This window comes from Acinetobacter sp. YT-02 (assembly GCF_002412355.1).
GTDB lineage: Bacteria > Pseudomonadota > Gammaproteobacteria > Pseudomonadales > Moraxellaceae > Acinetobacter > Acinetobacter towneri.
Genome location: NZ_NOZT01000005.1, coordinates 1 through 57,671, shown reverse-complemented (window position 1 = coordinate 57,671; position 57,671 = coordinate 1). Strand labels below are relative to the sequence as shown.

The window sequence follows — 57,671 nt, the reverse complement described above, 5'->3', positions numbered from 1 at the left end:
ATCTTAAACAAGACTGGGTAAAATGGCGAGTGATTTATCGAACGGCGAATGAAAATCGCAATCAAAAACAATTAGCTAGGCGGTGTGAAGAAATGTAAGCCAAGAAAAACCCGCTGTAGTCGAAAGCGGGAGAGGAAACACCGAGTAAAAATTATAATACTTAAATGTGGGAGATCAATAAAACGTCAGCTTTAGGCAGCAACGGCAAGACGAGACGCAATTTGTGCAATTTCATCGCTAATGATAGCGCGAGTTTCAGGTGCACAGCGACCACAACACGTGCCCAAGTCAAACATATCGCGTATTTCACGATAGCTGTCTGCACCATTGGCAACGGCTTCTTTAATGTCTTGATCTGTAATACCACGGCATAAGCAAACGTACATGAATGCAACCACAATAATTTAAATAAGATAAGAGTTATTATTGATAATTATTATCGTTTGTCAATAAAAATCATTTGAAAAGTCATTTATAGTAATTGGGTTTTTGAATAAAAAAACGCCACCTAATAGGTGGCATCGTTTAGTGGTTTTTAAGTGATTGAATCATAATAACTTATGAATTGATAATCACCACGCCATCCATTTCAACCAAAGCACCTTTAGGCAAGCTAGCCACACCTAAGGCTGCACGCGCAGGGTATGGTTGTGCAAAGTATTCGCCCATAATTTGATTGACCAATTGAAAGTGTGATAAATCCGTCAGGAAAATATTCAGCTTGGCAATATCGGCCAAAGAACCACCCGCAGCTTCACAAACGGCTTTTAAGTTATCAAACACGCGGCGAATTTGCGCTTCAATGCCTTCTACCAATTCCATGCTGTATGGGTCTAAACCAATTTGACCTGATAAATAAACAGTATTGCCCACTAAAATGGCTTGAGAGTAAGTACCAATTGCTGCAGGTGCATTTTCAGTATGGATGACTTGGCGAGACATTGATTTCTCCTAAAATAATGTACGGACATCATAGACCATCCGACTGCATTTCAGTAGCCTGTTGAGTCTATAATGCAAAATCGGTGAATGTGCGGCACAGTCAAACTATGCAGCCACATTAAATTAACAAGCTTTGGCTTCTTCTGCGATGCTGATAGGGCGCGCTAAACGGCTAATTCGTGGGAAACCGAAGTGCATACGCAAATCACGAATAATTTTGGCTATTTGCTTACGGTTATTCACCACAATATTCACATAGGTTTTGCCATCGTGGCTGCGTACCATTTCTACTCCGGTTTTGGCCTTACGACATTGATAGATCAAATCGGAGATTTGTTCGTCATTCATATCCATATCAATGCTGAGATAAGCCGTAAAACTCACGTCATCTACATCTTCTGAAGTCCATTGTAGCGGCATAATATTTTCAGGATGTTGATGTTGCTCATGCAGTAAGTTGTTGCAACGCGCACGATGCACAATCAAGCCACGGCGTGACAAGTTACCCTGAATTGGATCGCCCAGTACAGGGTTGCAACAGTGCGCATATTTCACGTCAATGCCTTCTGTGCCCTGAATCAGACGGTCAGAATGTTCGCTGCTGTCGTGATCGAGTGCGTAAATGTGATTTGCCACCAACTGTGGCAATAAATCACCGACTGCAATTTGCTCAAATAATCGGTCTTTGGAGTCGATATGACGCCATTGCAACACATTTAACCAATCTGCTTCGGTCAAGTCTTGAATCGAGTGATTAAATAATTTCAGCGCACGGTTAAGCGCTTGCTGACCCACCAAACGCTGTTCTTCAATATCCTGATCACGCAGAATATTTTGTAAGGCACGACGGGCTTTTTGGGTATTAATAAAACTCAGCCAGTCTGGGTTTGGTGTGGCTAAAACATCCGTAATGATTTCGACCACTTGCCCGCTGGTGAGTGGTGTGGAAAGTGGTTTGCTTTCACCATTAATTTTTGTACCGACGGCATGGTTACCTAAGAACAAACTGGCTGCATAGGCAAAATCAACTGCGGTGGCGCCTTGCGGCAATTCATGTAAATGTCCGTGCGGGGTATAAACATGAATTTTCTCTTGGTGTAGATAATCCAGTAAATCGCTAAATGTAGTTTTAGCGCATTCACCATCAATCAACACGTTCAAGCTTTGCATAGAGGCTTGAATGGCAGAACGGCAGGCTTGCGGTGCGTTTTCACCCAAGACCACACCAAAACGTGCGGCTTTACGCATCAATTCAGTTTGAATGGTAAGTGATAAGGTGGTTTGCTCGCCTTTTAGACGCATCATGAGTGACTGGTTACCACCTGGCAATGGACGACGGATATGGTCTTCATAATGCAAGACCTGAAAGCTGTCACGTAAAATATCGGCTAAACGATCACAGTCAGCAATACTTTGTAAAATAATTTCAAAGGCGTGGCTATGGGTCAGTTCTTGTAGATCAATATCGTTCTTTACAAAGTAGCGCAGTAATTCAATATTGTTATTTTTCTTTTTAATACGACCTGCAATTTGATTGTCTTGTAGCAGGTCGGCAAGGTTTTGTTCCCATTTAGATTGGTATTCGCAGCGTTTGGGCTTAGTGTGCAACAGGGCAGCTTGCACATCGTTATACATATCTAGGTCAAGGTTTTGATAACACAGATGTTCAAGGTTGTCGGCCATTTCATTCATGCCGACAATACGCGCCATCGGTACAAATACATCAAAGGTTTCTTGAGCAATACGAGCACGTTTATCTGGTCGCAAGGCATCCAATGTGGTCATGTTATGATAACGGTCTGCCAATTTCACAATAATGACACGTGGGTCCTGTAAGGTCGCTTGCAGAATTTTACGGAACGATGCGGCTTTGTTGTATTCCTTATCGCTAGAATGGCTAAGTTTGGTTACACCATCGACTAGTTCAGCAACCGTGCGCCCAAATTTCTCTGTGATGTCATCCTTGCTGAAGTCAGTATCTTCAATAACATCATGCAACAGGGCAGCAATCAGGGTGTCGGCATCCAAACGCATGTGCGCCAAGATACAACTCACCGCAATAGGGTGTAACACATAGGGTTCACCGCTTTTTCGGGTAACGCCATCATGCGCATGTTCGGCATAATCGCAAGCCGTAAGCACCTGTTCGACATCACTTACACTTAGGTAAGGTTCGATCATGGCTTGAAGCTGTTGTTTGGCTTGGCTGACCATCGTGCCTGGCATATAACACCCTTTAAAATACAAGTGATAACGAATATACAGTTAGACCTTATAATGAAAAGCATATTGCATGACTTGTCAAATTTTTTCATGCCAAAATATAGGGTCTTTAGACCATTTAAAATAAGATCTTAATCCTTATGTTATAACGGTTTTTAGCGCAAGATTAAAGTTCAGGCAACAAAAAAGCCTAGTAAAAAACTAGGCTTTTTCAGAAAGTTGTTCTTATTGGAAAGAAAAACCATCTAAATTCAAATTATTTGCAGAAAGTGCAAGGTCAAGACTCGAAGTTTGATAGTCTTGATCACGTTGTTTCAAAATGTCTTTAGAAACGTGACCTTCTGCAATTTCACGTAAAGCAACAACGGTAGGTTTGTCGTTGTCCCACTCAACGGTAGGTTCTATGCCTTGACGTGCCAATTGACGCGCGCGCTTGCTTGCCACTAGTACAAGCTCAAAGCGGTTGTCTACATGGTCTAAACAATCTTCAACGGTAACGCGTGCCATAAGAATTCTCGTTCGAATAATAAATTTAAACAGACTGTGCAGTATAAGGTGCTTTGTCAATAGACTCAAGTTTTAATCACGCGCTTGGCGGGCTAATTAATTTCTGAATCAACTCTTGATGACGGTTGGCCTGTTGTGCCAAAACCAATCGGTTGGCAATAATGACCGCTTCTAAATCATGCAGTGCCTTATTAAAGTCATCATTAATAATCACATAGTCAAAATTGACATATTGCTGCATATCTTCCACTGCACAGCCTAAACGATGCTCAATCACTTCAACAGCATCTGTGCCACGGTTAGACAAACGCTCGCGTAAATCAAACTGACTTGGTGGAAGAATAAAAATTTGCTTCGATTCAGGAAAAAGATTGCGTACTTGCTGAGCGCCTTGCCAGTCAATTTCAAGTAACACATCGTGACCTTTGGCTAACTGCTCTTTAACCGTCGCTTGCGCGGTGCCGTAATAATTGCCAAACACCTCTGCATACTCAATAAAACCGCCTTGTTCTACCAAGTCGATAAAATCTTGTTTTTGCGTGAAGTGATAATGCACACCATCGAGTTCGCCGGGACGCTGACCACGTGTTGTGTGAGAGACTGAAACGTGTAAATTATTCACACGCTCAAGTAGAGCTTTAACAAGGGATGTTTTGCCTGTTCCTGAAGCGGCAGAAACGACAAACAATAGACCCGACATGATATTTTTCCTGATATGATAAAATATCTTCTCTATTTTAGAGTAGACGCCCCTTAAACAAAATAGCCAAGATGGCTTTTGTTGGCATAATTTTTTAAACATCCTACCTATTTAACTTCAACATAGAGGGTTCTATGGAAATTGTATTGGCGAATCCACGTGGTTTTTGTGCAGGTGTAGACCGAGCAATTGCGATTGTAAATCGTGCCCTTGAGTGTTTTAACCCTCCTATATATGTACGTCACGAAGTGGTACACAATAAATTTGTGGTAGATGACTTACGCCAACGCGGTGCAATTTTTGTCGATGAGCTAGATGAAGTGCCCGATGACAATATCGTGATTTTTAGTGCACATGGCGTATCTAAAGCGGTGCAGCAAGAAGCGGAGCGTCGTGGCTTAAAAGTATTTGATGCGACTTGTCCGTTGGTCACCAAAGTACATATTGAAGTCACCAAATATGCGCGTGAAGGCACAGAGGCGATTTTGATTGGTCACGAAGGACACCCCGAAGTTGAAGGCACGATGGGTCAGTACGACAAGAAAAATGGCGGCGAAATTTATTTGGTGGAAGATGAAGATGATGTGGCTGCACTTGCGGTTCAGCATCCAGATAAAGTGGCTTTTGTGACGCAAACTACTTTGTCGATTGATGATACAGCCAAAGTGATTGATGCCTTGCGCCAAAAATATCCGAATATTCAAGGGCCACGTAAAGACGATATTTGTTATGCCACTCAAAACCGTCAGGATGCAGTGCGTGACTTGGCTAATCAGTGTGATGTGGTGTTGGTGGTTGGTTCGCCAAACTCATCTAACTCTAACCGTTTACGCGAACTTGCAGAGCGTATGGGGAAACAAGCCTACTTGGTGGATAATGCCGATGAATTAAACCAAGCATGGTTTAAAGCAAATACAAAAATTGGTGTAACTGCGGGCGCATCTGCACCAGAAATTTTAATTAAACAAGTGATTCAGCGTTTGCAAGACTGGGGTGCAAGCGCCCCTGAAGAGCTGGCAGGTCGTGAAGAAAACATTACCTTTAGTTTGCCCAAAGAGTTACGTATTCCTGTAACACAGGCTTAAACTGCGAAGCATATAACACTTTAAAAAAATGACTAAAAATAGGTAGATAACACTAGTATGACGGTTATCTGCTTTTTTATGCCTTTTATCCTGAAGTGTGAGGGTTTTGTAAAGTTGTTGGTTACTATTTTTAATAGGGCAAAGTCTGTGTCTTGGGGGGAGTATGCGAAAAAAAGAAAACGGGTTCACCTTAATTGAGTTGATGGTGACCATTGCGGTGTTGGCAATTATCGCGATGATGGCGGCGCCTTCTTTTACCCAAACAATTCGAAAAAACCAACTTATAAGTGATACGCGTGATTTTGTAGATTTATTGGCTGAAACAAGGTCGGAAGCGATTTTTAAACAAGGCGACCGAATTTTGGCACTGGACAGTAGCGTATCGACACCTTTTAAAACATGGACATCAACGCATGTCAGCAAACAAAGCGGTGATACCAGCGTTACCTTTAATCGCTTGGGACAAACCGCTGCATCGGGCAATGGGCAGTGTTTTGTGCTTGTACATAATGGCGATACAACCTTAAAGGCATATGTGTACGTACAGAAAGGTGGTACGGTGATTTATAACAAATCAGCCACAAGCTGTCCGACTTGAGCGCAAGGGATAAAGAACAATGATTAAAACTCAAAAAGGCGTTGGACTGGTAGAGGTGTTGGTGGCTCTAGTGCTGCTGAGTATTGCTGTACTCGGGTTTGTCGCCTTGCAAATCAGGGCAGTTGCTGCGACCAATGAAGCAACAATGAATGTACAGGCAACCAATATTGCTCGGGATCTGGCTGAACGTATGCGAATCAACCGCGCTGGATTAAGTGGTTACATCGACAACACGGATACAGATGATTGTGCAACAGGATTTTGTAGCTCTGAAAATATGGCAAAGTATGATTTTCGACAGGTAAAAACTCGTGCAAAGAATCTGGGCATGAGTGTTGATGTGCTGAATTGTCAGGGTTCTACGCTGGTTCGTAAATGTGTATATGTTTCATGGGAGGGTACTACACCGACTGATGGTACGGGCAGTCCACACTGTACCGATGGTACTGCTTATGTAGGAAACGCCAAATGTATCATCATGGAGGTGTATAACTATGGCACATAAACCTCAGCAGGATTTAAATCATCCCCCTTTCGGAACAGCGTTCCTCACCTTTTCCAAAGGAAGGAGTTCCTTCCTGCCCCAATCAGGCTTTACACTTCTTGAATTAATGACTGCACTGGCTTTGGGTCTGTTGATCGTTGCTGCAGGTTTGGCTGTGTTTTTAGGCAGTTCCCGTTCTTTAAACCTGCAATCAGGTCAGAGTGAGCTACAGCAAAATGCCAATTTTGGTCTGTCACTGGTCACGCATGACTTGAGGCATACCAATTTAAATACAGTGTCTTCACAACGAGTCAATAACTATACTCTGGGTTCAGGAATTATTTTTAAGAAAGAAAATTTGCCTGTCTCATTAGGTACAGTCACTGGTCTGGAAACAGAGCTGGTCAGTTTGCAGAGCAAGGATGCAGATAATACCTCAGGTACCAGTGATCGTCTTACTATTCAGTATGTGCCTGAAACCAGTGCTATTTTTAATTGTGAAGGGACTCAGGTAACCAGTGCTTCGTCGAAGGTGATTGTGCAGCGATATTATGTGGCAGAAAGTCCACAGCAGGTCACAGGTGAGCCAACATCGTACTCACTCTATTGTGATGCTGGAGAGTATTCGGGAAGTTCACCGACAGCTATTACAGGTTTGGGTGCTCATGGTTCTAACGGTGCCCAGCAAATCATGCAGCGTGTTGATGCCTTTAAAGTGCGTTTGGGGGTAAAAAACCCAGCAGGGCAATTGCGCTATATGACTATTAATCAATTTAATACAGCAATGAACACACTTCTTGCGGCAGCGGCATGTGCTACGCCTAGTGCGACAGCTTGTACGGATACCTTTCTTCAAGTGGCGTCCATCGAAGTGGGTATTCTGTCTCGCTCGACAGGGACAATTGGTGCCGATGCCAGTTTAAATACCCAGACGACTTTTGACGTTGCAGGTACTACAGTCACACTTGCGGGTGATGCGGCAGTCAACAAACGTTATTTGCGTCAGGCAGTGAATCAGGTGGTGGCGATCAGAAATACATTGGGAGCAGCATCATGAAACAACAACAGGGTGCAACGCTTATTACAGTTTTGATTATTTTGGTGCTTGTGACGGTACTGGGAACAATTGCTGTGAAAACTGGAATTTTAGGTTTGAAAATTGCGACAAATAGTCAGGTCAATGCTTTATTGCTTGAAAATTCTGATGCAGCTTTATTTAACGTGGAAAACCCAGATGATGTAGCACGTCAACTGGCACTGGATGGGATGTTTGCTTATTTCAACTCTGCGGCCAATGCGGACGACGAGCTGGTGTTTTGTTATCGTGCCTCTGAAAGTTCATTTTTTAGCTTAAATAAAGCCAGTGCCATTGCTGCAGATGGTACAACAACTAAAATTGGTGTAGATGGTTATTGTAAGGCCAACCAATTTGCAATGGGGCGATCTGCGGTTTTGTCACAAGTGTATTTAACCAAGAGTTCTACGGTTTCTGCCCCTTTTGGTTCAGTTCCCAAGGGGACCAGTATCGGGCAAAGTAATGTTCCTGCAACTAGCAACAATATTGGTGCGACTGTTATTTCGGTATTACCAAGTTTTGCAGGTGCTTCTTCTACAGAGATAGAAGCCTGTTTTAAGCAGCGGGCTTCGGCCGTGGGGGCGTGTTTTGATGGGTTAGGTATTCCCTATAACATGCAGCATTCGGACTATGTGGTTGGTGGTCAGCCGAAGTTGGTATCGTAAAGAAAGAGGGTTTAAAAATGAAAACATTAAATTCAAGAAATGTGCTTTCTACGGCGGTTTCGGCGCTGATGACGATGATGGTCTGTAGTAGCGTCTCTCAGGCGAGTGATATCGAGATCTATCAAAATGCCAAGCCAAGCACGATTACCCTGATGATGCTGATCGATATTTCAGGGAGTATGGACTATATGTCTTATGGTGGTGGCAATGCATGTGATGCACCGAACCAAAGTGTAAAAAAGTATGCGCTGCAAAAAATTAATCCGCATGCAGATGCTCCAACCTATAGAAGGCAGTGGTGCGAGGTGACCAGTGGAGGGGTAACTACCGAATATCCAGATCGTATTACCCGCGTTAAGGACGGTATGATTGATTTGTTATTTGGAAATACTAGTAAAGGCATAACCGCCTTACCTGATAATAATATCATTGGTTTATCAACGCTAGGCTGGGTTCGGAATCCGCTGTTAATCGATCCTACACAGTCCGATGGTCGGTTGCTTTGGGATGGAACACAGTCTAGCTCACCTATGAGAAATCAAACTAATATGAATAGTTTGGCTTATGGTAAAACGGGTACATATAAAAGTGAGCGTGGTGGTAGTGAGTCGGATTGGGATAATATTGGTAATATTGCAGTGCCTGCACGACGACTAGATGCAACGATTACGGTGGATGGTGTTTCGATCACTCAACGTAAATATTTAGCACAGAAAATTGCCAGTCTTGCAGCGGTGACGAATACGCCAACTGCACGTTCGTATGCTGAAACAATAGCTTATTTGCTGGGTGAGACAACTCAGGGGCGTGCTTCAAGCGGGTATAATTTTGCTAATCCAGATGCTTATGACACCACTCGAACAGGATATTATGCGGCACCATCGTCCATGACGCAGGCAGAAGCGGATAAACAGTGTAATGGACAAGGTGTGTATGTATTAACCGATGGTGATCCTTATCAAAATGTGAATGCGCAAGGGTTGATTCAAGGTGCCTTGGGAAGTACAGGAAGCTCATTTAGCTGTAGTACTAATGACAATGCTGCTGGAACATGGGATTGTGTTCGTAAACTTGCAAAAAATTATTTACTTAATGGGAACAATCCTAAAGGTGTGGCAATTAAAACAGCTGTTGTTGGTTTTGGTAAAAACTTTAACAGTGTGCCGTCATATGATAAGAACAAAAGTATTGCGGATAATGTGACATCGATTAATGCTTCCAGTGCGAGCAGTAATCAAAAGAATGCCGCACTGTGGGGGGTTGAAGGCGGTGGTGGGTGGTATTCTGGTAGTAGCTCAGAAGATGTGGTGAATAGTGTTAAAGGCTTTTTAAATGAAATCGAAGTTGAAATTCCTGCGGTAGCAACGGGTTCTCCAACCCTTCCACAAGATGCTTTAAATCCATTACGCATTCAGCCTTATGGTTATTACGCTTCATTTTTGCCGAAACCGCAGGAATCGACCCAGCTTTGGGTTGGGAATATGAATAAATATCATATTTTTAACGGCGAACTATATAATGCAAGCAAAACTATTCGCTTAATTAAGGCAGATGGTTCGCTTGACGCAGCCGCCAAAGGGCTTTGGACTGACGAGGGCATGAAAGGACAATTGCCCTTAGGCATAGGCACTAATGCTGCGAATGAGCAAGTTGCAAACCGTACTATTTATACCAATCGTGAAATTACAGGTACTGCGGCTCCGTATGCAGCAAGTGAAATCGGTTCACTGAAAAAAGTCAATGTGGCGACGCTATTTGGTACAGGTAGCACGGCATTGTTTGTGAACGACCCAGATAAAAATTATTGGTTGAACTTGCTTGGTTACAATGTTGCTGAAACAGGAACGGTGACTTTAGCCGATCTTATAACCAAACCTGAACTGCGTCAGGTCGGTTCGGTCATGCACTCCACTCCTATTTTGCTGACCCAGTCAGGTAAAATTTCATACACTTCTGGCACTATTGACACCACTGATCGTGATGATTACTTATTATTCGGTAGTACACAAGGATTATTGCATGTCGTACGGGCAGGCAAAAATGCAACTGATGCTGATCGTGGTAAGGAAGTATTTACTTTTGTACCTCACGAAATGATGAGAGACCAAAAGACTGCATTCCTGAAAGAAGATAGCACTACTGGTGGCTCGGCGAATCTGTTTTATGGTATTGATGCACCGTGGACGGCTTATACCCAGTATGTTGCAAAAGCAGATGGAACATTGACAGTAAAAGGTTCAGAAAGAAATACTGATGGTAGTACTTATAATTCAAGTAATACAAATCTTGAATTAAAAGGTTTGCAGTGGGTCTATGGTGGTTTGCGTATGGGAGGCAAAAGTTATTACGCCTTGAATTTATCTGATATAACTAATCCGAATTTAAAATTCCATATCGACCCAGCCAACTCAAAAATTTATAAATCAAGTTCCACAACTACAGGTGTAACCGCTTTAAGTTATATGGGACAAAGTTGGTCTAAACCAACTATTGCATATGTGAATTTTGGTGGAGAGAAAAAACTAGTCATGTTTGTGGGTGGGGGTTATGACCCTGGTTATGAAAATGCAGCATATGACCAAAGTACCACCACAGGTGGTGGTGCGGGTGTCTATATGTTTGATGCCAATAATGGTGACTTGCTTTGGTGGACCAGTGCCAATGCAACAGCAGCAGGTGGTGCAGAAGCATTTACCGATGCAAGTGCAGATACTATTAACATGAAATACAGTGTTGTCAGTCAGATTAATGCGATTGATCGTGATAGCGACGGTTTGGTCGACAACTTATACTTTGGTGACTTAGGTGGACAAGGTTTCCGTGTCGACTTAAATAACGCTGCCACGGGTGCAGATGCAAGTGCTAAAAAAGCGAATTTTGCTAAACGTGTTGTACGCTTATTTGATGAACATGCAACAGGTGGGGCAAGCCCTCGCTTCTATGAAATGCCAAGTGTGTCTATACATGACAGCGATGATGGCTATGTTGCTGCCGTTGCGTTTAGCTCAGGTAATCGCAGTTCACCATTAGTTGGAACAGCGGTTGTGAATGGCAATCAAGCAGGTTCAACAACAAGTGCAACAGATGGTGTATTTGTAGTTTATGATAAAGATGTTGCAAAAACAGATCTTTATGGAACGCCAACCTTAACCACCCCGACTGCACTGTCTTCTTTAAACAGTAACATGAGTACAGGTGTTGCAATTAATGGAAATAGCGGTTGGAAATATACCTATTCAAGTACTGCAGGTGCTTATAAAGGAATGAATGAGCTGTATGCCTTAGATGGCATGTTGTATGTCAATGTGTTTCATCGTGATGGTACAGGTATTGGTGGTTCGTGTGGTGCAGGTGTCAAAGGTGACAGCTATGTCTATCAGTTCTGTTTGCCTACAGGAAAATGTCCATTTAATACAACCACATCTGGGGTGCCGAATCGCGTAAAACTTGGTGCGGGTATTTTGGGTGCTGGTTTAGGTCAAGGACGTAGTAGTGCCAATAATACTGGGTTGATTGTAAACCGCCCTAACACGCTCAATTGTACCACTACCCCAAATTTACCTGAATGTCAGGAGTTTACCACCACAGCGAAACTTAGACAGTTACGTTGGTATGAAACTCGTTAAGGGGTAAATCATGAAAAAATACTTCGCTAGAGTGGTTTTTTTGCAGAGGTCGAATATAGTTGCGAACTTTGCTTGTGAGTTAAAAACTTGCAAGCAGGGATTCGCCCGCCTCAACCGCAATGCTGGATTTACACTTATTGAACTGATGATTGTTATCGTGGTTATGGCAGTTCTTGCTGCCATCGCTTATCCTAATTATACGCAATACATGGAAAGACGAGATTTGGCAATCGCGAGACAAGAAGCCTTGCGTATTGCTGCAGAGCTTGAACGGTTTAAATCAAGGAATTTTGGTTATAAAGGTTTCGATGCTAGTTATTTGTATGTATATACAGAGACGGATGCTGATGGAAATCCTACAACTGCCAGTTATTATAATAAAACGACGGGTCAATTGTTGTTGCCACTAGGCTCAACGAGTTCCACTGCGAAATATACGTTGACATTGGCGAATGGAGGAACAGGACATAAGCCCTTAACGATTGTTAAAGGACCTGATGGTCAAGAAACAGCAGATTCGGCGAGTGTGAACGGTTTGAGCTGGGTAATGTCGCTAGAGCGGGCTAAGGATAGTGATGGTGAGCCAAAACAGCCACGTAATTACGATCTGCTTTTAAGCAATACAGGTATACGTTGTATGACAAAAGTCAAAGATGTAGTGACAGGTTATGCAAATTGCGGCAGTTATAGCGAGTCATGGTAATGAAAAAATACTCTTTAGCATTTACTTTAATTGAATTAATGATTGTTGTCGCAATTATTGGCATCTTGGCAGCAATTGCTTATCCATCTTACACACAGTACAAAATCCGTACCAATCGGGCAGATGTGCAAAGTGAAATGATGCAAATAGCCCAGCGGTTACAGAGTTATTATGTCATCAATCATAATTATACCAACGCAAGATTGGACAATGGCACAGTGAGTAAAGCCTATCCTGCTTCAGGAAGTGTATATACCATCACCCTTGCGCCACTCGATCAAACTTGGACGCTTACGGCAGTCCCAACCCCGAATACAGTTCAAGATGGTAATGGAGCAGTGGTGCTAAATAGCCAAGGACAAAAATGTTGGGAGAAAGGAACGACATGCAGTGTTTCTACATCTTCAAATTGGGAAAGTCGTTAATTCTCGTTTGATGAAGTCTCTTAAAAGAGCATTCCTAGATGCTCTTTTTTGTAAAAAATCCAAATTCAAAACTGTGGATAACCTGAAATTTGATCTTTCTTTCAGCGCAAATATAACGTAAAATACTGCCCTCTATGAAAGGGGTTTGAAATGTATCGATGGTCGGTACAGGGATAATCCGTAAAAACTATAAGGTTGTATCATGGTAGTTATTCGTCTTACTCGTGGTGGTGCTAAAAAGCGTCCATTCTATCAAATCGTTGTAACTGACAGCCGCAATGCGCGTGACGGTCGTTTCATCGAACGTATCGGTTTCTTCAACCCAACAGCGCAAGGTAAAGCAGAAAAACTTCGTTTAGATGCTGACCGTTTTGCACACTGGGTTGCTCAAGGCGCTCAACCGTCTGAACGTGTTGCTTCTTTAGCTGCTCAAGCGAAGAAAGCTGCAGCTGCTGCATAATTTTTACAAATTAAGTAGTAGGTTAGCCCATGACACCAACACAGAATGTGCCCGAAGATCGTATTCAGATTGGACAGCTACGTTCAGCTTATGGATTAAATGGGTGGCTCTGGGTCTATTCCAATACAGAACCCATGAGCAACATATTTGACTACCTGCCTTGGTACATTGAGACCAAAGCAGGTTGGCAAATGGTCGATGTAAAACGTTGGAAACCACATGGCAAAGGCTTGGTGGTCAGCTTAAAAGGTGTGAGTGATCGTACCGCAGCAGACAACTTGGTTGGCGCAAATATCTGGATTTCAAAAGCGCAACTGCCTCAACCAGGCGTGGACGAGTATTATTGGTCTGATTTAAAAGGTCTAACAGTGTTAGGTCTGGACGATGACGAACAAGAAGTGAACCTCGGTCAAATCCATGAACTGTTTGAAACAGGTGCCAATGACGTGATGGTAGTTCGCGCAACTGCCGATAGCGTCGATAGCGAAGAGCGTATGATTCCATGGCATAAAGATGTGGTACAACGCGTTGATCTCGAAGCGGGTCGCATCTACGTAAATTGGGGCGTAGATTATTAATCCATTCAGGATTCGCAGAGCAGGAAAATAGAGGAGTCTGCGGTGTTTTTTGCAGTCATTACGCTTTTTCCTGAAATGTTTGAAGCGATTACAGCTTACGGTATTAGCGGACGTGCAGCAAAACGTGAATTGATGCAAATTCATTGCATTAATCCACGTGATTATGCACAGGGCAACTACAAACGGGTGGATGAACGTCCATTTGGTGGTGGTCCGGGTATGGTGATGATGGCAGAGCCTTTGGCGCAAGCAATCCAGCATGCCAAACAGCTTGCACAGCAAGCAGGAGCAGTTCAAGTACCTGTGGTGTATATGTCGCCACAAGGTAAAACCTTAAACGAAACTGCAGTACAACAATTCGTTGAATATGATGGATTAATTGTATTGTGTGGTCGTTATGAAGGGGTCGATGAGCGTTTAATCCAAAACTATGTTGATCAGGAATGGTCAATTGGAGATTACGTTTTATCGGGTGGGGAGCTACCTGCAATGGTGTTGTTGGACAGTATTATTCGGAGACTTCCAGGTGCTATGTCTGATGAGCAATCTCATGTGCAAGACTCATTTGTGGATGGTCTTTTAGATTGCCCACAATATACCAAGCCAGACCATTTTGAAGGTTTGGATGTCCCTGAAGTATTAAAGTCGGGTCATCATGCCAATATTGAAAAATGGCGGTTTTTGCAGCGTTATCAACGGACTTTAGAGCGTCGACCTGAGTTGATTGAAAAAGTTGAGTTGAGCAAGCAGCAAAAAAAATGGCTAAAAGATTCGCAAGGGTAGACCAAATAATTGGTTTATCTAAGCACCATGGCTACAGGCAGTTGGTTTGTAGTCTTAAATAGGCTCTTTATGCATTGAAGCGGTCAGGCATAAAGGGAAAGTCAATCGGGCCTATGCGCTTTAGCCTCTAGACCCAGTGGAAATCAGACCTCTTCTGACCCACACATACTGGAGATACCCCATGAGTGGTAAGCATCCTTTAGTACAAGCTGTTGAAAATGCACAGCTTAAGCAAGACATCCCAGCTTTTGCACCAGGCGATACAGTTATCGTTCAAGTAAAAGTAAAAGAAGGTGATCGTGAGCGTCTTCAAGCATTTGAAGGTGTGGTAATTGCGAAGAAAAACCGTGGTTTGAACTCTGCGTTCACAGTACGTAAAATTTCTAGCGGTGTTGGTGTTGAGCGTGTTTTCCAAACTCACTCTCCAATCGTTGCGAAAATCGAAGTGAAACGTCGTGGTGACGTTCGTCGTGCTAAACTTTATTACCTACGCGAATTGTCTGGTAAAGCTGCACGTATTCGTGAGAAATTACCAGCACGTAAACAAGGTTAATTTTAACTTTGCGTTACAGCTAAAAAATGCGCCGTTTAGGCGCATTTTTTTATGTGTGCTATTTGAATTTATAAACCTTGTAGTTTTAGGCGGTTAGCATGTTGACGGTAGACATCGACAGGATCTGGGGCAAAGATATCTTTCATGCCCAAGACTTGATTGACTTCATCCAAGTGGTTCCAATAGTAGTTATCACGAATGGTTTTACCAAATTTGGCACTGCAACGTGATACTAAACCATCATTATCACGGCCATTATCAATCAATAAACTGGTCGCCAGCATGGCTGAGTCTGGATCAAGTATATTGGTAACAGCCGTATTACCCGTAAATGAATAGAACTGGATGCCTTTTTCTTGATAAGCGCCCTCACCACAACTCGTCGTTGGCATACCCATTGGGAATTTGCTGTTAAATTGTGCTGAGCCAGCCAAAGTTAAGCTTTTTGCACTCGCCAACGAATCATGTGGATAGCTGTTTGGGTCTAAACCTTGTGCCCAAGTGATGGTTTTGGAAACTAAATTGACCATATCCATTAATGGCTTTTCGAGTGGTGTGCCTTGTACTTTTAGAATAAAGTCGGCCACAGGCGAGCCTTTATTTGGTGCACCGACAGCAGTCAGCGATGCGACTTTAGACGGCATCACGCCTGCAACATAACGAATGGTTGGCCCACCATGCGAGTGACCAATTAGGTTGACTTTGCTTGCACCTGTAATTGCAAGAATTTCATCGACTTGTTGTGCCAGTTGTTCACCACGAACTTCCGATGAGTTAAAAGGAGATACGCGGGTTGCCCAAGCGTTGGCACCGTTACGTGCTAAATTGGGTAAAATTTGGTACCAATAATCGACACCTAACTGATCTCCACCAATATTGATAAAGCCTGCCATACCGTGAGTAAACACAATCGGATATTTGGTTTTGGCATAACTGGAGATCACGAAGTTAGATTTGACCTGTTCTGCATTGGATGCGTGCGCGGTACTGAAGGTACTAGCCGCAATTAAGCCTGCAATGAATAATCCATATTTCATATAACATCCTCTATTTTATTGTGCTTTCCTAGCATGACAATATCTATTGTCAAATATCATTATTCAGGAAATTTGCTAGATTGCAAGTTCTGAATGATTCATGGTTATTGAACTTCTTGCACTTGAGTTTCAAGTACAGGAAGATGGTTTTGCCAAGATTGAAATGAGCTTTACTATTACAAACCTTGTAATTTTAATCGGTTGGCATGTTGTCGATACAGTGCAACTGGGTCAGGTGCAAACAAGCCCGTTAAGCCAAACATCATGTTGGCAAGGTCGGTATGATTTAGTCGGTAGTTGTCACGAATGACGTGTCCAATGTGGGTACTACAACGTGCGACCATGCCATCGTTGTCTAAATTGCCATAAGACAGTGGGCCGAGTTGCGTTAAAACAGTGTCAATATCCAGTAAATTGGTGGCTTGTGCTACACCTGTCCATGAATAGTAATGAATCCCGCGATCTACTTTGGCACCGCTGCTGCTGCAATTTGCGGCCAAGGCTGTGGTTGGAAAACGACGGTTAAAATCTGCAGACGCTGTTTCGGTTAAAGAAGCCATCGATGCATCAAAATCGACAGGCATGTCTGGCTGTTGCTGCGCCCAAGTAATGAGAGGCGCCACCATATAGTCGCCTAAAATATTAAACGCGGTGCGTGATAAACGATTATTTTGAATATCATCGGCAACTTTGGAGCCACGGAATGTACCTGCAACGCCCGTAATTGATGCCACATATTCAGGTTTGGTCGCAGCTACATAACGTACTGTTGGGCCACCATGTGAGTGACCAATTAAATTGACTTTGGATTTTCCAGTGATTGCCATGACTTCTTCGACTTGGGCAATCAGTTGTTCACCTCGAAATTCAGTACGATGTGCAGGGGAGAGTTGTGAAGCAAAAACGGTTGCGCCATTACGTGCCATATCTGGCAAAATTTGATACCAATAATCCATATTAAAGGTTTCATTGCCAATGCGTGACCAACCGAGCCAGCCGTGGACCATAAGCAATGGATATTTGGTTTTGGCATAGTCAGATTTGGCCTGTTCCTGAATAGGCAACACGCTTGGAGCAGCTTGAGCGACACCCATTGAACCGAGCAAGCAGCCAGTGACAGCCAATGTAATTGCCCGTATGTTAGAGATGATGGTCATAAAACAATCCTGTGTTCTTTATTTTTATTACAAGTGAAGTGGTGGCTTCGCTTCCCTCCTGAAAGCTCAGATATGCAAATTGCCGTTGGTTACGGCACATTATTGTGAGTCATCCTCGACTATTTTTTGTACGCTCAGGTATTTTTTCATGCGTAATTTAGAAAAAACATATCATTTGGGGACAGTTATTGCGCATTGTCCCAGAGATTTGTAAATCTACATGCATATTGATATCTATTTAATATTTATAGACATTTGTATATTAAATCGTTGTGGTGAGCTTGTACTAAAACAGCTTTTCAGGCATAAAAATAGGGCATGTTGAATGCCCCAGTTTCCTATGTAGATATGTTAGTCAGCAAAAGGTAATTTTCCACCTTGATCATGTACCTGTTCAAAGGTTTCTAAACGCAATTGCTCTTGTGGATTTTGAAAATGCTGTCCGCGTAATTGTTTCACGGCTTGTTGCTTGGCTTGATCATTCATTCCACTTTGCATGATTTGATCACGCGTACTTAAATAATCCTCTACTCGTGATTTCCACTGACTGCGTTGCCCATCTAATTGTTCTAAACGCTGGGTGGCTTCAGGGCCAACCAGATTTAAACGCATTTGTCGAATTTCAGCAGCAGAGCCGCCGCGTGCTTTAATTGCTGCGGTTAAACTGCGCAAATCCTGTAAAGTATTTAACTGTTCTAAATTCTCCTGCCAATCTTGCGGGAGTTGTTTAAATAATTCTTGTAATTTCTGCGCTTTTTCAGCTTCGGACAATTTTTTATCATCCATCACCGCCATACGTTTTAAGGTGTATTCGTGGTAGATATCTTCCGTACCAAATAAACCTTCAATTTCATAATCTGAAAAATACTGTTTACGCAGGTTTTGCATATTGCTAAAAATGCTGCGGTAATATTGCGGATCTTCCTGACTCAAGTTCGGTGTTTGCAGTTGCCCCAACGCATTTCTGTAGTCTAAATAACGCTGCCATAAATCTAAAATTTGCGATAAAGCAGGCTCTTTATGGCTTTGCGTAATATAGGCTTTAAAATCTGTACTGATTGCTTCAAGGCTCTTTTCGCCATATTGGGTAATAAAATATTCAAAACAATTGCGGGTTTGTTCATTCACAATCAGACGATTACTTGCATCCAGTTTAAGCTGACAATTGACTTCGGTGTCCTGCTGACTTGGGCTTAAAAAATTTGCAGCAGGGTTATTTTGCATGGCTTGCTGCATGCTCAAAGCTTGAGATGTTTCATCATTTGAGCTTTGCTGGGGTGATGTATCGGGGGAGTTTGATTGTGGCATCAGCCAATACACCAAAGCCGCAATCAGCAGTATCACTACGCCTAAAACAATCCATATTTTATGTTTCTGCATTTCAATGCACCTGTTTATCCATTTTATTTTTTTAATCCTAAGCGCTCAAATATGCCATAAAAGTAAGTCGCTGTTCTAGAAATGTTGTCATTTATCGCGGCAGATTGTTACCATGACGCAGTTTTGCTTTGACCTATGTGTGCTATGAAATCATCTGCGGCTAAAATCCAGCGTCGTGCCATTAGTGGTGTATTTTTATTGAATAAACCTTTGGGCATCAGTTCCAATGCAGCGTTACAAAAAGTGCGTTGGTTATATCGGGCGCAAAAAGCAGGGCATACAGGAGCATTAGATCCATTGGCTTCGGGTTTACTGCCGATTTGTTTGGGTGAAGCGACCAAATTTTCGCACTATTTACTCGATTCGGTGAAATGCTACCAAACTACCATTCAATTGGGACACAGCACCACCACGGGAGATGTCGAGGGTGAAGTGCTGTTGCAGCAGGCTGTACCTGCATTGAGCCAAGAGCGCATTGAACAGGTATTGGCACAATTTCAGGGCGATATTATGCAAGTTCCGCCCATGTATTCTGCCTTAAAAAAAGAAGGTCGTCCGTTATATGAATTAGCGCGACAAGGCATTGAAATTGAACGTGAAGCGCGTCCAGTCACAATTTATGCCATTGAATTGCTGTCTTTTACAGAACAGAGCATCACTTTGGATGTAACTTGTTCTAAAGGCACGTATATTCGTGTTTTAGGTGAAGACATTGCCAAAGCCTTGGGTACTTATGGACATTTGACCTATTTGCATCGGATTAAAACGGGACATTTTGACCTGATTCCGAGTTATAGCATTGAATATTTGGAAAGTTTAAGTGAAGCAGAACGTGAGGCTTTATTGCTGCCTGCGTATGCACCTGTGCAGCATTTTCTACACATTCAAGTCCCTGAAGGACGCGCTGAATATTTTAGTCGTGGCATGGAAAGTAATATTGACCATCCTGCAGCAACGCAAGTGTTGGTCTTTGATGGTGAAAAGTGTTTAGGTTTGGCTGAAATTACAGATAAAAAGCGCTTGGTACCGAAACGGGTTTTAAATCTCTAAATTTTGCTCAGATACATAACTTGAATAAAGTGGGTAAGTGAATTAAAGCTTTCTATACAAATAGTTGCAGGAATTTGGATTGATCCTCTATACAGTAGCTAGAGGATTAAAAAACGAAATCAAAACTGACTCCAAAACCGATGTGGATGTGTGAGTAGATTCTTATCAATCTGTTCGCCGCGCATGGGTTAAAAATAGAGGGCTGCACATGAATATTTTTGAAGCTTTACGCCAAAGTCACGACATCCAACGAGATTTAGCCCGCCAACTGACGCAAACTTCAGGTGATAGCCCTGAACGTAGAGCGGTATTTGAACAACTTAAAAATGAATTATTTGCGCATGCAGTGGCAGAAGATCGCTATTTTTATATTCCCTTAATGATGACTGATGCGGGTTTAAATATCACTCGCCATGCTTTGGCAGAGCATCATCAAATGGATGAATTACTCGAACAATTAACCGAAACGGAAATGAGCAACACGGGTTGGCTGGCAATTGCCAAGCAACTGTCAGATAAAGTGCATCATCATTTAAAAGAAGAAGAACATGGCTTTTTTCAGCAGGCAGGCAAAATTTTGTCTGAACAGCAAAAACAAAGTCTAGCCAAGCAATATTTGGCAGAATATGAAAAATACCAACAGATGCCTAAAGACAGTTTGGTTTAAGCATTTTTCTGATTTAAACATTCTGCGGCTGTTTGGATTTTTTTACTGCTCTAAAAGTAACGCCCACCGAAGCTAACATAATGCAGCATAAGGCAATCCATTGCAGTGAAGTAATTTTCTCACCCAACAATACCAAGCCTGTCAGTGCAGCCAAAGCAGGCGATAAACTGGAAAGTGTGCCATAACTCATTTTGCTGAGTTGTTTTAAGGCCTGTAAATCCAGCGCATAAGGAATGGCCGTGGCAAGCACTGCAATGGCAAGCGCCTTGCCCCAATACTGGGTTTCAAAAAGTGCAGGGGCATTGTTATACAATCCAAATGGAATTAGGGCCAAAGCCGAAATACTGATGGCGATGGTTAGTGCATGCATGCCAATATTTTGCTGTACCACTTTTTGGCCAAAGTAAATATAAAAGGCCCAGCATAGACCTGCACCCAAAGCGAAGGCTGCGCCCAAGATGCTAAAATTATCGCCGTGAGCTTGTCCCCATGGCACCATGAAAATAATGCCTAAAATGGCCAAGAACACCCAGATATAATCTTTACGGTTTTGAATGGACAATAAAGCCAAGCCCAAAGGCCCGACAAACTCTAAACCCACCGCAATACCTTGTGGCAATTTACCTAAAGATAGATAAAACAGAATATTCATTAAGCCCAAGGCGGCGCTATAGCACAATAAATCACGCCATTTTAAATGTGCGAGCCGTGACAGAATTTGCCATGAGCGAAACATGATTGCCACAATTACACTGGCAAAGCACAGCCGTAAAATTGTCACAGTAAGCGGGTCAAGCACCTGAAACAATTGTTTGGCAAAAGAAGCACTGATTTGATAGGAGATCATGGATAAAACCATGAACAACACCGCAGTGAGTTGGGCGTTTGGCATGGGGCAGAAAAATACTCAACAGTGTGGAAATGGGAAGGTCAGGCAGATTATAGCAAGTTTAAAAATACAGGGCTGTGGCAACTCAAGGTTACTCATAGATCAGGCATAAAAAACCACAGTGCTAAGACTGTGGTTTTTTGTAGCATCAGCGTGTGGTCTTAGAACAAGACACGTACGCGAATTGTGCCTTCAACTTCGTGTAAAGTATCTAGTGCTTCTTTAGATGCAGTCGCATCAACATCCATCACTAAATAACCGACATCACCTTTGGTCATAAGTGACTGACCAGAGATGTTGATGCCGTGTTCAGCAAACAAGTTGTTGATTTTAGACAATACACCTGGAATGTTTTGGTGAATATGCAATAAACGGTGCTTGCCTTCAGTCAATGGCAGTGCAATTTCAGGGAAGTTCACTGCAGACAAAGTCATACCTTTATCTGAATATGCAACAAATTTCTCTGCCACTTCTAAACCAATGTTCGCTTGCGCTTCCATGGTCGAACCACCCACGTGCGGTGTTAAAATCACGTTTGGTAGGTTACGTAGTGGGGAAACAAATTCTTCACCATTGGCTTTTGGTTCTTTCGGGAATACGTCAACTGCAGCACCTGCAATATGACCAGATTTGATGGCATCTGCCAAATCTTCAATCACCACACAAGTACCACGTGCCGCGTTAATGAAAATTGCGCCTTCTTTCATTTGTGCAAATTGTTCTTTTGCCATGAAATTGCGGGTAGATGGTACATCTGGAACGTGTAAAGAAACCACGTCAGCATTTGCCAATAATTCGCTCATAGAGCCAACTTGACGTGCATTACCTAACGGTAATTTGGTCACAGCATCATAATAAATTACGTGCATACCCAAGCTTTCAGCCAATACTGAAAGTTGAGAACCAATTGAACCGTAACCCACGATACCTAAAGTTTTACCACGTGTTTCAAATGAACCGACTGCAGACTTGTTCCAGCCACCTGCATGTGTATCGGTTGATTTTTCAGGTACGCGACGTAGCAATAAAATTGCTTCAGCCAATACCAATTCTGCAACCGAACGGGTGTTTGAATAAGGGGCATTGAAAACTGGAATACCACGTTCCATTGCTGCAGTTAAGTTCACTTGGTTTGTACCAATACAGAAACAACCTACCGCAATTAGTTTGTTCGCAGCTTCAAAAACTTCTTCAGTTAGCTGTGTACGTGAACGAATTCCAATGAAATGCGCATCTTTAATCGCTTCTTTTAACGCATCGCCCTCAAGCGCCGTTTTACGATAATCGATGTTGGTATAACCCGCTGCATTTAACACGTCGATTGCGTTCTGGTGTACGCCTTCTAACAACAAGAAACGAATTTTATCTTTAGGTAGTGAAAGATGTTGGCTCATTACGGCTCCGCTACAAAGGCCAAATTTAGTGGCGGTATGATAACATAGGAGATGGGTCGATATACATTTCCTTTATGACCAAGAGTGCAGGTATTTTTTGTCAGATATAATCTCTTTCAGAAATATTGCCCAAAATTACCCTGTTCTTACCACGTTATATTATCGGAATTGCCAATATTCACAGGTTTTTCAAAAAAATCGCTTATAATAAGCGGCACACATGAAAGCCAACCCACGCTGTTGCTTTGATGCACATATTTAGTCTGCAGTATCTTCAAATTGATCAAGATATGCAGACAGTCGCTTTTCTTCCTGTTTAATTCTTGCTAGGTCTGCAAACGATGAATGCTCCAGTCGCTTTAACCCCTGAGTTATTGACCCAATTAACGGCAATAGTCGGTGAAAACCGTATTAAAACGGATGCCGATAGCCTCCAAAACTGGGGTCGTGACCATACAAAGCATTTTGATCCGAAACCATCGGTCATCGTTTTCCCATCAAGCACAGAGCAAGTACAAGCCATTGTAAAACTGGCGAATGAGTTTAATGTGGCCATTACTCCATCGGGCGGACGTACAGGTTTATCTGCGGGTGCGGTGGCAGCCAATGGTGAAATTGTCGTCAGCATGGACAAGATGAACCAAATCTTGGAATTTTTCCCTGCAGACCGTATGGTACGTGTGCAAGCGGGTGTGGTGACTGAGCAACTACAAAACTATGCCGAAGAACAAGGCATGTATTATCCAGTCGATTTTGCATCTTCAGGTTCTTCACAAATTGGCGGTAATATTGGTACCAATGCGGGCGGTATTAAAGTCATTAAATACGGCATGACCCGTAACTGGGTGTTGGGTCTGACTGTGGTAACAGGCAAAGGAGATATCCTGCGTCTGAACAAAGGCATGATCAAAAACGCAACGGGTTATGCACTGCAACATTTATTTATTGGCGGTGAAGGTACACTTGGTCTGGTGACCGAAGCAGAAATTAAGCTAGAACGTCAACCCCAAGATTTACAAGTCATGGTGTTGGGCGTGCCTGATTTTAATTCGGTGATGCCTGTATTACATGCCTTCCAAGCCAAAATTGATCTGACTGCATTTGAATTCTTTGGTGAATTGGCGATGCAAAAAGTTTTAGATCATGGTCATGTGCAACGTCCATTTGAAACCGAATGTCCATTTTACGTGTTGCTCGAATTTGAAGCGCCATTTGAGCCAATTATGGACAAGGCGATGGAAATTTTCGAACACTGTATGGAACAAGGCTGGGTAATGGATGGCGTATTGAGCCAAAGCCTAGACCAAGTTGAAAGTTTATGGCGTTTGCGTGAAGACATTTCTGAGTCGATTGCACCGTTTATTCCATATAAAAACGATATTTCAGTATTGATTACTCATGTTCCTGCATTTATTCAGGAAATTGATGCAATTGTGGCAGAAAACTATCCTGACTTTGAAATTTGCTGGTTCGGCCATATTGGTGATGGTAACTTGCACCTGAACATTCTAAAACCTGCCGATTTAAGCAAAGACGAATTCTTTGCCAAATGTCAGGTGGTAAATAAGTATGTATTTGATACTGTGAAGAAATATGATGGTTCTATTTCTGCAGAACACGGTGTAGGCATGACCAAAAAACCATATTTGGAATATTCACGTTCAGCTGAAGAAATTGAATATATGAAAGCGTTGAAAAAGGTTTTTGACCCTCAAGGCATTATGAACCCAGGCAAATTATTTGATTTGTAATTCCTTTCGCCTTTCATTTATTTAAGTGAATTGAAAAACGCATCCTCGTGATGCGTTTTTTTATGCCGCTGTTTTAATTTTACATTTCTGTTCTAGCGTTTCTGCTCGAACAAGGCATCATAGAAGCATAAATAATAATCAACATTTTGGAGGAGTTATGTTGCGTTTAATCACGGTTTCCGCATTGGGTGTTGCGTTATTGTCAGGCTGTGCGACTACACAGAATATTATTTCACAAGTTACGCCTGCAGAAACACCTTTGGCGCAGGTACTCAAACAACGTCCAGATTTGCGTAAAGAATTGGCTACCGTTGAAATTCGTCAATACTTTAACCGTGTCGAAGCACCAACTGCGGCAGAAGTAAAAATTACCGAAACAGGCTTAATGGATGATTCGGTACGTTCAATTCGTAGTATTTATCACTTTAAAAATATTAATGGACAATGGCAGCAGGGTGATGTGCAAACCGCTTACTTATGCGCACGGGGTAAAAATACCAAGACTTTCCAAAGTAAAAAATGTCCTTAAATTGCTGTAGTGCTTAGGTAAATCTTGCATGATGTTCTAAAAATGTAACACAGCGTCTGAGGATAATACTCGTGTTATCCACAGCTTTTATTTAGGATGACTTCATTCGATTCAAAAACGTGTGAGCGCAGCATGTCCATCAAAACTCTAGCATTTCTACACCGCAATGATAGCCGTTTTGCCGTGGGTGATTTTTATCCTGTGCTTTCGGTATTTTCACATTATGAATTGGGCAATACTGTATCGCCTTAACCCGCTGAAGGAGGTGATGCTTAACTTGGTCTGATGTCACATCAAGTGCCGCAATTTATTTAACGGACTTAAAAAATGCGCCATAAATTTGCCATTCAACTCTGTTAAACTGCAGCTCAATTTTCTATTTTTATGGGCTAAACGCGGCTGACTTGCATCGTTTTGTCCTTTATAACTCATGCCACAGCAGCAAAAAAATACCATTCAACGTGCCACACTCATGTTTCCCTTGGCTTTGGTCTTGTTTGAGTTCGCGGTTTATATTGGCAATGACTTGGTTCAACCCGCGATGTTGGCCGTCACACAAGATTTTGGTGTCAGTAGTGCATGGGCAGCTTCGTCCATGTCATTTTATTTGCTGGGGGGTGCTTGTGTGGCGTGGTTATTGGGGCCACTCTCTGACCGTTTGGGACGCAAAAAAGTATTATTGGGCGGCGTGGCATTTTTTACCCTAACCTGTTTATTGATTTTATTGACTCAGAACATTGAAAGCTTCCTTGTTCTTCGTTTTTTTCAAGGTTTTGGTTTGTCAGTCATTAGTGCAGTCGGTTATGCGGCTATTCAGGAAAACTTTGCAGAACGTGATGCAATTAAAGTCATGGCGCTCATGGCGAACGTCTCTTTACTTGCTCCCTTGCTCGGCCCAGTCTTAGGTGCATTTATGATTGAGCATGTTTCTTGGCATTGGGGTTTTATCGGCATAGCACTGTTGGCATTTTTGAGTTGGTTTGGACTGAAAGCCAAAATGCCTGAAAATCAGCAGCGTATTCCCAAACCTCCATTTCGAGATGTATGGGATGATTTTAAACAAGTTTTTCAAAATACCAGATTCTTAGGTTTGACATTGGCGCTGCCCTTATTGAGCATGCCTTTAATGTTGTGGATTGCGTTATCTCCTGTGATGTTGGTGGAAGAGTTAGGCTTTAGTAGTCTGCAATACGGTTTGGCGCAGTTTCCTGTTTTGGGTGGTTTGATTTTAGGCAATCTGGTACTGATGAAAGTCATTGACCGTTTACCTTTAGGAAAAACAGTCTTGATTGGTTTACCTTTAATGTTGTTGGGTAGTGTGCTGATCGTATTGGGGGCAATTTGGCAAAGCTATTTTGTTTGGTGTTTGGTGATTGGTATGAGCTTGATTAGTTTTGGTGAGGGAATGAGCTTCTCAGTCTTATACCGTTTCGCTTTAATGTCATCGGAAGTGTCTAAAGGTACTGTTGCTGCTAGTGTTTCAATGATATTGATGCTGTGCTTTTTTATTGTGATTGAACTGGTGCGTGTTTTATATATGCGGTTTGATATTTGGGCGTATAGTTTGGCTTGTTTGGTGCTGATAACGCTCTGGTTTAGTTTGCCACGCATGATGCTTAAACAGGTGATGCAGGAGCGAGTTGCTGCAGGGCAGTTTTAAGGGGTTAAATTTTTCAGCTGCATCATAAAACAAGGTGATGTGGCATCACCTTGCAAACATTTGATTTATAAATTAAAGTTGAGAAAATGTGTAATATGATGAAAGCTGAAAAGGACTTGCAGATTAAGCTTGTACTGGTTGTTCCATCTTTTTCAATTTAGCATCAAAAACAAATGGGCCAAAAGGTAAAATTGAAGCAATTAAGCCCAAAATAAACATTTTAAGAGACCATTTTTGTTTTTCACAAACCACAAAAAGCACCACTAAAAATGCGATAAACAATACGCCGTGTCCCATACCTACATATTTCACTAAAATTGGGTTATCGAACATATATTTCATGGGCATAGCAATAAATAACAACAATAAGAATGAAATACCTTCTAGGAACCCAACCCAACGTAATGTTTTAATGTTCATGCCCAAATCTTTTTCATGTCGATAAAACAGCAGTGTAGCGCAAATAGTGACAATCGCAAAGACGAGCTGTTGGGAGCTCTGCACATTGATGAGCTAGATACGATGGCTGCAAAATTGAGCTAATTTTTTGCAAATTAGTAGCAAGTTATTCAAAAACGAGTAAGTGTGGTTATGAAAGACGACCGATATAAAGCAAGAAGACCTGCATTGAGCGTCGTTTGAGAATAATCCTCAAAAAGATAAATTTTACTTTTTGCGGATAAGTCGAAAGGCATGTGTATAACCCTTAACTTATCCACAATTGGTAATAAATGTTTTATTGAAAATGCATCATGCTCGCTTAAATAATCCCACAGGCAATTCGCTCACCGCCGCCGCCCAATGGTTTTGGATGGTCGGCATAGTTATCACCGCCTGCATGAATCATCAAGGCCAATCCTTCAACTTGTGCCAATGTTAAACGTGGTGCAATCACGGTTACTTTGGCTGTTCCATCGCTTGCAACACTTAAAGCAGGTAAATCACCTAAATGTCCTGTTAGTGGTGTACCATGATGCGGGACATTTTTCGGATTAAAATGACCGCCCGCTGCCAAAGCAGCAACCATTTTTCCATCTTTTTCTGCTGCTGCACATGAACCTTTTTCATGGATATGAAAACCACGTTCACCTGCAGGGAGTTGCTGGAGTTGGGTGTGAATAACTAAGCCTGCTGCACTGTCACGCAGTTCAACCGTACCTAATTCTTTGCCAATACCTTGTGCTGAAACAGCATGCATTTTCACTAATTTTGATTTTTCTTGTGAGGTTGCAGTGGTGCTGCAGCCCATGAGTACGAGACCACTAAAAGCAGCAAGACTAGCAAATTGGAGTATTGAGCGCATAAAAGACATCCTGTTTGTTGTGCATAATATTTAGGGATGTCTTGATTGAAACAAAGTTAGCCACGTTACAATACAACGTTTGCGTAGTGGAATGTATGTACTGTGTTGAGCTGATTTGTTCAGATCAACACAGTCATGTGAGCAATATGATCAGAAAGAAAGCTTAATCAAGCTTTGAATTGGAAGATGAATCGTCTTCGGGTAGGTCGTGGGCAAGTGTGGCTTTCGGCATCATTAAAGCTTCGGGTTGATTATTTTCATGCAACCATTCACGCCAAATGGCCAGTAACACGGCCAAAATAACAGGGCCAATAAACAGACCAATTAAGCCAAAGCTAGCAATACCACCCAGTACACCAAACATAATCAATAAGAATGGAATTTGGGTCGCACCTGAAATCACCAAAGGTCGGATGACGTTATCTGCCGTGCTGACTACACACACGCCCCAAGCCATAACGCCAATGGCTTCCATGGTATGCCCTTGGGTGAATAACCATAAGGATACCGAACCATAAGCCAGCGGTGGGCCAAAGGGAATCAGCGCAAATAAGAAGGTCACAATTGTCAGTACCATTGGGTTAGGTACATCGGCCACAAAATAACTTACACCTGCCAATAAGGCCTGTGCAATTGCCGTAAGACCAACCCCATACACCACGGCACGTGTGGTTTCAGAAATGGTATCTAAATAGTGGTGAATACGTGGCCCAATCACCATTTCTAAAGCCTTGCTGACTTGATGCAAGATGGTGTGACCATCACGATAGAAAAAGAAGAGCGATAACAGGGCAAAACCCAGTTTAATCAGATTTTTACTGACCTCATTAATGACCACTTTTCCGTAGTTTAAATGTCCCTGAATCCATAAGGAAATAGACTGCACAATACTGTTGGGATCGTGGTTAATTTCTTTGAGAGTGCGGGTGACTTCTTTTCCGATAATCGGTAAATTACGAATAAGATCAGGCACATCTAAATGCCCAGAAAAGACCTGTTTTTGCAATTCGTAATATAAATTGCGACCTTCATGTTGCAGAATAAAAATGGCAAAGGTGAGTGGAATACCTACTACCAACGTGACCAACAGCATCATTAGGGCTGCACTGAGTGTAGGACGATGACCGCATAGACGTAGCACCGACTGATACAGTGGCCAGCTCATGTAGGCAATAATTGCTGCCCAAACAACAGGAACAATGAAGTATTTGAGTATATGAAAACCCAAAAACATCAGGACAAAAAACAGTCCAAACAATAAAATTTTTTGTAATGTTGGCGCGTACTGTTGCACTGAATTCACTGAAACATTCCTAAGGTCATGTGCCATATTAACTGAAAAAAAAGCTCCCGAAAACGAGAGCTTGGTAAGTTCTGGTGAATAAACCCTAAACAGGGGGTATTCTAGGCTTTAAAACCATTGGCTAGGGTCATCTACTATGGCGTTTAACACAGGTTGCCATTGATCTTGCATCTGTAAATAAGTCTTTTGAGTTTTATCAAAAATACTGAGACCCTGCATGGCCAATTGTCCGTAAGCGGCGCGTTCTGAAATCCAAGCCACAGGCTGCTGTTCAATTTTTTGGAAAAAGTCCTGAATATCTTTAGAACTGGCAGAGTTTGGTTTGACACGGTTGGCCAGTAATAAAATTTGTACCTTGCCTTTGCGAATGCGCTTAATATCTTGTAAATGCTTTAAAAAGCGACGAGTGGAGTCAATATCAAAAAACGAAGGTTGTAGCGGCGTGATAATAGCATGCGCTTCACTGACCAATTGTTCAGCATGCTCACCCGATAATGCCCCAGGTGCATCAATAATTAAGTATTCAATATTTTTAGGTGCATCACCAATCGACTTTTCGTGACGCCAGTCCAGACTTTGAATTGGGGCGGCTGTTTCTGGTCGTTGTTTTAACCACTGTAGCGCAGATTTTTGGTTGTCGGCATCAGCTAAGGCAACTTTATAGCCTTTTTGTGCAAGTGCAGATGCTAAACTAATAGCCGTAATGGTTTTACCACAGCCACCTTTTTGGTTGGCAATTAATATAGTTTTCATGACCCTCGAATCGATTTTACGCTGCTCACTCCTAGCATAGCATTGTTTTATGCTCGGAATATGACAGTTGACAAAAGTCGTAAAGAGAACTGAAAAAATTCAGGATTAGAAGGTTAAATGTCAATTTGGATGGCCATGCTGATTGGGGCATGTATAGGCGTAGTGTTGACCACGCTGATTTTGAGTAATAGCCGTAACGGGCGGATTAAAGCTGAGTATGAGCAATATATTGCAGAAATTGAACTGGCTCATCAGCAGGCGTTATTGCAGGCGCAAAAGCGCAGTGTAAATACCAGCCGTGCGGTGTTAAAAGGCAAAATGGCAGAGCAGCTGGCACCGATTATGCCTGAATTTCAGTATTTACCCAGTGACGCCAAATTTTTAGGTGATCCTGTCGATTATGTGGTGTTTGATGGTTATACCGATTATCGGGATGGCAACGGACGTGCCGAAGATATTGCCATTGTCTTAATTGATATTAAAAGTGGTGGTGCGCGTCTGACCAAAGGCCAGCAAGCCATCGCTCAGGCAATTCAGCAGGGTAAAATTCGTTTTGAAACCATCCGCATTGATTTTCAAGATGATGATTAAACATCATTCACGCTGCAACAACGTGACATGACGTCATCTTTGTGGGGTGCATGGTAATGTAAGAGGCATAATTGGCTTTAGCTATTGAAGCAAAGTCTTCGCATTTAGATTTTAAAGTGATGACTTCAATTTATCATTTAGGTTTATGCACCCGTGCCAATAACATACGCTGTGCAAGACTTGGAATGCCTGCAACATCGATATAGCGGACTTCGCCTAATTCAAAACCCGTTTCGAGTAGGGCGACTTCAATATCACGATTTAGATGGCAGCCATCTGCAACTTTCTTTTGAATAGGGGTGAGCAGGTGCTGTAAACGCTGAATACTTAGGCTTTGTCGGTTCAGCACATGCTCCACCACATGCAAAGTACCACCAGGTTGTAGTACTCGATAAATTTCCCGCAAACTTTGTGCCAAATCTGCGATGCTGCACAGCGTCCAAGTAGACACCACATGCTGTAGTTGTTCATCGGCAAAAGGGAGTTGTTCTGCACTTGCAGCAATGTGCTCAACTAAAAAGGGGGCTGCGTCAATTCGTTCCTGTGCCAGTTGAAAGACGGCTGCATTGGGCTCTAAGGCATAAACCGTATCGACATTTTGATAAAAAGCTAAATTGATCCCTGTACCAAAGCCTATTTCCAACACTTCACCTGACACGCCCAATAAAAGTTCACGGCGCAAATCCATGAGCGATGGGGTTTGCATGACTTGATTGAGCAGGTGCGGAAAAATATGTTTTTGATAAAGTCGGTACAGCATATTTTAATCTAATCATTCCTTTTTATTGCCTTTGAGCTTAGCTGAAAAGTCTGTACTTTTGCTATGTCAGTACATGCCAAAGACTGCATTTTGTTACTAATTTCAACTATTGTATTCATGATCTGGCGCTAAGATAAAAAGCTGAATACATGAATTTGATGGGCTGATGACCATGATGAAAAAGCATATTTCACTCAAACTGACCGCATTATTGCTGACTTTGGCTTTGCCATGTTCTGGCTATGCTTCGGTTGAGCGTAATATTGCCAAAGGCTTACCACCTGTGGTGAAAGGTCAGTCGATTGAAGTCTTACAACCTTTTAAAGGTGATTTTCGGATTTTGGGTTCTAAAACCTATCAACATGATGCCCAAGCCAAATTTTCCCCCATTGATTATGCGGTAAGTTGGGGCTTATTTGCTGAGCCTGAAATTGCCCGTCATATCACGGTCAATCAATATGACCGCTATTTAAACTGGAAAATAGATCGTTTGCCCGTACCTGCGGAACAAGCCATGCAAATGGTCTCCAATATGCACATCATTCCTGCCAACCCACAAATTGCCAAAGAAATTAAGAAGGTCAAACGTGGCGATTTGGTACGTTTAAAAGGGGAGTTGGTGGAAGTCAAAGATCAGGATTTGGTCTGGACATCATCGCTTACTCCTACCGATACGGGGGATGGTGCTTGTGAGGTATTTCGCGTCAGTTCAATTCAGTGGATTGAAAAGGTTAAAAGTTAGGACAGGGTGATGAATTGCTATTTGCGCATGGGTTTGAGTGGATGTGTTGTGTCATTGGGCTTAAGCGCATGCACAGGTATGAATTCAAGCATTGATGGGCAAACTTTTAAATTTACAGCGCAGCAGCAATGTCCCGCATTGTTAGAGATGGATGTCGGACAAACTTTAGAATTACAACTAAATGAAAACCCAAGCACAGGCTATCAATGGAGTTTGGTAGAGCCGCTGACATTATTTGATGTAGAAAGTATTTATCACACTGCTGAAGCTTCATCTTCTGCCCAAGTAGGGCAAGGCGGACAAAAAATATTTTATTTTCAGGCAATCAAGGCTGGTCAGGAATTGCTCCACGTGAAACATGCCCGAGCATGGGAAAAAACCGCAATACAAGAATGGCATTGTCGGGTACGTATTTCTTGATGTGTTTGATTTTGCTAAACAGCTTGAATTGTTGTGAGATTTAGCAGCAAAAAATCTATAATTTTCTTAAAATAAAAAGCCGTGTGAGGCTGTTTATAATCAGTATCGCACGGCTTTCCTATCTAAATTTAAAACTAAAATACTCAAAATTATTTGGCGCTGAGTGCTTGTCCTTCAAATTTGATGCCATCCCAGCCATGTTGCATAAACTGGCGAATATTTTGGTGGTCACTGCCTGTCGGGTTTGCACGTACCGAGGCATAGTGTTCTGCAAACAAACTGAGGGTTTGTGCTTGATCTAAACTTTTTAACTGAGCAAAAGAAAACACTTTGGCGCTGCCCTGATTTTCAGTGGCAGCATTGTTTTGTTGTCCATTTTTAAATGCGGTTGGGGTGTGGTTATAGTGTGCTTCAATGAATGCAATCACATCGGCAAATGTTGCGTTACCTGCGTCAAGTTGAGCCAATAATTCTTTTGCCATGACTTCCTCCACATGTGCCTAAATTGAAATAATATGCAGACTAGCGCAATTTAGTTTTGAGTGGAAAACTTTTTCGTGTATTTAACTTATGTGATTTAGGAAGATGTAAAATCTGAGCAAAGATATGGATGCTTCGGGCAAGAATATCTTGAAATACAGAGTGAGATCACGTGTGACTAAAAATTATGGCTGTGAGAAATACACGACATAGCCGCAAAAAAGGACAGCAGAACAGATGAATTGGCTATTGGTGGCAATTGGCGGTGCATTGGGGGCAAGTTTACGTTATGCCGCAAGCCTGTATTTATTTAAATCGGCACAGCATTTTCCATGGGCAACGTGGTCGGTTAATCTGTTTGGCTGCTTTTTGGCAGGTGTATTTTTTGCGTTGAGTCAGAAATATCCTGTGTTGCAGCAGGAAGCCCGCTTATTGCTGATGGTTGGAGTTTTAGGTGGGTTTACCACATTTTCTAGCTTAGGTTTGGAAACTTGGCAACTGTTACGGCAAGGACAGCACGGTTTAGCTTTTGGCTATGCCATGTCGAGCGTGGTTTTTGGGGTGATTTTTCTGGTTGTAGGTTTTTATAGCATTCAACAAGTGTTAAAACATTAACTGCTTATATTTGCTTTTCAGATAAAAAGAAGCCCAAGCTGGAGGAGAGTGCTTGGGCTTTGAAGATAGAGAACTGCTCAGCTTGGCGCTAAGCAATTGGGCTATGATTAAACTATAAAATAGAAAACTTAACTGAATATGAAGTTATTGTGAGCGTTTGAAACGTGCAAAACGTTTATTGAAACTCGCCACACGACCTTCGTTACTGGTTTGACGTTGCTCACCTGTATAGAACGGATGTGAAGCACTAGAAATATCCAAAGTCACATAAGGATAAACTTTGCCTTCATACTCTTTAGTTTGACTGCTTTGCAGGGTACTACCAATAACAAAGTAGGCATTGGCATTGGTGTCGTGGAATAAAACTTCACGATATTCAGGATGGATATCTGGACGCATAGGATTTCTCCGAACAAAAAGGTGAGATGATAAATTTATTTAAAGAAATGTTATAACATAACATTAAAATTGACAAATAAAACCCATCTCTGGGCTTTATTTTTAACATCACCTTGTTCAGTGAAACGCTGAGTTTAATCTCGTGGTGGAACCAACTCTTCAAAAATATCATTTAAATTGTCGTGCACTTTTAAATGAATCAGATTCCAATAATGTCCAGATACAGTACGATTCACCATGAGGGTATCGGGCGAAGGTTTGAAGACATCCCAGTATTTCAGCGAACTTTTGACCAGTTCAACCCCATCATGGTGGGCAGAGTTTTCTGCAAAGTCATAATGTGTGGTCAGTGGGCGCATCAACACTTCTAGCCATTGCAGATATAAATCTTCAGGGAATTTACCCCGTGCAGAAATTGCCTGCAACGCATCTAAATGCTGTTCAATTTCGGCAATGTCTTGTGCACGTGCGGCATGAATCAGTTGTCTAAAATGATGTACTACATCGCTCGATAGAGTTTTGACGCCGCCGTAGTCGTAAATAATGACTGAACCATCTTCACGGAAAGCAAAATTGCCTGGATGCGGGTCGCAATGAAAGCGTTTTAAATAAAAGATTTCTTGGCCCATGGCACGCAGTAAGCGTCGCCCCAAAGTGTTGCGGGTACGCTGTGACCATGTGCTTGCCGTTTCTATATTTTCACCTTGTTCCAAACTTAAGGTTAAAATGTGCCGTGAAGAATAGTCTTTGAAAACCTGTGGAATAATAATTTTATCATCCAAAGCCGCATGAAACGTACGTGCTACTTCAAGGTTTTGTGCTTCGATTTGATAATTCAGTTCATTGTCTAAACTTTCCTGAATTTCCTGAAACAGACGGTCTTGCAATTTACGGTCTATTTTTAACACACCCATTAAGCGCAGGGCTAAACGGACTTGCTTCAGGTCGCTTTCACAGGCTTCATCTACCCCTGGATATTGCACTTTAACCACGACTTGTTCGCCATTGGGCAAAGTGGCTTTATGCACTTGTCCAATCGAAGCGGCTGCAAATGGCGTTTCATCAAAGTGTTTAAAAATTTTATCGAGTGGTTTACCGAGTTCTTTTTCAACTTGTGCTTTAATTTCGGCAAAAGGCATAGCAGGCGCTTGGCGTTGTAACTTACTGATGGCTTTAGCGACTTCAGGCGGGAAAATGTCTTTATATTGCGAGGCAATTTGCCCAACTTTCATGACTGCGCCTTTCATTTCACCTAAAGTATTGGCAATTTGGACGCCAATATCTTGAAACAATTGGCTGCGTGCTGCATTTTTTTGTTGTTCATCTGCTGTCAGGTTTTTAATTGAATTCGATACGGTTTTAGTTGCAATACTTGCGGTCATGCCCGCCAGTTTCATAAAGCGACGACCGGGTGTACGCGCCGTTTTTGCCATGCGATGTTCCTCAAGATCATCTTTACTGTATTTTGATCATAAGTGTTCGTGAGCAAAATGCCTACTTTTAATTGTTAATGCATTTATGTGGATGACAACCCCAACATGCCAAAAGGTATTGCGGTATGTTGGAGCATGTTTCAGGGCTGTGTTTATTGGGCAAACTGGCGTTCCAGTCGCTGATTATTAAAATATAAACGGGTTAAGAGTAACACGCAGGCAATACTTAAGCCTACAATCAGCCCGACCCAAACACCTGCAGCGCCCATACTGCTGTAACGGGTTAAATACACGCCAATGGGGAAGGCCACAACCCAATACGCGAGCATGGTAATCCACATTGGGCCCTGAGTGTCTTGCATGCCACGCAAACAACCTGCTGCGCTGATTTGCCATGCATCCATGAGTTGATAGGCAATCGCAAATATTAATAAAGACATCGTCACTTGCGCCACTTGCGGGTCACGGGTGTAAATTGAAATGATTTCAGGACGGAAAAACCACATCAGTGCCATTGTGGAAAAGGCAAATACAGTTGCAGTTGCAAAGCCCAAGCCTTGTACTTTACGCATGGCATGAATATTTTGTTCGCCATAATAGGTACCAATACGAATGGTTAGGGCAATTGCCAACGACATAGGAATCATAAACATTTGTGAGGTCACGGACATGGCAATTTGATGGGCTGCCAGTTTGGTTTCTCCCAAAGGGCTAATCACAATAGCGGCAGTACTAAATATACTCACTTCAAAGAAAATAGCTAAACCAATTGGCAGTCCTAAGAGCAAAATACGTTTTATCCAGACCGCATCAATCGCTTCCCATTTGCTAAATACCTGTGTGCTTTGATAGGCGCGACTTTTAAAAATATAAAATGCCAAACTTATGAACATCAACCATTGCAAAATGGCAGTGGCAAAACCGCAACCCGCACTACCTAGTTCAGGTAGAGGCCCCCAGCCATACATAAACATAAAGTTCAGCGGTACCAATAAAACCAATGCCAACAGACTAATCACAGTCACAGGGCGTGGATAACCCAATGCTTCGGAATAACCACGTAAGGCAGCATACATGGTCACGGCAGGCATCCCAAAACCGATGGCATGTAAAAATAAGCCTGCTTTGGGCTGTAAATTTTCAGGCACACCAAATAACGGCAATAGTGCAGGCATGAGTTGTAAAATCAGCCCCGCAATCACGCCTATAATAAATGCAATCCATAAAGACTGACGGGCGATGGTGGCAATTTTTTCTGGGGTACGCGCACCTTTGGCTTCGGCGACTAAGGGTGTGGTGGCAATCATAATGCCACTGAACAGCAACATAATGGGCATCCATAAACCGACCCCAACAGCAATAGCAGCTAAGTCAGTAGCAGACATATGACCTGCCATAATGGTATCAATCAGACCTAAACCTGCTTGCGCAAATTGTGTGACCAAAATTGGAATCATCAGTTGAAAAAGCTGTTTTAATTCGAAACGGGTCGTGGTCACAGAATGTATATTTGACACAAAAAATCTCAATGCATGAGGTGCTTAGCGTTTGGGTATTAGCGTTGTAAAGTGAGAAGCACACCAATAAAAATCACTACGCTCCCTAAAAGACGTTGCCAGTTGATAGCAACTTTTTCAGTGCCCAAGAACCCAAAATGATCAATCAGCATTGAGGTGACCATTTGTCCAAAAATAATCACCCCAGACAAAGTAAGCAAACTTAGTTTTGGAGCGCTATAAATACTCACGCTGATGGCATAAACCCCTAAACATCCGCCAATCCATAAATACCAAGGGATGTTGAGCAAGGTACTGAGGTTGGGTTTCTCGACTTGCTGAAAAAATACTAATATGGCTAAAACTATTGTACCAACCAAAAAAGAGAAAAGGGCAGCTTGTAGCGGAGAATATAAATATTCACGCAATTGGCTGTTGATTGCAGTTTGAAATGCCATTGCAATCCCGATGCCCATCGCCAGTGGCAAAATTAATAGTAATTGGCTGGATATCTTCATCATTTGCACATTATTTCTTATTTCATAGACCCTAGTCTAAAGCAAATTCTAGGGAATACATCGGTGTCCTGCTGTAGTCATGTTAAAATCTGTATCACTGTTTTGATTTTGCATTGAGCCTGTCTTTGAACCCACTTCAACCCATTGATATTCCTCTATCCTTATATATCCACATGCCGTGGTGCGTGCGTAAGTGCCCGTATTGTGATTTTAATTCACATGCTGTGCCTGACGGTAAATTGAGTTTAGATTTAGAGCAAGAATATCTACAGGCTTTGCTGGAAGATTTTAAAACCCAGACTCAGTTTGCGCAGGGTCGAAACATCCACAGTGTCTTTATTGGCGGTGGTACACCTTCGCTGATTTCAGCACAGGGTTATCAATGGTTATTTACACAGCTTAAAGCCGTGCTTGCTTTTGAGGATGACTGCGAAATTACGTTGGAAGCCAATCCAGGTACAGTGGAGCATGATCCTTTTACCGATTATTTGGCTGCAGGGATTAACCGTTTGTCAATTGGCGTGCAAAGTTTCAATACTGAGCATTTAAAAAAATTAGGGCGTATTCACTCCAATGATGATGCAATTGCTGCAATTGGCTTGGCGCGTGAAGCAGGCTTTCAGCGAATTAATGTCGATTTAATGCATGGCTTGCCTGAACAAACTTTGCAGCAAGCGCTGCAGGATTTAAAACTGGCAGTGGAACATGGTGCAACGCATATTTCATGGTATCAATTGACCATTGAGCCTAATACCGTGTTTTTCCGCACTCAGCCGATTTTACCTGTAGATGATGTCTTGGAAGAAATTCAGGCGCAGGGTGAAGCCTGTTTAACAGCACAAGGTTTTGTGAATTATGAAGTATCTGCATGGCGTAAAGAGTTGCCGTCTGCGCACAATTTAAACTATTGGCAGTTTGGCGATTATTTGGCGATTGGGGCTGGGGCACATGGCAAAGTGACTTTGCCTGATGGGGTGTATCGTTTCCAGAAAACCCGGTTGCCAAAAGATTATTTAGCCAAAGTGCCTGCAGAGCATTTGCAGTTTAAAGCGATTAGCGCAGAAGAGTTGCCATTTGAGTTTATGATGAATGCGCTGCGCCTGAATGATGGGGTAGATGCAAAACTGTATGCTGCTCGTACAGGTTTAAATTTAGCCGATATGCAGGATATTTTAGGCACTTTGCGTCAGCGTCAATTATTGCAGAATGATCCAAACCGACTGGCATGTACCGAGCAAGGGCATGTGTTTTTAAACTCGGTATTGGAAGCGTTTCTTTGATGCGTGGCCGAAAAAGATTCAGATCTGAGATATTGTGTGATGTAAATAAAAAAAAGAGCGCATATTGCGCTCTTTTATTTGCTTCTACTTAGAAAATTTTAGTAATCAAAACTAAAATGTTCTGGTGCTAAAGCGGTCATGGTTTTAGATGGATTTACCATTGCTTCTGCATGACCTTGGGTACGTGGCAATAAACGCTCAAAGTAGAAATCGGCAACTTTGATTTTGGCTTTATAGAATTCAGGTGTTTCCTGACCATTACCTTCTGCCAATTTGGTTGAAGCGACAGCCGCTTGTTGCGCCCAGAAATAAGCCATCATCACATAGCCAGAGAACATCAAGAAATCAACCGAAGCACTAGAAACGATGTCACGGTCTTTACGTGCTGCCAACATAATACGCACGGTTAATGCATTCCATTGTGCACATAGCTTAGTCAAGTCCCATGCAAAACGACGCATGTATTTATTACGTGCGTGCTGACCACAGAATTTTAAAATTTCAGCAGTGTAGTCACGAATTACTTTGCCTTTAGAGCTTAATAAGACTTTACGACCAATCAAATCGAGTGCCTGAACACCAGTGGTACCTTCGTAAAGTGTTGAAATACGTGAGTCACGTACAATTTGCTCCATGCCCCATTCTTTAATATAGCCATGACCGCCATAGACTTGCATGCCGTGGTTGGCTGCTTCATAACCCATTTCAGTCAAGAAGCCTTTTAAGATAGGGGTATAGAAACCTAAATGGTCATCATGTGCTTCAAAGGCAGCGGTATCGCCACGCATTAAGGCATCATTCATTTTGTCTGCCAATTGTGCAGCATGATAAATCATGGCACGACCGCCTTCAGCTACTGCTTTTTGAGTCAACAGCATACGACGTACATCGGCATGGTGAATAATTGCATCAGCTGCTTTTTCAGGGTCCTTTTTACCTGAAAGTGCACGCATAGACATACGTTCTTTGGCATACGGTAAAGCACCTTGGAAAGCCAATTCTGCATGGCAAATCCCTTGGATTGCTGTACCAATACGCGCAGTATTCATAAAGGTAAACATGGCATGTAAGCCTTTGTTTGGTTCACCAATCAAATAACCCACCGCATTGTCAAAGTTTAAAACCGCAGTTGCAGAAGCACGGATCCCCATTTTGTGCTCAATAGAGCCACAAGTTACAGGGTTTCGTTCACCCACAGCGCCTTCTGCAGTCGGCAAGAACTTCGGTACGATAAATAACGAAATACCTTTCGTACCCGCAGGTGCATCTGGAAGACGTGCTAAAACAATGTGAATAATGTTTTCAGTCAGGTCGTGTTCACCTGCAGAAATAAAGATTTTGGTGCCTGAAATAGCATAGGTGCCATCGGCTTGAGGTTCAGCTTTAGTTTTGACCTGACCCAAGTCAGTACCACATTGTGGTTCAGTCAAACACATCGTGCCCGACCATGTGCCCGCTACCAAGTGCGGTAAATAAGTGTCTTTTTGCTCTTCAGTACCAAATTGCATAATAGTGTTGATACAGCCCACACTTAAACCTGGGTACATTTGGAATGACCAGTTGGCAGTACCCATCATTTCAGATTTGATGAGGTTAAGTGACATAGGCAGGTTTTGACCGCCGTACTGTTCAGGGTAAGACAGACCTTGCCAACCACCTTGAACAAATTGGTCATAGGCTTCTTTAAAGCCTTTAGGTGTAGTTACATCGCCATTTTCAAAATGACAGCCTTCTTCATCGCCAGATTGATTGAGTGGAGAAAGTACATTTTCACAGAAATCTGCTGCACCTTCTAAAATCATATCGACTGTATCTGCGTCTGCAAGTTCACCGTTAGAAAGATTTTTGTAATGGGTCGGGTAATCAAGCACTTCGTTCATTAAGAAACGAATATCGTGTAATGGGGCTTTATATGCTGGCATAGTCTTAATCCTAATTTAGAAATAGTTTTGGATTATCTGTATCGATATGTTGATTATTCACACTCATGGTCAAAATACATTGATAAGAATAGCGAATAAAAATGTCAGAAATGCGAATTATGAAAATTTTTCAACCTAAAAATATGAATAGAACACTATGTTAGAATGTATCATAATCTGTGCGTTTGAACAGACCAATCTATAATGAATATAAGGTGTTTACCAATGAAGGTACAATTAAAATATTTATCTTTATGTCTTTTTAGTTTAGCGGCAACAGGTTGTTCGCAGCATGTCATAAAGACCAATTCCAATCAGGCGGTGACCTTAGAACAAAAAGCTGTGACTGGCTTAAATGCCATTTTTGAAACACCAAGTTATGACTTTCAAGGTCAATTGCGCGTGCAGGCCAAACAACAGCACAGCACCTCTAAAACAGCGACTACACAGTCTGCTGAATTAGACTCAGCACTCAAAAAGCAGTTAGATCAACATTTAAAACAGCAAAAAATTCGTTTAAGTACCCAAGAAAAGCAAAATTTATATGCGGCTATGGCAAAGGAGCAGCGCAGCGCATCTGATGTTTTGGGTGTTGCAGGAAAATCTAATCCCTTTGATTTTATGTTAAATGTGCTGAACGATACACAGTTTGACTATGACGGATCGGTACATTATCGCCAAAAAATAGCAGCCTTAAATGTGGCAGCCCGTTATGAAAAACCGACGCTGTTGGTACAAATGAAAGTACCGATGGTGATTGATTTTAATGAGTACAAGTTTTATACCAATTATTTTTCATTGCTGCCGTATCTGGTCAATAAAGACAGCCAAAATGACTTTGCCTATGTCGACTTTTCTAAATATAAGTCAGACATTGAACGGGTGAAGGTAAAGGAATTTGCAGCGTATTTAAAAGCATTAAACGCAGTGCCTTATGTTTTGGCAGGTTCCCAACAAATTCAAAAAGTGAATTTAACTACGGCAGAGCGCCAACAGAAATTCAGTGAAAAAATCCGCTATAGCAGCAGCTTAGAAGACATGATGCTGCAGTTGTCGATGTTTGATCATGTCAATGCGCCGTATTTACAGCAGACCGTGTTAGGGCAGGCAGCAGCAACAGAAGATGCTGCGGAGCAAGTGGTAGCGAATGCATCGTCTGAGCATGCTCAAGATGCACCTGCCAAAGAGTTGAGTCCTGAAGAATATTTAAAACAAAATGAAACGGCTGAAGATTATGGCATGAGCCAAGAAGGCTTCGTAGCGTATCAAGCAGCGGTTGCCTTGCGTAATTTGGTCAGCCAGAAGTTTTATGAGACTGAATCGACTCAGGAAGATGAGGCTGCTGATTCAACAGTTGTCACAGAAGCAGCATCCTCAGAGGCTTATGAGGCAGCAACTCAGGCAGCCGAAGAAGCGATAAATGCGGCTGCATTAGAAGAAAACCTATTAAGTGAGCAAGATTGTGAGCGTCTTATCGAGACAGCCAAAACAGCCAAAGTGGGTGATTTGACCTATTGTGCGTATGCTTATGAATTAAAAGCTTTTACCGAAAGCCGTGCTGCACAGGCAGAGTCGGTATTCGAGGCGCATTTTAATACCCCGCAAGAAAAACTGGCTGAACTTTTTAAACCCTACCGTTCTGAACAATTGGTTGATGCCGCTGCTTTTGCAGCGTTGTGGCAAAAACATCAGGCTGAAATTCAGCAGATTATGAACACGACTGCTGCACGTAAAAAAACACCCATTCAAATTGATGTGGCGTTAGATGATCAGGGGCGTGCCGCAAAAGTGGATTATGCACTGCAATTTGAGCGCGAAAATTACGGCACCATTCATGTGCGTAATGATGTGCAGATTTCCAATTATGGAAATGCCAACAAAATAGACCGTGCTGCGTTGCGTCAGGCAAAGTCTATTCAGGAAGTCAGTAAAGGTTCTATTTTAGAAAAATGGGTGAAAAACTTAGGGCGTAGTCTGGAACAGGATACGGCAGCCAGTGAGCAGGCAGCCATCACGGCTACACTCAGTTATACTGATGAATTAAAGCAATTGGCTGAAAAGACCTATCAGCAAAAAGGTGCATTTAGTGAAACTTATCAGACTTTATTTTTAGTGCACATGGCAGCAGAGCAGCGTGAGTGGGTGAAAAACTTAAGCCCGCAAACTTTGCAGGAAATGGCAGAAGTCTATGCCTATTGGTTTAGTGATGAGCGCTACTATGACCCGCAAGGTGCAGCACTCAAACGGATTGAAGCCCTGCAAGCCAAGCATCATTTGCAGGAAGACGTGCAATTTAATAACGCCATTGGTCGTCATATTAATAATTTGACTGAAGATGCCGTCGATGAAAATAAAGTGGCATTGGAATGGCGTAAGCTCAAACAACAGTATAAACAGCCACAACAGATGTTTGCGCAGCAATATCAAAAGTTGTATCAAGCTGCTTATACTTGGGATACGCCCGATCTCGCTAGTTTAAAGAAAACGGCACAGATTTTAGGTCAAACTTATATTGATCATCAAAAAGGTAAAATGAGTCAGAGTTCAATTCAGTCTTTGAGCTTAGAACAGGCTGAAATGATTGATTATGAAATTTATATGGATGTGTATGAAGATATGCAGAAATATGTGAAATAAACCGAGCATAAAAAATGGGCAGTCATGGTTATACAAGATTGTCCAGTTCAAAAAATAGCCCTTTTGCTGATGCTAAAGGGCTATTTTCTTGAATGATGATTTAGAGAAAATCTTTTAACTCAGGTTTCACCCCATTCCAAATATAAAAAGATTCAATGGCCTGTCCAACTAACATACCAAAACCTTCGGAAGTGGGTACGCCACGTGCTTTGGCTTGTTCTAAAAAGCTAGATGCTTTGCCATATGCCATTTCATAGGCAGAGTTGAATTGCAAACTTTCAGGCAGTACCAAGGCATCCCCAGTTAAACTGGCAGAGGTTGCATTAATGGCCAAATCAAATTGACCTGTTAAATCGGTTAGTGCCATGGCCTGTAATTTGGCTTGTGGCACAGCAGCTTGTAAGTCGGCAACCAGTTGTTCTGCACGAGCAAGGGTACGGTTAGCAATTACGATTTTCTTCGCACCTGCTTGAACCAATGGATAGATGACACCACGTGTTGCACCACCCGCACCAATAATTAGAATGTCGCTTTGTTTTAAGTTCCAGCCCAATGCGGTAATGGCATCGACTAAGCCTTGTCCATCGGTATTGTCGCCATGTAGAACACCATCTTGCATCCATAAGGTGTTGACAGCTTTGGCAATTTTGGCACGCTCGGTCAATACGCCACATTCAGCAAAGGCTTGTTCTTTAAATGGCACGGTCACATTCATACCGACACCACCTTGGGCAAAAAAGTCCTGCACGCTGTCACGAAAACCATCCAGTGGTGCAAGGCGTTTGCTGTATTGCAGTTGAATGCCGGTTTTGTCTGCAAAAGCATGATGCAGTTCAGGAGAGCGAGATTGTTCAATTGGGTTGCCAATCACGGCAAATTGTTTGCGCATGTGCCAAAATCCAGATGCTGAAATGCAGACCAATATACGTGAAATTGGGCGTGGACTGAAGCGTTGCACAGAATAAAAACCTGTGGCTATCACTGCTGTGAAAGCGCTAAAATTTTAGCTGGAAGATAAAAGCGTGGAAGGGTTAAGGATTACAAATGGCGAGCACTGTTTCCAAAACTAAAATTGCTGCAGTCACAAACATAGCAATGCCAGCCAAAATACTGCTGCTAATGGCTAAGCCGTCTGATAGATGACTTTCAAAGATAAAAGTCATGCAAATTGAGCCAACTAAAATGGCAAAGGTAGACCAAAATAAAATAATTTTAGGTTTGGTGAATGTGTGCAGCATGGATATCTCCTGACAGATGTGGCGCAGTTTGTCATGTTGCTTTGACAGTTTGATGAATAAGCTTGCGATGCAGTCCGTTTGAATGATGAATTTTTTATTCATGTCTGGTTGCATCGTAGAGTCGCGTGCGCAGTCACATCGTCTATTAAAGTCCATCCGCAACATCATGACAGTTAATTGATGCTGTGCATATTTATTGATTTGAAAATAAGCGATAAAGTTTGTAAGCAAAAAAGCGATTCGTGGAGGAATCGCTTTTTTAGAAGTTGAATGTGATCTTTTCTACAGTGAGCTGGCTTCGAGATTTAACCAGTCGCGAGGTTTTAAATAGTAGTCAGTGAGTTTTTTCTCTGCTGAATCTTCCGCCCATTCAGGACGATACGACCAGCCTGCCAAGTTCGGTAAACTCACTAAAATTGACTCAATCCGTCCACCTGTTTGTAAACCAAATAAGGTGCCACGGTCATAGACTAGATTGTATTCAACATAACGCCCGCGACGGTAAAGCTGAAACTCGCGTTGTGCTTCAGTATAGGCTTTGTCACGGTTACGTTCAAAAATTGGCAGAATCGCTTCCAAATAACCATTGCCAACAGCCTGAATATAGTTAAAACAGGTTTCAAAGTCCCATTGATTCAAGTCATCAAAAAATAAGCCACCGACACCACGTTGTTCATCACGGTGCTTTAAATAAAAGTAGTCATCACACCATTTTTTATGTTCTGCGTAAACCTTTTCACCAAAAGGGGCACACAAATCATGTGCAGTTTGGTGCCATGCCAAAACTTCTTCGTCATTTGGATAAAACGGTGTCAGGTCAAAACCACCACCGAACCACCAAATTGGCGGCTGTCCTTCGGGTTCAGCGACAAATAAACGCACATTGGCATGTGAAGTTGGCACATTCGGGTTTTTCGGGTGAATCACCAATGACACGCCCATCGCCTGCGCAGGTGCACCTGCAATATTCGGATGGCGTTCTGTTGCAGAGGCTGGTAGTTTGGATATGTTGATGTGTGAGAACATCACCCCGCCTTTTTCAATCACCGTACCGTTTTGTAAGACACGGGAACGACCACCGCCACCTTCAGGACGTTGCCAGTCATCAATTTCAAACTGTGCGTTTCCGCCACCTGCTTGTTCTTGTTGTTCTAAAGCCGCACAAATTCGCGCCTGTAAATCGAGAAGAAATTCACGTACCCGCTGAATATCCGCGTGAGTAGGATGCGACATGGCCACCTCAGCATAAAAATAAAATGGCTTACATCAAAACATAAAAGCCTCTAAAAATTAAGCGCTTTGTCTGAATTGTCTTAGCAAACTATTCTGTGAATGAGGTAAATAGAGCATTTTATCCAGAGTATTCCGAGCAAAAGACTAGGTTGATTTCCACTTACAAGCTCAGCACAATAGTTTGCAGGCCAAAGCAAATTTTGCAGGGCGCTAATTCACTGGATGAGGCAGATGGGATGACACAGCAGGCAAATTCTTTAATTCAAAAATACAATGTGCCTGGACCACGTTATACCAGTTATCCAACCGTACCTTATTGGGATGATGCTACTTTTTCAGCCGAGGCATGGCAGCAGACGCTGAAGCGTTCTTTTGATGAATCTAATGCCAGCGAAGGCATTAGTCTGTATATTCATTTGCCATTTTGCGAAAGTCTATGCACTTTTTGTGGCTGTCATAAACGTGTCACCAAACGCCATGAAGTTGAACAGCCATACATTCAGGCGTTATTAAAAGAGTGGGACTTATATTGCCAATTGCTCGAAAGCACTCCCATCATTAAAGAAATTCACTTGGGCGGTGGCACACCAACTTTCTTTTCTGTCGAACATTTGACGCAGCTCATTCAAGGCATTCTGGCAAAAGCCAAAGTGGCAGAACAGCACGAATTTAGTTTTGAAGGTCATCCCAATAACACCACCCGCGAACATTTACAGGCCTTATATGACTTGGGTTTTCGTCGGGTCAGTTATGGCGTGCAGGATTATAATGAAAAAGTGCAGCGCGCCATTCATCGGATGCAGCCTTTTGAGCATGTGCAACGTGTGACCGAGTGGGCGCGTGAAATTGGCTATGATTCTATTTCACATGATTTGGTTTTTGGTTTGCCCTTTCAAAATCTAGACGATGTACTGAATACCATTGAGCAGACCCAACGTTTAATGCCAGACCGTTTGGCATTTTACAGTTATGCGCATGTGCCATGGATTAAAGGCAATGGGCAGCGTGGTTTTAAAGATGAAGATGTACCTAAAGATGAATTAAAACGTCAGTGCTATGAAGAAGGCAAACAGCGTCTTTTGGCCTATGGTTATCATGAAATTGGGATGGATCACTTTGCCTTAGAACGTGATGGTATGTATCAGTCGTTTAAAAATGGTACCTTGCACCGTAATTTTATGGGCTATACCGCATCTAAAACGCAGCTTATGATTGGCTTGGGTGTTTCATCTATTAGCGACAGTTGGTATAGCTTTGCGCAAAATGAAAAAAGCATTGAAGACTATTATGCCCGTTTAGCCTGCAATGAAATTCCTGTGTTTAAAGGGCATGTGCTGGATCGGGAAGATTTGGTAATACGTCAGCATATTTTAAATTTAATGTGCAGCTTTGAAACGTCGTGGGCCAGTCCAGAATTGGCATTTCCTGAAATTGAGCAAGTGCTGCAACAGTTACAGGAAATGCAGGAAGATGAATTACTGCTCATTCAAGATCAGCACATTCAGATTTTGGAAAAAGGTAAACCTTTTGTGCGCAATATTTGTATGGCCTTTGATTTGCGTTTAAAACGCCGTATGCCGAATAATCGTATTTTTTCGATGACGATTTAAGTAAGTTGAGTAGAAATTATTTAATTCAAAAATTAAAAGGTGACTCAGAAGTCACCTTTATCATACATGTGCGCCATGCGTTCGTGTTTGGTTTGCAAATATTCTTCATTGAATGGATTTAGACCCACAGTTAAAGGCACACGGTCTACCACCGTAATCCCTTGTTCCTGTAATGCTTGAATTTTCAAAGGGTTGTTGGTGATTAAGCGCACAGCTTTAACCTGCAAATGATCTAGCATAATGCTGCACATATCATAGCGACGTGCATCGGCAGGTAAATTCAGCATTAAATTGGCATCCACCGTGTCATGTCCTTGATCTTGCAGGGCATAAGCACGAATTTTATTGGTCAAGCCAATCCCGCGACCTTCTTGGCGTAAATATAAAATCACACCTTGTCCTGCGTCATTAATCAGACGTTGAGTGGCTTGAAGCTGTGGGCCACAGTCGCATTTTAAAGACGCGAAAGCATCGCCAGTTAAACATTCTGAGTGAATCCGTACCAGAACGGGCTGGGTTGGCGCAGTGTCCAAACCTTTGGATAATGCCACGTGTTCTTCGCCAGTTTCAGGATCTTGAAATACCGTAATGTTGAATTCACCAAATGCGGTCGGTAATCGTGAGGTTGCGACAAACTTAATCGGCACTGTTTAACTCGTGAAATAGTCGATAAATTGTTTAAAGTATAGCGTAATGCTCAGACATTAGTAGAATAGCGAACACGAATTTATACAGAAGATTTTCTTTTTTGTATAAAGCGCACGATAATGGTTGATAAATAGTTAGATTATTCAGGATAATCTACCCACCCAACGTGTGCCCAACTGAAATCACTGCTCAAAACTACATCGCTAGAAATGTGGCTGATTGAAGGTAATACCATTCGGTTATATGATCGAGTAATTCCCATTGACCTCGCTTAGGATTTGCCAGGCTTTAGAAGGCTTTGCCACATATGCTGTATACAGAAATTCCAACTCAACGCCCTGTAACACCATTGCTCGATGAGATTGACCATCCGCAGCAATTACGTTTACTCGCGCAAAGCCAGCTTCCACAAGTGGCGGATGAGTTACGTCAATTCATTTTGTATGCCGCAGGTCAAAGTGGAGGACACTTTGGCGCAAACTTAGGCGTGATCGAACTGACCGTTGCGCTGCATTATTGCTTTAATACCCCACACGATCGCTTAATTTGGGATGTCGGTCATCAGGCTTATCCGCATAAAGCCCTAACAGGACGCCGCGAGCAACTCACCACCATTCGCGCCAAAGATGGTTTGGCTGCATTCCCTGCGCGTGAAGAATCTATCTTCGATACCTTTGGTGTGGGTCACTCCTCAACAGCAATTTCTGCAGGATTGGGGATGGCGTTGGCACGACGTTATCAACAAAACCCGTGTGAAGTTGTTGCCATTATTGGCGATGGTGCTATGACAGCAGGTATGGCTTTTGAAGCCATGAATGATGCAGTGGCTCACCAAGCCGATATGATGGTGGTGCTGAATGACAACGATATGTCAATTTCATGCAGCACAGGCGGCTTTGCTAAACATCTTGCTGCCATTTGGGAACGTGGTGAATCGGTTTATGTCAGTGAAACTGGCGAAGCTTACGTGCAGCCACATCCGAAATGGACGTATAACTCGCGTTTACACTGTGCTGCCACTGAAGCTGCAGACAATTTATTTAAAGCGATTGGGTTTGATTATTTCGGCCCTTTCGATGGACATGATGTTGAACAACTCACACACGTATTCAATGCGCTGAAAAAACGTAAAGGCCCACGTTTAATTCACGTTTATACCAAAAAAGGCAAAGGCTTTGCGCCTGCAGAAGCCGATCAAATTAAATATCACGCGATTACTAAAATCCATGCCAAAGCTGCGCCTGTTGTAGCACCAAAATATTCCGATGTATTTGGACAGTGGTTATGTGATCAGGCAGAACAAGATTCACGATTATTGGCAATTACGCCAGCCATGTGCGAAGGTTCGGGCATGGTGCAATTTGCCAAACAATTCCCAGAACGCTATTTTGATGTCGCGATTGCCGAACAGCATGCGGTGACTTTGGCTGCGGGTATGGCCTGTGAAGGTTTGAAGCCTGTGGTGGCGATTTACTCTACCTTCTTGCAGCGTGGTTATGACCAACTGATTCATGATGTCGCTTTGCAAAATCTGGATGTTACTTTTGGTATCGACCGTGCAGGTTTGGTGGGTGAAGATGGCCCGACCCATGCAGGTGCTTACGACTATGCCTATATGCGTACCGTACCGAATATCGTGATTATGGCACCAAAAGACGAAAATGAATGTCGTCAAATGCTGCACACGGCTTATTTATATAACGGCCCTGCAGCAGTGCGTTATCCACGCGGGCATGGTTTAGGTGTCGAAATTCAGCAGCAGATGACTGCAATTCCATTAGGACAAGCTGAAATTGTGGCGCAGTTCAATCCACAATATGATGACTATATTTCAGTGCTGGCTTTTGGTAGCCGTGTGCAAGCGGCAGTTGAAGCGGCTGAAGCGTTTGCTCAGCAGCACGATGTCGCAGTACGTGTGGTGAATATGCGTTTTGTGAAGCCATTGGATGAAAAGCTGTTAGCTGAGATTGCAGATAACACTGCATTATTCGTCACTGTAGAAGAGCATGCGATTATGGGTGGTGCAGGCAGTGCTGTGAGTGAATACTTGGCGAAGGCACAAATTGTTAAACCAATTATTCATTTAGGTTTAGAAGATAGCTTTATGCAACAGGCGACACATGGTCAAATGCTGCAACAGGCAGGTTTAGATGCACAAGGCATTGAAAAATCAATGCAAAATGCTTGGCAAATACTGCATCAATCTATATTGAATTAATTTTTAGCAACACTTCTTCCCCAAAAGCCTCAATATTTGCTAAAATATTGGGGCTTTCATGCATTATTCTTTATCAATCTCTTCAAATTTGTAGTGGGTGTTCAATGGAACCTATGGTGGTGATGGCTGCGCGTGCGGCTCAAACAGTTGGTCAAGAGCTTTTAAAAGCGCATCAGAATCGTCATAAACTCGATCTACAAGTCGAAGAAAAAGGCATTGATGGTCCTGTAACGCGCGTAGATCGTTACCTCGAGCAATTGACCATTGATACTTTACGTAAAAGTTATAAAAATCACAGCTTCTTGGGCGAAGAATTTGGTATGCAGGAAGGTAAAGGTCACGATGCCGACTGGTGCTGGGTGATTGATCCTTTGGATGGCACTTTAAACTTTGTTCACGGTTTCCCTCATTTTTGTATTTCGATTGCAGTGCAACACAAAGGTGTGACACAGCACGGTGTTATTTACGATCCTGTGAAAGATGAATTGTTCTCTGCGAGCCGTGGCCGTGGTGCGATGATGAATCAACGTCGTATTCGCGTAAATGTAAAAGACAGTTTAGACAACACCTTCTTGGCAGTGGGTCATGCTTATCGTGCTAAGCGCGATGGCGAAATTGTTTCTTATGCCAAAAACCATTTTGAAAGTTTATTGAATGTGACAGAAGCAGGCGCTCAATACCGCCGTGCAGGTTCTGCTGCATTAGACTTGGCTTATTTGGCTGCAGGTCGTTTAGATGGTTATTTTGAACTTGGCTTAAAACCGTGGGATATTGCTGCGGGTGAGTTAATTGTGAAAGAAGCGGGCGGTACTGTGGTCGATGCACGTGGTGGCAGCGACTCTATGGAAAATGGGCAAGTTTTGGCATGTTCAATGAAAATGTTAAAACCACTTATGAAAGCCGTTGTACCTGCTTGGGGTGAAGCGGCTAAATAATCAGATCACACGATCTACGCCATCGCAAAAATGATTAAAGCTCTCTATCTTGAGGGCTTTTCTTTTATCGACTGGTCTAAAATAGCTAATTTAAGACCCATTTTGATTGTGGGTATACTCGCTAAAAAGCAGGATATATCACGGTTTACACAAAAAAATGCAAAAGTAGATTAAATAAGGTGACTTTTAAAATAATCCTGCTATAATCCGCCCACGCACTTAATTTCTGTTCATTACCTGAACATTTCTCTTCTAATCATTGTGTATGCGCGTGCGGTCCAAAGAGAGGACGATATCTCGCGCCCCAATCGCTAAAGCGATTCCTTCAGGTTAAGCCGTAATCATGCGTGCGTTATATCACATCGTCGTTACTCGGATCGCCGCTGAATCTTAAATTGTCAGCGATAATTGCTGTACCGCTTTTTGCCGATGTCCATCTGACTTTATTTTAATGGAGCACCCATTTTCAGGGTGAAAATCTCTATGAGCAAAACTTTTGCTGATTTTTCTTTACACGAATCTTTACAACAAGCTTTAGAAGGCTTGAACTTTACTACGCCGACTCCTGTTCAAGAACAATCGATTCCAGCGGCACTTGAAGGTAAAGACTTATTGGTGTCTAGCCAAACAGGTTCTGGTAAAACTGCTGCGTTCTTACTCCCAACTTTAAACGCGCTTGCTAACCAAGATACTTTCGTTCCTTTTAAAGAACGTATGAAAGCCATTACTCAGCCATCTATTTTGGTACTTTGCCCAACACGTGAGTTGGCACAACAAGTCAGCCAAGATGCGATTGCATTTGTACGTCATATGAAAGGTGTGCGTATTGCAGCAATCATGGGTGGTATGCCTTTTGGTAAGCAAATCCAACAATTAAAAGGTGCACAAGTGGTTGTAGCGACTCCAGGTCGTTTACTTGACTTGGTGAACCGTCGTCAAATTAAGCTCGATAAAGTTGATGCTCTAATTGTAGACGAAGCTGACCGTATGCTTGACTTAGGTTTCTCTGAAGACCTAGAAGCCATTAGCGACTTGGCTGCTAACCGTAAACAAACACTAATGTTCTCTGCTACTTTTGCAAGCCGTATTATCACACTTGCAGAACGTATGATGAATGAACCTGTGCGTATTGCAATTGAAACAGGTCACTCAACCAACATGGACATCACCCAGACTTTACACTGGACAGATGGCTTTGAGCACAAGAAAAAATTATTGTCACACTGGTTGTCTGATGAAGGTGTAGACCAAGCGGTTGTATTCGCATCGACTCAAGAAGATACCGACATGCTGGCTGAAGAATTGGCTGAAGCAGGTCACTCGGTGGTTGCGCTACACGGTGCAATGCCACAGACCGTACGTAACCGTCGTTTACGTAGCATTCGTGAAGGTCGTGCAAAAATTTTGGTTGCAACTGACGTTGCAGCACGTGGTTTAGACGTACCAACGATTTCTCACGTGATCAACTTTGGTTTACCAATGAAAAATGAAGACTATGTACACCGTATTGGTCGTACAGGTCGTGCGGGTCGTACCGGTAATGCCATTACTTTGGCAACTTACCGTGAGCGTGGCAAAATCCGTGCTTTGGAAGATTTCTTGGATGCACGTTTAAGCGTTTCAGAAATTGAAGGCTTAGAGCCATCTCCACCTCCAGCACGTTCTGGTCGTGACGGTGGTCGTGGTCGTCGTGATGGCGGTCGCGGTGGTCGTGGCGGTTTTGGTGGCGGTCGTCGTTTTGAAGGCGAAAGCAACTTTAAACGTCGTGAAGGCGGTGATGAACGTCCACGTCGCAGCTTTGATGACAAACCACGTGGTGAACGTCCTGCATTTGGTGAAGATCGTCCGCGTCGTGAGTTCAACTCAGACCGTCCACGCCGTGAAGGTGGTTTCGGTGACCGTCCACAACGTTCATTTGAAGATCGTCCGCGTCGCGAGTTCAACTCAGACCGTCCGCGCCGTGAAGGTGGTTTCGGTGATCGTCCACAGCGTTCATTTGATGACCGTCCACGTCGTGAATTTAATTCAGACCGTCCGCGTCGCGAAGGTGGCTTCAACGATAAGCCGCGTTTTGATGCGAATGATGACAACCGTGGCAACCGCGTAGACTACAAACCACGTCGTGAAGGTAGCTTCGGTGATCGTCCAAAACGTGATTTTGGTGATCGTCGTGAAGGTGGTTTTGGTGACCGTCAACCACGTTCGTTTGATGATCGTCCTAAGCGTTCTTTTGGTGGTGAAGATCGTCCACGTCGCGAGTTCAATTCAGATCGTCCACGCCGTGAAGGTGGTTTTGATCGCCCACGTCGTAAATTTAACGACTAAGATCGCGATAGCAATTTGTATAAAGAAAAACCAGTGCTCAGCACTGGTTTTTTTATGTTAAATATTTTTGTTTTAGATAAATAAAATGTATAATAAGTCACGTTTTTAACTCTATTTGCTAATTATGAACATCAATAGCTTACGATTGCTCATGCAGACGAGAGAGGGAATGATGCCGTATATTGGTTTAGCACTCATCTTATGCAATTTAATGTATTATATTATTTCTTCTTACTTTTAAATTGTTGCTGTCCTAAAAGTGATTTAAATAACAATAATAAGACTGCTTGAACAATACGTGCACAGTTTTTAAAAATTTGCTAGATAACATTTTGCGCTTCAATCCTTTATAGTATGCGTGCTGAAAAAATGCAGGAAGACCCTCAGCTATGAATAATCCAATGCCTCAACATGAGCCGTCATTGATTGAAGTCAATGAACTGAGCTTTAAACGAGGGAAACGTGTCATTTTCGAAAATGTCAGTTTAAAGATTCGCCGTGGTCAAATTACTGCCATTATGGGACCTTCAGGTACTGGTAAAACCACGTTATTACGTTTGATTGGTGGTCAGTTGACTCCCGATCATGGTGATATTTTTCTGGATGGAAAAAATCTTGCGCAAATGTCGCGTCAGGAGTTATTTGCTGCGCGCGCACGTATGGGCATGTTATTCCAAAGCGGTGCGTTATTTACCGATATGAGCGTATATGAAAACGTCGCGTTTCCATTGCGTGCACATACCCAGTTGCCTGAACATTTAATTGCAGAATTGGTGGCTTTAAAACTTGAAGCAGTCGGTTTGCGTGGTACAGAACAACTTATGCCTGCAGAACTCTCAGGCGGGATGAACCGTCGCGTGGCATTGGCACGTGCGATTGCGTTAGACCCTGAATTGATCATGTACGATGAGCCGTTTGCAGGGCAAGACCCGATTGTAAAAGGTGTGTTGACCCGTTTAATCCGTTCCTTGCGTGAAGCGTTGGATTTAACCACCATCATCGTCTCGCATGATGTTGGTGAAACTTTATCAATTGCCGACTACATTTATATTATCGCGGAAGGCGTGATTCAGGGCGAAGGTACACCTGCAGAATTAAAACAGCATGAATCGGCATTTGTACGTCAGTTCTTAACAGGCGCTGCCGAAGGGCCAGTCGATTATCAATTTAGCCATCGGGCTTATTTAAGTGATGAGGTGCGTTCATGAATGCTATTGCCGCATTAGGTCAACGCGTCATTGAGCGTGTTCGTGGCATTGGTGTCGCCACCCAAATGTTGTTGCAAATTCTATTTTCCATGCCAACCCTGCTTGGGGTGAAGCTGTTCCTGTACCAAATGTACCGTGTTGGCGTGATGTCGTTATTGATTATTGCGGTGTCGGGTTTATTTATTGGTTTGGTCTTGGGCTTACAAGGCTACTCTATTTTGGTCAATATCGGTTCAGAAGCCATGTTAGGCACCATGGTGTCTTTGACTTTATTGCGTGAGTTGGCGCCTGTCGTGGCTGCACTGTTATTTGCAGGACGTGCAGGCTCTGCCTTAACTGCAGAAATTGGTCTGATGAAAGCCACAGAACAATTGGCCAGTATGGAAATGATTGGGGTAGACCCACTCAAGCGTATTGTGTCACCACGTTTATGGGCAGGAATTGTCAGCCTGCCAATGCTCTCCATTATTTTTGCTGCGATTGGCATTATGGGCGGCAAAATGGTTGGGGTCGATTTTCTAGGTGTCGATGAAGGCTCTTTCTGGGGCGGTATGCAAAGCAGCGTGCAGTTCTATAAAGATATTTTTAACGGCACAATTATTAAAAGTTTTGTTTTTGCATTAATTTGTACTTGGATTGCAGTATATCAAGGCTATGCCTGTGTCCCAACATCGGAAGGCATTGCGACGTCAACCACACGAACCGTGGTGTATTCTTCATTATGTGTTTTAGGTTTTGATTTTGTGTTGACTGCGGTCATGTTCGGAGGTGTTTAATGAAATCACGTACAAGTGAGCTGGCCGTAGGTGTATTTGTCATTTTGACAGGCATTGCATTATTTTTCTTGGCTATGAAAGTCAGTGGATTGGTGGGTACCAATTTGCGCGACAGTTACAATATGACCGCAACTTTTGACAACGTGAATGGTTTAAAACCACGCGCCAAAGTCACTATGAGCGGTGTCACCATTGGTCGCGTCAATGATATTACTTTAGACCCTGTATCGCGTTTGGCTACAGTTGAATTTGAACTAGATGGCAAGTTGACCAGTTTTAATCCTGAACAACTAAAAACAGTGCAAAATTATGCGCTTGAAGAATTGCGCTACAGTGCAGAATACCAAGAAGCAAATCCTCAGCAACAAAAAGAAATGGAACAACAACTGTTGGGTAACATGAAATCCATCACCAGTATTGATGAAGATGCTTACATAATGGTAGCAACCAATGGTTTATTGGGTGAGAAATATCTCAAAGTGGTTCCAGGTGGTGGTTTGAACTTTGTGAAGCGTGGCGAAAGTATTGCCAACACGCAAGGCACCATGGATTTAGAAGATTTAATCAGTAAGTTTATTACTGGCGGTGCAGCGAAAACATCCAACGCAGCGTCAGACGCAGATAAAGACACAGCGACAGCTGAAACAACAGATGCAGAAGTGTCATTTGTTGAGTAATGAAGGAGATTGTCCGTGAAAACACTTTTAAAGCAAACTCTGGCGGTAAGTGTACTTTCAACCATGTTGGCAGGAACTGCATTTGCTGCACCTGCAGAAGCGCCACCAGCTTTTGTGAAAAAAGTTGCCGATAGCTTGATTGCACGTTTAAAAGCAGATCATGCTAAATTGCAGAACAATCCAGCATTGGTCAAAACGATTGTGCGTCAAAACCTTGATCCGTATGTAGATGCGCAAGCATTTACCCGTATTGTGATGGGTACTTATGCGACGAATCAATACAGTTCAGCAGCACAGCGCGCGCAGTTTGAGAAAAACTTCCGTGAAACCTTAATTGAGAATTATGGCACAGCGTTTGCGAAATTTAGCAACCAAAGCTACACCATGCGTCCTTATAAGGCGACCAACAGCAAGAACCCAGTGGTGACCATTGACTTCTTGCATAATGGTGAAAAAATTCCTGTGTCATTCCAGTTGGCAGACAAAGGCAGCCAATGGAAAATCCGTAACATTAACGTGTCGGGTATTGATTTAGGTTTGCAATTCCGTAACCAGTTTGCAGCGAACGTGAAGCGTAATGGCGGCAATATTGATAAAGCCATTGCAACCTTTAAGCCAGATGCAGAAGCTGCTGTTGAAAAGAAAAAATAGGTTAGGTGTGGCGTGATTGAATTATCAAATCAGGAATTATGTGTTTCTGGAAAAATAGATTTCAGTAATGCAGAGCAATATTACCAAAAAGGTCTGCAGTTGATTCGTCAGCAGCAGTTGCCTTTGGTGGTCAATTTGGCGCAGCTAGAACACGGGAGTACTTTAGCTTTGGCCGTTTTGGTGCAATGGTTGCGTCAGACGCCTGAAGCCAAAGGCTTACAGTTTAAAGCGGTTCCTGAAAAAATGATGAAGATCATTCAAGCCTGTCATTTGCAAGATGATTTGCAGCTAATCGTCTAAAACTGAAAAAACCATCAAAAAAGCACCTTCTTGTAAGGTGCTTTTTTATTGCGTTTAGTTTCCCGCTTTATTCAAGTGAGGTAGGCTTGCAAAGCTCTCTAACCCGCTGCTAAAAGGAGAAGAAAGATTGCAAACCTTTCTAACCCGCTTCTAAAAGGAGAGAAAAGATTGCAAACCTCTCCCTAACCCTCTCCTAAACCTAAAAAGCATAGGTATCTACACAATTTCCATGTTTTGCGTTAAATTGAAGAGCATGCTCTTCAATTTTAACATCTCTCG

58 protein-coding genes and 1 pseudogene are annotated in these 57,671 nt (G+C 42.6%); 34 read left to right on the top strand and 25 right to left on the bottom strand.

All coding sequences use genetic code 11. The features are described from left to right. Positions 1 to 191: 191 nt before the first annotated feature. From CF596_RS03600 to gmk, 5 genes are all read right to left on the bottom strand, one after another. Positions 192 to 386: a bacterioferritin-associated ferredoxin gene (locus tag CF596_RS03600; protein ID WP_004974511.1), complete on the bottom strand. Its 195-nt coding sequence runs from the start codon at positions 384 to 386 to the stop codon at positions 192 to 194. Positions 387 to 558: 172 nt separating this feature from the next. Beyond that, complete coding sequence (locus tag CF596_RS03595; RefSeq protein WP_004809961.1) at positions 559 to 942, bottom strand: RidA family protein; 384 nt, start codon at positions 940 to 942, stop codon at positions 559 to 561. Positions 943 to 1,065: 123 nt separating this feature from the next. Further along, a complete protein-coding gene (locus CF596_RS03590; RefSeq protein WP_096901269.1) occupies positions 1,066 to 3,168 on the bottom strand; it encodes an HD domain-containing protein in 2,103 nt (700 codons plus the stop codon). 222 nt (positions 3,169 to 3,390) lie between these two features. Continuing rightward, entirely contained in the window at positions 3,391 to 3,672 is a 282-nt protein-coding gene (gene rpoZ / locus CF596_RS03585; protein ID WP_004809957.1) for a DNA-directed RNA polymerase subunit omega, read from the bottom strand. A 76-nt stretch (positions 3,673 to 3,748) separates the two neighbouring features. Beyond that, positions 3,749 to 4,372: a guanylate kinase gene (gene gmk / locus CF596_RS03580; protein ID WP_096901268.1), complete on the bottom strand. Its 624-nt coding sequence runs from the start codon at positions 4,370 to 4,372 to the stop codon at positions 3,749 to 3,751. Positions 4,373 to 4,506: 134 nt separating this feature from the next. Here gmk and ispH point away from each other — a divergent pair, with 134 nt between their 5' ends. The 12 genes from ispH to rplS all read left to right on the top strand — a co-directional run bounded on the left by ispH (position 4,507) and on the right by rplS (position 15,407). Next, positions 4,507 to 5,457: a 4-hydroxy-3-methylbut-2-enyl diphosphate reductase gene (gene ispH / locus CF596_RS03575; RefSeq protein ID WP_096901267.1), complete on the top strand. Its 951-nt coding sequence runs from the start codon at positions 4,507 to 4,509 to the stop codon at positions 5,455 to 5,457. Between the two features lie 163 nt (positions 5,458 to 5,620). After that, positions 5,621 to 6,055, top strand: coding sequence for a prepilin-type N-terminal cleavage/methylation domain-containing protein (locus tag CF596_RS03570; protein WP_096901266.1), 435 nt, complete (start codon positions 5,621 to 5,623; stop codon positions 6,053 to 6,055). A gap of 19 nt (positions 6,056 to 6,074) precedes the next feature. Next, on the top strand, positions 6,075 to 6,560 hold the full coding sequence (gene pilV / locus CF596_RS03565) for a type IV pilus modification protein PilV (RefSeq protein WP_096901265.1): 486 nt from the start codon (positions 6,075 to 6,077) through the stop codon (positions 6,558 to 6,560). Then, complete coding sequence (locus tag CF596_RS03560; protein WP_096901264.1) at positions 6,550 to 7,596, top strand: PilW family protein; 1,047 nt, start codon at positions 6,550 to 6,552, stop codon at positions 7,594 to 7,596. The genes pilV and CF596_RS03560 overlap by 11 nt, the downstream gene beginning before the upstream one ends. After that, positions 7,593 to 8,279, top strand: a complete 687-nt coding sequence (locus tag CF596_RS03555; protein ID WP_096901263.1) for a pilus assembly protein PilX — start codon at positions 7,593 to 7,595, stop codon at positions 8,277 to 8,279. The genes CF596_RS03560 and CF596_RS03555 overlap by 4 nt, the downstream gene beginning before the upstream one ends. A gap of 17 nt (positions 8,280 to 8,296) precedes the next feature. After that, complete coding sequence (locus CF596_RS03550) at positions 8,297 to 11,905, top strand: pilus assembly protein PilC (RefSeq protein WP_096901262.1); 3,609 nt, start codon at positions 8,297 to 8,299, stop codon at positions 11,903 to 11,905. Positions 11,906 to 11,915: 10 nt separating this feature from the next. Next, positions 11,916 to 12,608 carry a prepilin-type N-terminal cleavage/methylation domain-containing protein gene (locus tag CF596_RS03545; RefSeq protein ID WP_096901261.1) on the top strand — a complete coding sequence of 231 codons (693 nt, stop codon included), beginning with the start codon at positions 11,916 to 11,918 and terminating at the stop codon, positions 12,606 to 12,608. Beyond that, entirely contained in the window at positions 12,608 to 13,033 is a 426-nt protein-coding gene (locus tag CF596_RS03540; RefSeq protein ID WP_004644984.1) for a type IV pilin protein, read from the top strand. The genes CF596_RS03545 and CF596_RS03540 overlap by 1 nt, the downstream gene beginning before the upstream one ends. 202 nt (positions 13,034 to 13,235) lie before the next feature. Continuing rightward, positions 13,236 to 13,493 carry a 30S ribosomal protein S16 gene (gene rpsP, locus CF596_RS03535; protein WP_004974526.1) on the top strand — a complete coding sequence of 86 codons (258 nt, stop codon included), beginning with the start codon at positions 13,236 to 13,238 and terminating at the stop codon, positions 13,491 to 13,493. 29 nt (positions 13,494 to 13,522) lie between these two features. Next, complete coding sequence (gene rimM, locus CF596_RS03530) at positions 13,523 to 14,071, top strand: ribosome maturation factor RimM (RefSeq protein ID WP_096901260.1); 549 nt, start codon at positions 13,523 to 13,525, stop codon at positions 14,069 to 14,071. Positions 14,072 to 14,113: 42 nt separating this feature from the next. Then, positions 14,114 to 14,854 (top strand): tRNA (guanosine(37)-N1)-methyltransferase TrmD, encoded by a 741-nt coding sequence (gene trmD / locus CF596_RS03525; protein ID WP_096901259.1) that lies wholly within the window; start codon positions 14,114 to 14,116, stop codon positions 14,852 to 14,854. A 181-nt stretch (positions 14,855 to 15,035) separates the two neighbouring features. Next, positions 15,036 to 15,407: a 50S ribosomal protein L19 gene (rplS, locus tag CF596_RS03520; protein ID WP_004974529.1), complete on the top strand. Its 372-nt coding sequence runs from the start codon at positions 15,036 to 15,038 to the stop codon at positions 15,405 to 15,407. 68 nt (positions 15,408 to 15,475) lie between these two features. On the opposite strand, the gene CF596_RS03515 is transcribed toward rplS, so the two are convergent. The 3 genes from CF596_RS03515 to CF596_RS03505 all read right to left on the bottom strand — a co-directional run bounded on the left by CF596_RS03515 (position 15,476) and on the right by CF596_RS03505 (position 18,981). Then, a complete protein-coding gene (locus CF596_RS03515) occupies positions 15,476 to 16,444 on the bottom strand; it encodes a triacylglycerol lipase (protein ID WP_096901258.1) in 969 nt (322 codons plus the stop codon). 176 nt (positions 16,445 to 16,620) lie between these two features. Beyond that, positions 16,621 to 17,538, bottom strand: coding sequence for a triacylglycerol lipase (locus tag CF596_RS03510; protein ID WP_242439123.1), 918 nt, complete (start codon positions 17,536 to 17,538; stop codon positions 16,621 to 16,623). 414 nt (positions 17,539 to 17,952) lie between these two features. Continuing rightward, the gene (locus tag CF596_RS03505) at positions 17,953 to 18,981 is read right to left on the bottom strand and encodes a lipase secretion chaperone (protein ID WP_096901256.1); all 1,029 of its coding nucleotides are present in this window, start codon (positions 18,979 to 18,981) and stop codon (positions 17,953 to 17,955) included. Positions 18,982 to 19,125: 144 nt separating this feature from the next. On the opposite strand from CF596_RS03505, the gene truB reads away from it, so the two are divergent. Together truB and CF596_RS03495 are read left to right on the top strand one after the other, a co-directional pair. After that, positions 19,126 to 20,031 carry a tRNA pseudouridine(55) synthase TruB gene (gene truB / locus CF596_RS03500; protein ID WP_096901255.1) on the top strand — a complete coding sequence of 302 codons (906 nt, stop codon included), beginning with the start codon at positions 19,126 to 19,128 and terminating at the stop codon, positions 20,029 to 20,031. A gap of 208 nt (positions 20,032 to 20,239) precedes the next feature. Further along, positions 20,240 to 20,698 (top strand): hemerythrin domain-containing protein, encoded by a 459-nt coding sequence (locus CF596_RS03495; protein ID WP_096901254.1) that lies wholly within the window; start codon positions 20,240 to 20,242, stop codon positions 20,696 to 20,698. 13 nt (positions 20,699 to 20,711) lie between these two features. On the opposite strand, the gene CF596_RS03490 is transcribed toward CF596_RS03495, so the two are convergent. Beyond that, positions 20,712 to 21,590, bottom strand: a complete 879-nt coding sequence (locus CF596_RS03490; protein WP_096901253.1) for an EamA family transporter — start codon at positions 21,588 to 21,590, stop codon at positions 20,712 to 20,714. Here CF596_RS03490 and CF596_RS14700 point away from each other — a divergent pair. Next, the gene (locus tag CF596_RS14700) at positions 21,544 to 21,699 is read left to right on the top strand and encodes a hypothetical protein (RefSeq protein WP_162164694.1); all 156 of its coding nucleotides are present in this window, start codon (positions 21,544 to 21,546) and stop codon (positions 21,697 to 21,699) included. The genes CF596_RS03490 and CF596_RS14700 overlap by 47 nt on opposite strands. Before the next feature lie 49 nt (positions 21,700 to 21,748). On the opposite strand, the gene serA is transcribed toward CF596_RS14700, so the two are convergent. Continuing rightward, positions 21,749 to 22,981 carry a phosphoglycerate dehydrogenase gene (serA, locus tag CF596_RS03485; RefSeq protein WP_096901252.1) on the bottom strand — a complete coding sequence of 411 codons (1,233 nt, stop codon included), beginning with the start codon at positions 22,979 to 22,981 and terminating at the stop codon, positions 21,749 to 21,751. A gap of 341 nt (positions 22,982 to 23,322) precedes the next feature. On the opposite strand from serA, the gene CF596_RS03480 reads away from it, so the two are divergent. The 4 genes and pseudogenes from CF596_RS03480 to CF596_RS03465 all read left to right on the top strand — a co-directional run bounded on the left by CF596_RS03480 (position 23,323) and on the right by CF596_RS03465 (position 26,921). Continuing rightward, a complete protein-coding gene (locus tag CF596_RS03480) occupies positions 23,323 to 24,732 on the top strand; it encodes an FAD-binding oxidoreductase (protein WP_096901251.1) in 1,410 nt (469 codons plus the stop codon). Between the two features lie 157 nt (positions 24,733 to 24,889). Continuing rightward, positions 24,890 to 25,261 (top strand): hypothetical protein, encoded by a 372-nt coding sequence (locus CF596_RS03475; RefSeq protein ID WP_004974545.1) that lies wholly within the window; start codon positions 24,890 to 24,892, stop codon positions 25,259 to 25,261. A 138-nt stretch (positions 25,262 to 25,399) separates the two neighbouring features. After that, positions 25,400 to 25,510, top strand: a pseudogene (locus tag CF596_RS03470) (pirin family protein); the annotation flags it as partial. A 181-nt stretch (positions 25,511 to 25,691) separates the two neighbouring features. Further along, positions 25,692 to 26,921, top strand: coding sequence for an MFS transporter (locus CF596_RS03465; RefSeq protein WP_096901250.1), 1,230 nt, complete (start codon positions 25,692 to 25,694; stop codon positions 26,919 to 26,921). A 123-nt stretch (positions 26,922 to 27,044) separates the two neighbouring features. Here the strand turns inward: CF596_RS03465 and CF596_RS03460 are convergent, their stop codons facing one another. The 4 genes from CF596_RS03460 to CF596_RS03445 all read right to left on the bottom strand — a co-directional run bounded on the left by CF596_RS03460 (position 27,045) and on the right by CF596_RS03445 (position 30,280). Further along, positions 27,045 to 27,341 carry a DUF3817 domain-containing protein gene (locus CF596_RS03460; RefSeq protein ID WP_004974548.1) on the bottom strand — a complete coding sequence of 99 codons (297 nt, stop codon included), beginning with the start codon at positions 27,339 to 27,341 and terminating at the stop codon, positions 27,045 to 27,047. 340 nt (positions 27,342 to 27,681) lie between these two features. Further along, positions 27,682 to 28,224: a superoxide dismutase family protein gene (gene sodC, locus CF596_RS03455; RefSeq protein ID WP_096901249.1), complete on the bottom strand. Its 543-nt coding sequence runs from the start codon at positions 28,222 to 28,224 to the stop codon at positions 27,682 to 27,684. 163 nt (positions 28,225 to 28,387) lie between these two features. After that, positions 28,388 to 29,527 carry an AI-2E family transporter gene (locus CF596_RS03450; RefSeq protein ID WP_096901248.1) on the bottom strand — a complete coding sequence of 380 codons (1,140 nt, stop codon included), beginning with the start codon at positions 29,525 to 29,527 and terminating at the stop codon, positions 28,388 to 28,390. 108 nt (positions 29,528 to 29,635) lie between these two features. Further along, the gene (locus tag CF596_RS03445) at positions 29,636 to 30,280 is read right to left on the bottom strand and encodes a ParA family protein (RefSeq protein ID WP_096901247.1); all 645 of its coding nucleotides are present in this window, start codon (positions 30,278 to 30,280) and stop codon (positions 29,636 to 29,638) included. A 117-nt stretch (positions 30,281 to 30,397) separates the two neighbouring features. Between CF596_RS03445 and CF596_RS03440 the strand changes: the two genes are divergently transcribed. Then, positions 30,398 to 30,871, top strand: coding sequence for a Holliday junction resolvase-like protein (locus tag CF596_RS03440; protein ID WP_096901246.1), 474 nt, complete (start codon positions 30,398 to 30,400; stop codon positions 30,869 to 30,871). Positions 30,872 to 31,004: 133 nt separating this feature from the next. Here the strand turns inward: CF596_RS03440 and CF596_RS03435 are convergent, their stop codons facing one another. Further along, on the bottom strand, positions 31,005 to 31,631 hold the full coding sequence (locus CF596_RS03435) for a class I SAM-dependent methyltransferase (protein WP_096901245.1): 627 nt from the start codon (positions 31,629 to 31,631) through the stop codon (positions 31,005 to 31,007). Positions 31,632 to 31,806: 175 nt separating this feature from the next. Between CF596_RS03435 and CF596_RS03430 the strand changes: the two genes are divergently transcribed. Both CF596_RS03430 and CF596_RS03425 read left to right on the top strand, forming a co-directional pair. Continuing rightward, on the top strand, positions 31,807 to 32,373 hold the full coding sequence (locus CF596_RS03430) for a hypothetical protein (RefSeq protein WP_171287417.1): 567 nt from the start codon (positions 31,807 to 31,809) through the stop codon (positions 32,371 to 32,373). 9 nt (positions 32,374 to 32,382) lie between these two features. Further along, positions 32,383 to 32,793, top strand: a complete 411-nt coding sequence (locus CF596_RS03425; protein WP_096901244.1) for a protease inhibitor I42 family protein — start codon at positions 32,383 to 32,385, stop codon at positions 32,791 to 32,793. 149 nt (positions 32,794 to 32,942) lie between these two features. On the opposite strand, the gene CF596_RS03420 is transcribed toward CF596_RS03425, so the two are convergent. After that, on the bottom strand, positions 32,943 to 33,275 hold the full coding sequence (locus CF596_RS03420; protein ID WP_096901243.1) for a HopJ type III effector protein: 333 nt from the start codon (positions 33,273 to 33,275) through the stop codon (positions 32,943 to 32,945). 235 nt (positions 33,276 to 33,510) lie between these two features. Here CF596_RS03420 and crcB point away from each other — a divergent pair, with 235 nt between their 5' ends. Further along, positions 33,511 to 33,888 carry a fluoride efflux transporter CrcB gene (gene crcB / locus CF596_RS03415; protein ID WP_096901242.1) on the top strand — a complete coding sequence of 126 codons (378 nt, stop codon included), beginning with the start codon at positions 33,511 to 33,513 and terminating at the stop codon, positions 33,886 to 33,888. Between the two features lie 144 nt (positions 33,889 to 34,032). Here crcB and CF596_RS03410 read toward each other — a convergent pair whose 3' ends face one another. From CF596_RS03410 to CF596_RS03395, 4 genes are all read right to left on the bottom strand, one after another. Further along, positions 34,033 to 34,287, bottom strand: a complete 255-nt coding sequence (locus CF596_RS03410) for a type B 50S ribosomal protein L31 (protein ID WP_096901241.1) — start codon at positions 34,285 to 34,287, stop codon at positions 34,033 to 34,035. Between the two features lie 134 nt (positions 34,288 to 34,421). Continuing rightward, positions 34,422 to 35,720, bottom strand: coding sequence for an AarF/ABC1/UbiB kinase family protein (locus CF596_RS03405; RefSeq protein WP_096901240.1), 1,299 nt, complete (start codon positions 35,718 to 35,720; stop codon positions 34,422 to 34,424). Positions 35,721 to 35,872: 152 nt separating this feature from the next. Beyond that, positions 35,873 to 37,237: an MATE family efflux transporter gene (locus CF596_RS03400; protein WP_096901239.1), complete on the bottom strand. Its 1,365-nt coding sequence runs from the start codon at positions 37,235 to 37,237 to the stop codon at positions 35,873 to 35,875. A gap of 38 nt (positions 37,238 to 37,275) precedes the next feature. Then, positions 37,276 to 37,737: a DMT family transporter gene (locus CF596_RS03395; protein WP_096901301.1), complete on the bottom strand. Its 462-nt coding sequence runs from the start codon at positions 37,735 to 37,737 to the stop codon at positions 37,276 to 37,278. Between the two features lie 122 nt (positions 37,738 to 37,859). Here CF596_RS03395 and hemW point away from each other — a divergent pair, with 122 nt between their 5' ends. Continuing rightward, positions 37,860 to 39,014 (top strand): radical SAM family heme chaperone HemW, encoded by a 1,155-nt coding sequence (hemW, locus tag CF596_RS03390; protein ID WP_096901238.1) that lies wholly within the window; start codon positions 37,860 to 37,862, stop codon positions 39,012 to 39,014. 98 nt (positions 39,015 to 39,112) lie between these two features. Here the strand turns inward: hemW and CF596_RS03385 are convergent, their stop codons facing one another. Beyond that, entirely contained in the window at positions 39,113 to 40,936 is a 1,824-nt protein-coding gene (locus CF596_RS03385; RefSeq protein WP_096901237.1) for an acyl-CoA dehydrogenase C-terminal domain-containing protein, read from the bottom strand. A 225-nt stretch (positions 40,937 to 41,161) separates the two neighbouring features. On the opposite strand from CF596_RS03385, the gene CF596_RS03380 reads away from it, so the two are divergent. Then, positions 41,162 to 43,573: a hypothetical protein gene (locus CF596_RS03380; protein WP_096901236.1), complete on the top strand. Its 2,412-nt coding sequence runs from the start codon at positions 41,162 to 41,164 to the stop codon at positions 43,571 to 43,573. A gap of 100 nt (positions 43,574 to 43,673) precedes the next feature. Here CF596_RS03380 and aroE read toward each other — a convergent pair whose 3' ends face one another. The 3 genes from aroE to hemF all read right to left on the bottom strand — a co-directional run bounded on the left by aroE (position 43,674) and on the right by hemF (position 46,044). Next, positions 43,674 to 44,462, bottom strand: a complete 789-nt coding sequence (gene aroE, locus CF596_RS03375) for a shikimate dehydrogenase (protein ID WP_096901235.1) — start codon at positions 44,460 to 44,462, stop codon at positions 43,674 to 43,676. Positions 44,463 to 44,604: 142 nt separating this feature from the next. After that, the gene (locus CF596_RS03370; protein WP_096901234.1) at positions 44,605 to 44,811 is read right to left on the bottom strand and encodes a hypothetical protein; all 207 of its coding nucleotides are present in this window, start codon (positions 44,809 to 44,811) and stop codon (positions 44,605 to 44,607) included. A gap of 282 nt (positions 44,812 to 45,093) precedes the next feature. Further along, positions 45,094 to 46,044 (bottom strand): oxygen-dependent coproporphyrinogen oxidase, encoded by a 951-nt coding sequence (gene hemF, locus CF596_RS03365; protein WP_096901233.1) that lies wholly within the window; start codon positions 46,042 to 46,044, stop codon positions 45,094 to 45,096. Between the two features lie 236 nt (positions 46,045 to 46,280). Here hemF and hemN point away from each other — a divergent pair, with 236 nt between their 5' ends. After that, complete coding sequence (gene hemN, locus CF596_RS03360) at positions 46,281 to 47,654, top strand: oxygen-independent coproporphyrinogen III oxidase (RefSeq protein ID WP_096901232.1); 1,374 nt, start codon at positions 46,281 to 46,283, stop codon at positions 47,652 to 47,654. Between the two features lie 44 nt (positions 47,655 to 47,698). On the opposite strand, the gene ribA is transcribed toward hemN, so the two are convergent. Then, positions 47,699 to 48,301, bottom strand: a complete 603-nt coding sequence (gene ribA, locus CF596_RS03355; RefSeq protein WP_004974633.1) for a GTP cyclohydrolase II — start codon at positions 48,299 to 48,301, stop codon at positions 47,699 to 47,701. 308 nt (positions 48,302 to 48,609) lie between these two features. On the opposite strand from ribA, the gene dxs reads away from it, so the two are divergent. From dxs to CF596_RS03315, 8 genes are all read left to right on the top strand, one after another. Continuing rightward, positions 48,610 to 50,520 carry a 1-deoxy-D-xylulose-5-phosphate synthase gene (gene dxs, locus CF596_RS03350; RefSeq protein ID WP_096901231.1) on the top strand — a complete coding sequence of 637 codons (1,911 nt, stop codon included), beginning with the start codon at positions 48,610 to 48,612 and terminating at the stop codon, positions 50,518 to 50,520. A 104-nt stretch (positions 50,521 to 50,624) separates the two neighbouring features. After that, positions 50,625 to 51,455 (top strand): inositol monophosphatase family protein, encoded by an 831-nt coding sequence (locus tag CF596_RS03345; protein ID WP_096901230.1) that lies wholly within the window; start codon positions 50,625 to 50,627, stop codon positions 51,453 to 51,455. A gap of 483 nt (positions 51,456 to 51,938) precedes the next feature. Continuing rightward, a complete protein-coding gene (locus tag CF596_RS03340; RefSeq protein WP_096901229.1) occupies positions 51,939 to 53,780 on the top strand; it encodes a DEAD/DEAH box helicase in 1,842 nt (613 codons plus the stop codon). A 389-nt stretch (positions 53,781 to 54,169) separates the two neighbouring features. Further along, positions 54,170 to 54,988, top strand: a complete 819-nt coding sequence (locus tag CF596_RS03335) for an ATP-binding cassette domain-containing protein (protein WP_004974642.1) — start codon at positions 54,170 to 54,172, stop codon at positions 54,986 to 54,988. Next, on the top strand, positions 54,985 to 55,764 hold the full coding sequence (gene mlaE, locus CF596_RS03330) for a lipid asymmetry maintenance ABC transporter permease subunit MlaE (protein ID WP_004974646.1): 780 nt from the start codon (positions 54,985 to 54,987) through the stop codon (positions 55,762 to 55,764). Before CF596_RS03335 ends, mlaE begins: the two co-directional genes overlap by 4 nt. Further along, the gene (locus CF596_RS03325) at positions 55,764 to 56,441 is read left to right on the top strand and encodes an outer membrane lipid asymmetry maintenance protein MlaD (protein WP_096901228.1); all 678 of its coding nucleotides are present in this window, start codon (positions 55,764 to 55,766) and stop codon (positions 56,439 to 56,441) included. Before mlaE ends, CF596_RS03325 begins: the two co-directional genes overlap by 1 nt. Before the next feature lie 15 nt (positions 56,442 to 56,456). After that, positions 56,457 to 57,092: an ABC transporter substrate-binding protein gene (locus CF596_RS03320; protein WP_004974651.1), complete on the top strand. Its 636-nt coding sequence runs from the start codon at positions 56,457 to 56,459 to the stop codon at positions 57,090 to 57,092. A 12-nt stretch (positions 57,093 to 57,104) separates the two neighbouring features. Next, positions 57,105 to 57,392 carry an STAS domain-containing protein gene (locus tag CF596_RS03315; RefSeq protein WP_004974653.1) on the top strand — a complete coding sequence of 96 codons (288 nt, stop codon included), beginning with the start codon at positions 57,105 to 57,107 and terminating at the stop codon, positions 57,390 to 57,392. The last annotated feature ends 279 nt before the right edge of the window (positions 57,393 to 57,671 follow it).

Coding starts and splice junctions, on each gene's coding strand:
- CF596_RS03545 (WP_096901261.1), top strand. CDS start 11,916: ATGAAAAAATACTTCGCTAGAGTGGTTTTTTTGCAGAGGTCGAATATA.
- CF596_RS03550 (WP_096901262.1), top strand. CDS start 8,297: ATGAAAACATTAAATTCAAGAAATGTGCTTTCTACGGCGGTTTCGGCG.
- CF596_RS03435 (WP_096901245.1), bottom strand. CDS start 31,631: ATGCTGTACCGACTTTATCAAAAACATATTTTTCCGCACCTGCTCAAT.
- ispH (WP_096901267.1), top strand. CDS start 4,507: ATGGAAATTGTATTGGCGAATCCACGTGGTTTTTGTGCAGGTGTAGAC.
- CF596_RS03325 (WP_096901228.1), top strand. CDS start 55,764: ATGAAATCACGTACAAGTGAGCTGGCCGTAGGTGTATTTGTCATTTTG.
- CF596_RS03385 (WP_096901237.1), bottom strand. CDS start 40,936: ATGCCAGCATATAAAGCCCCATTACACGATATTCGTTTCTTAATGAAC.
- CF596_RS03335 (WP_004974642.1), top strand. CDS start 54,170: ATGAATAATCCAATGCCTCAACATGAGCCGTCATTGATTGAAGTCAAT.
- CF596_RS03515 (WP_096901258.1), bottom strand. CDS start 16,444: ATGAAATATGGATTATTCATTGCAGGCTTAATTGCGGCTAGTACCTTC.
- hemN (WP_096901232.1), top strand. CDS start 46,281: ATGACACAGCAGGCAAATTCTTTAATTCAAAAATACAATGTGCCTGGA.
- sodC (WP_096901249.1), bottom strand. CDS start 28,224: ATGCGCTCAATACTCCAATTTGCTAGTCTTGCTGCTTTTAGTGGTCTC.
- dxs (WP_096901231.1), top strand. CDS start 48,610: ATGCTGTATACAGAAATTCCAACTCAACGCCCTGTAACACCATTGCTC.
- CF596_RS03555 (WP_096901263.1), top strand. CDS start 7,593: ATGAAACAACAACAGGGTGCAACGCTTATTACAGTTTTGATTATTTTG.
- serA (WP_096901252.1), bottom strand. CDS start 22,981: ATGAGCCAACATCTTTCACTACCTAAAGATAAAATTCGTTTCTTGTTG.
- CF596_RS03395 (WP_096901301.1), bottom strand. CDS start 37,737: ATGATGAAGATATCCAGCCAATTACTATTAATTTTGCCACTGGCGATG.
- CF596_RS03345 (WP_096901230.1), top strand. CDS start 50,625: ATGGAACCTATGGTGGTGATGGCTGCGCGTGCGGCTCAAACAGTTGGT.
- CF596_RS03340 (WP_096901229.1), top strand. CDS start 51,939: ATGAGCAAAACTTTTGCTGATTTTTCTTTACACGAATCTTTACAACAA.
- CF596_RS03410 (WP_096901241.1), bottom strand. CDS start 34,287: ATGCGTCCAGATATCCATCCTGAATATCGTGAAGTTTTATTCCACGAC.
- CF596_RS03380 (WP_096901236.1), top strand. CDS start 41,162: ATGAAGGTACAATTAAAATATTTATCTTTATGTCTTTTTAGTTTAGCG.
- CF596_RS03495 (WP_096901254.1), top strand. CDS start 20,240: ATGAATATTTTTGAAGCTTTACGCCAAAGTCACGACATCCAACGAGAT.
- CF596_RS03405 (WP_096901240.1), bottom strand. CDS start 35,720: ATGGCAAAAACGGCGCGTACACCCGGTCGTCGCTTTATGAAACTGGCG.
- CF596_RS03590 (WP_096901269.1), bottom strand. CDS start 3,168: ATGCCAGGCACGATGGTCAGCCAAGCCAAACAACAGCTTCAAGCCATG.
- CF596_RS03440 (WP_096901246.1), top strand. CDS start 30,398: ATGTCAATTTGGATGGCCATGCTGATTGGGGCATGTATAGGCGTAGTG.
- truB (WP_096901255.1), top strand. CDS start 19,126: ATGAAATCATCTGCGGCTAAAATCCAGCGTCGTGCCATTAGTGGTGTA.
- CF596_RS03475 (WP_004974545.1), top strand. CDS start 24,890: ATGTTGCGTTTAATCACGGTTTCCGCATTGGGTGTTGCGTTATTGTCA.
- CF596_RS03445 (WP_096901247.1), bottom strand. CDS start 30,280: ATGAAAACTATATTAATTGCCAACCAAAAAGGTGGCTGTGGTAAAACC.
- rplS (WP_004974529.1), top strand. CDS start 15,036: ATGAGTGGTAAGCATCCTTTAGTACAAGCTGTTGAAAATGCACAGCTT.
- CF596_RS03460 (WP_004974548.1), bottom strand. CDS start 27,341: ATGAACATTAAAACATTACGTTGGGTTGGGTTCCTAGAAGGTATTTCA.
- mlaE (WP_004974646.1), top strand. CDS start 54,985: ATGAATGCTATTGCCGCATTAGGTCAACGCGTCATTGAGCGTGTTCGT.
- CF596_RS03420 (WP_096901243.1), bottom strand. CDS start 33,275: ATGGCAAAAGAATTATTGGCTCAACTTGACGCAGGTAACGCAACATTT.
- rpoZ (WP_004809957.1), bottom strand. CDS start 3,672: ATGGCACGCGTTACCGTTGAAGATTGTTTAGACCATGTAGACAACCGC.
- CF596_RS03570 (WP_096901266.1), top strand. CDS start 5,621: ATGCGAAAAAAAGAAAACGGGTTCACCTTAATTGAGTTGATGGTGACC.
- aroE (WP_096901235.1), bottom strand. CDS start 44,462: ATGCGCAAACAATTTGCCGTGATTGGCAACCCAATTGAACAATCTCGC.
- hemF (WP_096901233.1), bottom strand. CDS start 46,044: ATGTCGCATCCTACTCACGCGGATATTCAGCGGGTACGTGAATTTCTT.
- CF596_RS03600 (WP_004974511.1), bottom strand. CDS start 386: ATGTACGTTTGCTTATGCCGTGGTATTACAGATCAAGACATTAAAGAA.
- CF596_RS03490 (WP_096901253.1), bottom strand. CDS start 21,590: ATGCCAAACGCCCAACTCACTGCGGTGTTGTTCATGGTTTTATCCATG.
- CF596_RS03560 (WP_096901264.1), top strand. CDS start 6,550: ATGGCACATAAACCTCAGCAGGATTTAAATCATCCCCCTTTCGGAACA.
- CF596_RS03480 (WP_096901251.1), top strand. CDS start 23,323: ATGAATGCTCCAGTCGCTTTAACCCCTGAGTTATTGACCCAATTAACG.
- CF596_RS03425 (WP_096901244.1), top strand. CDS start 32,383: ATGAATTGCTATTTGCGCATGGGTTTGAGTGGATGTGTTGTGTCATTG.
- CF596_RS03370 (WP_096901234.1), bottom strand. CDS start 44,811: ATGCTGCACACATTCACCAAACCTAAAATTATTTTATTTTGGTCTACC.
- rpsP (WP_004974526.1), top strand. CDS start 13,236: ATGGTAGTTATTCGTCTTACTCGTGGTGGTGCTAAAAAGCGTCCATTC.
- CF596_RS03510 (WP_242439123.1), bottom strand. CDS start 17,538: ATGGGTGTCGCTCAAGCTGCTCCAAGCGTGTTGCCTATTCAGGAACAG.
- pilV (WP_096901265.1), top strand. CDS start 6,075: ATGATTAAAACTCAAAAAGGCGTTGGACTGGTAGAGGTGTTGGTGGCT.
- CF596_RS14700 (WP_162164694.1), top strand. CDS start 21,544: ATGGATAAAACCATGAACAACACCGCAGTGAGTTGGGCGTTTGGCATG.
- gmk (WP_096901268.1), bottom strand. CDS start 4,372: ATGTCGGGTCTATTGTTTGTCGTTTCTGCCGCTTCAGGAACAGGCAAA.
- rimM (WP_096901260.1), top strand. CDS start 13,523: ATGACACCAACACAGAATGTGCCCGAAGATCGTATTCAGATTGGACAG.
- CF596_RS03430 (WP_171287417.1), top strand. CDS start 31,807: ATGAAAAAGCATATTTCACTCAAACTGACCGCATTATTGCTGACTTTG.
- CF596_RS03595 (WP_004809961.1), bottom strand. CDS start 942: ATGTCTCGCCAAGTCATCCATACTGAAAATGCACCTGCAGCAATTGGT.
- CF596_RS03505 (WP_096901256.1), bottom strand. CDS start 18,981: ATGCAGAAACATAAAATATGGATTGTTTTAGGCGTAGTGATACTGCTG.
- CF596_RS03465 (WP_096901250.1), top strand. CDS start 25,692: ATGCCACAGCAGCAAAAAAATACCATTCAACGTGCCACACTCATGTTT.
- crcB (WP_096901242.1), top strand. CDS start 33,511: ATGAATTGGCTATTGGTGGCAATTGGCGGTGCATTGGGGGCAAGTTTA.
- CF596_RS03540 (WP_004644984.1), top strand. CDS start 12,608: ATGAAAAAATACTCTTTAGCATTTACTTTAATTGAATTAATGATTGTT.